This window comes from Ruegeria sp. YTSA072, from assembly GCF_059610285.1.
On sequence record NZ_JBXWNI010000006.1, the window covers coordinates 222,916 to 268,885 of the forward strand.

At 58.6% G+C, this 45,970-nt stretch carries 44 protein-coding genes and 1 tRNA gene; 19 read left to right on the forward strand and 26 right to left on the reverse strand.

Going from position 1 to position 45,970, the window contains the following annotated elements; translation table 11 throughout:
• Positions 1 to 89: 89 nt before the first annotated feature.
• From AC2FIB_RS12885 to AC2FIB_RS12910, 6 genes are all read left to right on the forward strand, one after another.
• Positions 90 to 1,043 carry a metal ABC transporter solute-binding protein, Zn/Mn family gene (locus AC2FIB_RS12885; RefSeq protein ID WP_472724640.1) on the forward strand — a complete coding sequence of 318 codons (954 nt, stop codon included), beginning with the start codon at positions 90 to 92 and terminating at the stop codon, positions 1,041 to 1,043.
• Between the two features lie 3 nt (positions 1,044 to 1,046).
• Entirely contained in the window at positions 1,047 to 1,850 is an 804-nt protein-coding gene (locus AC2FIB_RS12890; RefSeq protein ID WP_496842215.1) for a metal ABC transporter ATP-binding protein, read from the forward strand.
• A gap of 3 nt (positions 1,851 to 1,853) precedes the next feature.
• On the forward strand, positions 1,854 to 3,059 hold the full coding sequence (locus tag AC2FIB_RS12895) for a metal ABC transporter permease (protein WP_496734930.1): 1,206 nt from the start codon (positions 1,854 to 1,856) through the stop codon (positions 3,057 to 3,059).
• The gene (locus tag AC2FIB_RS12900; RefSeq protein ID WP_496734928.1) at positions 3,056 to 3,985 is read left to right on the forward strand and encodes a metal ABC transporter permease; all 930 of its coding nucleotides are present in this window, start codon (positions 3,056 to 3,058) and stop codon (positions 3,983 to 3,985) included. The genes AC2FIB_RS12895 and AC2FIB_RS12900 overlap by 4 nt, the downstream gene beginning before the upstream one ends.
• Before the next feature lie 282 nt (positions 3,986 to 4,267).
• On the forward strand, positions 4,268 to 6,112 hold the full coding sequence (mutL, locus tag AC2FIB_RS12905) for a DNA mismatch repair endonuclease MutL (RefSeq protein ID WP_496735207.1): 1,845 nt from the start codon (positions 4,268 to 4,270) through the stop codon (positions 6,110 to 6,112).
• A 52-nt stretch (positions 6,113 to 6,164) separates the two neighbouring features.
• Complete coding sequence (locus AC2FIB_RS12910; protein ID WP_496734926.1) at positions 6,165 to 7,394, forward strand: DNA recombination protein RmuC; 1,230 nt, start codon at positions 6,165 to 6,167, stop codon at positions 7,392 to 7,394.
• Between the two features lie 3 nt (positions 7,395 to 7,397).
• On the opposite strand, the gene AC2FIB_RS12915 is transcribed toward AC2FIB_RS12910, so the two are convergent.
• The 3 genes from AC2FIB_RS12915 to AC2FIB_RS12925 are packed head-to-tail and all read right to left on the reverse strand — an operon-like array spanning position 7,398 to position 9,178.
• Positions 7,398 to 7,802 (reverse strand): hypothetical protein, encoded by a 405-nt coding sequence (locus tag AC2FIB_RS12915; protein WP_496734925.1) that lies wholly within the window; start codon positions 7,800 to 7,802, stop codon positions 7,398 to 7,400.
• A gap of 58 nt (positions 7,803 to 7,860) precedes the next feature.
• The gene (locus AC2FIB_RS12920; protein WP_496726329.1) at positions 7,861 to 8,511 is read right to left on the reverse strand and encodes a ChrR family anti-sigma-E factor; all 651 of its coding nucleotides are present in this window, start codon (positions 8,509 to 8,511) and stop codon (positions 7,861 to 7,863) included.
• 10 nt (positions 8,512 to 8,521) lie between these two features.
• Positions 8,522 to 9,178 (reverse strand): sigma-70 family RNA polymerase sigma factor, encoded by a 657-nt coding sequence (locus AC2FIB_RS12925; protein ID WP_282152347.1) that lies wholly within the window; start codon positions 9,176 to 9,178, stop codon positions 8,522 to 8,524.
• Between the two features lie 149 nt (positions 9,179 to 9,327).
• Here AC2FIB_RS12925 and AC2FIB_RS12930 point away from each other — a divergent pair, with 149 nt between their 5' ends.
• The 4 genes from AC2FIB_RS12930 to AC2FIB_RS12945 all read left to right on the forward strand — a co-directional run bounded on the left by AC2FIB_RS12930 (position 9,328) and on the right by AC2FIB_RS12945 (position 11,976).
• Entirely contained in the window at positions 9,328 to 10,101 is a 774-nt protein-coding gene (locus AC2FIB_RS12930) for a DUF1365 domain-containing protein (RefSeq protein ID WP_496734923.1), read from the forward strand.
• Positions 10,102 to 10,188: 87 nt separating this feature from the next.
• Positions 10,189 to 10,506, forward strand: a complete 318-nt coding sequence (locus tag AC2FIB_RS12935) for a DUF3775 domain-containing protein (protein ID WP_058275224.1) — start codon at positions 10,189 to 10,191, stop codon at positions 10,504 to 10,506.
• A gap of 135 nt (positions 10,507 to 10,641) precedes the next feature.
• Positions 10,642 to 11,715 (forward strand): hypothetical protein, encoded by a 1,074-nt coding sequence (locus AC2FIB_RS12940; RefSeq protein WP_496734921.1) that lies wholly within the window; start codon positions 10,642 to 10,644, stop codon positions 11,713 to 11,715.
• Between the two features lie 171 nt (positions 11,716 to 11,886).
• Positions 11,887 to 11,976: transfer RNA gene (locus tag AC2FIB_RS12945), tRNA-Ser, on the forward strand.
• A gap of 82 nt (positions 11,977 to 12,058) precedes the next feature.
• Here AC2FIB_RS12945 and AC2FIB_RS12950 read toward each other — a convergent pair.
• The 20 genes from AC2FIB_RS12950 to AC2FIB_RS13045 form a co-directional block, all read right to left on the reverse strand.
• Positions 12,059 to 12,952 (reverse strand): FAD:protein FMN transferase, encoded by an 894-nt coding sequence (locus tag AC2FIB_RS12950; protein ID WP_282121456.1) that lies wholly within the window; start codon positions 12,950 to 12,952, stop codon positions 12,059 to 12,061.
• Entirely contained in the window at positions 12,949 to 13,464 is a 516-nt protein-coding gene (locus tag AC2FIB_RS12955) for a nitrous oxide reductase accessory protein NosL (protein WP_496734919.1), read from the reverse strand. The genes AC2FIB_RS12950 and AC2FIB_RS12955 overlap by 4 nt, the downstream gene beginning before the upstream one ends.
• Positions 13,461 to 14,282 carry an ABC transporter permease gene (locus AC2FIB_RS12960; protein WP_496734917.1) on the reverse strand — a complete coding sequence of 274 codons (822 nt, stop codon included), beginning with the start codon at positions 14,280 to 14,282 and terminating at the stop codon, positions 13,461 to 13,463. The genes AC2FIB_RS12955 and AC2FIB_RS12960 overlap by 4 nt, the downstream gene beginning before the upstream one ends.
• Positions 14,279 to 15,172, reverse strand: a complete 894-nt coding sequence (locus tag AC2FIB_RS12965) for an ABC transporter ATP-binding protein (RefSeq protein ID WP_496734916.1) — start codon at positions 15,170 to 15,172, stop codon at positions 14,279 to 14,281. Before AC2FIB_RS12965 ends, AC2FIB_RS12960 begins: the two co-directional genes overlap by 4 nt.
• A complete protein-coding gene (locus AC2FIB_RS12970) occupies positions 15,162 to 16,418 on the reverse strand; it encodes a nitrous oxide reductase family maturation protein NosD (RefSeq protein WP_496734914.1) in 1,257 nt (418 codons plus the stop codon). The genes AC2FIB_RS12965 and AC2FIB_RS12970 overlap by 11 nt, the downstream gene beginning before the upstream one ends.
• A gap of 3 nt (positions 16,419 to 16,421) precedes the next feature.
• The gene (nosZ, locus tag AC2FIB_RS12975) at positions 16,422 to 18,329 is read right to left on the reverse strand and encodes a TAT-dependent nitrous-oxide reductase (RefSeq protein ID WP_496734913.1); all 1,908 of its coding nucleotides are present in this window, start codon (positions 18,327 to 18,329) and stop codon (positions 16,422 to 16,424) included.
• A gap of 13 nt (positions 18,330 to 18,342) precedes the next feature.
• On the reverse strand, positions 18,343 to 20,466 hold the full coding sequence (locus AC2FIB_RS12980) for a 4Fe-4S binding protein (protein ID WP_496735205.1): 2,124 nt from the start codon (positions 20,464 to 20,466) through the stop codon (positions 18,343 to 18,345).
• Positions 20,467 to 20,510: 44 nt separating this feature from the next.
• Entirely contained in the window at positions 20,511 to 20,975 is a 465-nt protein-coding gene (locus AC2FIB_RS12985; RefSeq protein ID WP_496734911.1) for a hypothetical protein, read from the reverse strand.
• Positions 20,976 to 21,064: 89 nt separating this feature from the next.
• Entirely contained in the window at positions 21,065 to 21,328 is a 264-nt protein-coding gene (locus AC2FIB_RS12990; RefSeq protein ID WP_058274926.1) for a hypothetical protein, read from the reverse strand.
• The gene (locus AC2FIB_RS12995; RefSeq protein ID WP_496734909.1) at positions 21,285 to 22,838 is read right to left on the reverse strand and encodes a cytochrome D1 domain-containing protein; all 1,554 of its coding nucleotides are present in this window, start codon (positions 22,836 to 22,838) and stop codon (positions 21,285 to 21,287) included. Before AC2FIB_RS12995 ends, AC2FIB_RS12990 begins: the two co-directional genes overlap by 44 nt.
• The gene (gene nirJ, locus AC2FIB_RS13000; protein WP_496842216.1) at positions 22,813 to 24,027 is read right to left on the reverse strand and encodes a heme d1 biosynthesis radical SAM protein NirJ; all 1,215 of its coding nucleotides are present in this window, start codon (positions 24,025 to 24,027) and stop codon (positions 22,813 to 22,815) included. The genes AC2FIB_RS12995 and nirJ overlap by 26 nt, the downstream gene beginning before the upstream one ends.
• A 3-nt stretch (positions 24,028 to 24,030) precedes the next feature.
• Positions 24,031 to 24,513, reverse strand: coding sequence for a siroheme decarboxylase subunit beta (gene ahbB / locus AC2FIB_RS13005; protein WP_496734905.1), 483 nt, complete (start codon positions 24,511 to 24,513; stop codon positions 24,031 to 24,033).
• Entirely contained in the window at positions 24,510 to 24,959 is a 450-nt protein-coding gene (locus AC2FIB_RS13010) for an Lrp/AsnC family transcriptional regulator (RefSeq protein ID WP_496734904.1), read from the reverse strand. Before AC2FIB_RS13010 ends, ahbB (AC2FIB_RS13005) begins: the two co-directional genes overlap by 4 nt.
• Entirely contained in the window at positions 24,956 to 25,945 is a 990-nt protein-coding gene (gene ahbB, locus AC2FIB_RS13015; protein ID WP_496734902.1) for a siroheme decarboxylase subunit beta, read from the reverse strand. The genes AC2FIB_RS13010 and ahbB (AC2FIB_RS13015) overlap by 4 nt, the downstream gene beginning before the upstream one ends.
• A gap of 3 nt (positions 25,946 to 25,948) precedes the next feature.
• A complete protein-coding gene (locus AC2FIB_RS13020) occupies positions 25,949 to 27,094 on the reverse strand; it encodes a cytochrome D1 domain-containing protein (protein ID WP_496734900.1) in 1,146 nt (381 codons plus the stop codon).
• The gene (locus tag AC2FIB_RS13025) at positions 27,091 to 27,441 is read right to left on the reverse strand and encodes a c-type cytochrome (protein ID WP_282152363.1); all 351 of its coding nucleotides are present in this window, start codon (positions 27,439 to 27,441) and stop codon (positions 27,091 to 27,093) included. The genes AC2FIB_RS13020 and AC2FIB_RS13025 overlap by 4 nt, the downstream gene beginning before the upstream one ends.
• Positions 27,434 to 28,195 carry a uroporphyrinogen-III C-methyltransferase gene (gene cobA / locus AC2FIB_RS13030; protein WP_496734898.1) on the reverse strand — a complete coding sequence of 254 codons (762 nt, stop codon included), beginning with the start codon at positions 28,193 to 28,195 and terminating at the stop codon, positions 27,434 to 27,436. Before cobA ends, AC2FIB_RS13025 begins: the two co-directional genes overlap by 8 nt.
• Positions 28,196 to 28,385: 190 nt before the next feature.
• A complete protein-coding gene (locus tag AC2FIB_RS13035) occupies positions 28,386 to 28,787 on the reverse strand; it encodes a cupredoxin domain-containing protein (RefSeq protein WP_496842217.1) in 402 nt (133 codons plus the stop codon).
• Between the two features lie 55 nt (positions 28,788 to 28,842).
• A complete protein-coding gene (locus tag AC2FIB_RS13040; protein ID WP_496734896.1) occupies positions 28,843 to 30,630 on the reverse strand; it encodes a NapC/NirT family cytochrome c in 1,788 nt (595 codons plus the stop codon).
• Between the two features lie 124 nt (positions 30,631 to 30,754).
• Positions 30,755 to 32,431: a cytochrome D1 domain-containing protein gene (locus AC2FIB_RS13045; protein WP_170562301.1), complete on the reverse strand. Its 1,677-nt coding sequence runs from the start codon at positions 32,429 to 32,431 to the stop codon at positions 30,755 to 30,757.
• A gap of 233 nt (positions 32,432 to 32,664) precedes the next feature.
• On the opposite strand from AC2FIB_RS13045, the gene AC2FIB_RS13050 reads away from it, so the two are divergent.
• Positions 32,665 to 33,843 (forward strand): NnrS family protein, encoded by a 1,179-nt coding sequence (locus AC2FIB_RS13050; RefSeq protein WP_496734894.1) that lies wholly within the window; start codon positions 32,665 to 32,667, stop codon positions 33,841 to 33,843.
• 27 nt (positions 33,844 to 33,870) lie between these two features.
• On the opposite strand, the gene AC2FIB_RS13055 is transcribed toward AC2FIB_RS13050, so the two are convergent.
• Entirely contained in the window at positions 33,871 to 34,920 is a 1,050-nt protein-coding gene (locus AC2FIB_RS13055) for a Hint domain-containing protein (RefSeq protein ID WP_496734892.1), read from the reverse strand.
• 306 nt (positions 34,921 to 35,226) lie between these two features.
• On the opposite strand from AC2FIB_RS13055, the gene AC2FIB_RS13060 reads away from it, so the two are divergent.
• The 6 genes from AC2FIB_RS13060 to AC2FIB_RS13085 all read left to right on the forward strand — a co-directional run bounded on the left by AC2FIB_RS13060 (position 35,227) and on the right by AC2FIB_RS13085 (position 40,645).
• Complete coding sequence (locus tag AC2FIB_RS13060) at positions 35,227 to 35,676, forward strand: c-type cytochrome (protein ID WP_496734890.1); 450 nt, start codon at positions 35,227 to 35,229, stop codon at positions 35,674 to 35,676.
• Between the two features lie 16 nt (positions 35,677 to 35,692).
• Complete coding sequence (locus tag AC2FIB_RS13065) at positions 35,693 to 37,060, forward strand: cbb3-type cytochrome c oxidase subunit I (RefSeq protein WP_058274912.1); 1,368 nt, start codon at positions 35,693 to 35,695, stop codon at positions 37,058 to 37,060.
• A gap of 5 nt (positions 37,061 to 37,065) precedes the next feature.
• On the forward strand, positions 37,066 to 37,875 hold the full coding sequence (locus AC2FIB_RS13070) for a CbbQ/NirQ/NorQ/GpvN family protein (protein ID WP_496734888.1): 810 nt from the start codon (positions 37,066 to 37,068) through the stop codon (positions 37,873 to 37,875).
• 9 nt (positions 37,876 to 37,884) lie between these two features.
• Positions 37,885 to 39,807 carry a nitric oxide reductase activation protein NorD gene (locus tag AC2FIB_RS13075; protein WP_496734886.1) on the forward strand — a complete coding sequence of 641 codons (1,923 nt, stop codon included), beginning with the start codon at positions 37,885 to 37,887 and terminating at the stop codon, positions 39,805 to 39,807.
• Positions 39,804 to 40,352: a cytochrome c oxidase subunit 3 gene (locus AC2FIB_RS13080; RefSeq protein WP_496734885.1), complete on the forward strand. Its 549-nt coding sequence runs from the start codon at positions 39,804 to 39,806 to the stop codon at positions 40,350 to 40,352. Before AC2FIB_RS13075 ends, AC2FIB_RS13080 begins: the two co-directional genes overlap by 4 nt.
• 116 nt (positions 40,353 to 40,468) lie before the next feature.
• Positions 40,469 to 40,645, forward strand: coding sequence for a nitric oxide reductase F protein (locus tag AC2FIB_RS13085; protein WP_496734883.1), 177 nt, complete (start codon positions 40,469 to 40,471; stop codon positions 40,643 to 40,645).
• 58 nt (positions 40,646 to 40,703) lie between these two features.
• Here AC2FIB_RS13085 and hemA read toward each other — a convergent pair whose 3' ends face one another.
• On the reverse strand, positions 40,704 to 41,927 hold the full coding sequence (gene hemA / locus AC2FIB_RS13090) for a 5-aminolevulinate synthase (protein ID WP_496734882.1): 1,224 nt from the start codon (positions 41,925 to 41,927) through the stop codon (positions 40,704 to 40,706).
• A 181-nt stretch (positions 41,928 to 42,108) separates the two neighbouring features.
• Between hemA and AC2FIB_RS13095 the strand changes: the two genes are divergently transcribed.
• Positions 42,109 to 42,801, forward strand: coding sequence for a Crp/Fnr family transcriptional regulator (locus AC2FIB_RS13095; protein ID WP_496734880.1), 693 nt, complete (start codon positions 42,109 to 42,111; stop codon positions 42,799 to 42,801).
• 120 nt (positions 42,802 to 42,921) lie between these two features.
• On the forward strand, positions 42,922 to 44,559 hold the full coding sequence (locus AC2FIB_RS13100; protein ID WP_496734878.1) for an adenylate/guanylate cyclase domain-containing protein: 1,638 nt from the start codon (positions 42,922 to 42,924) through the stop codon (positions 44,557 to 44,559).
• 235 nt (positions 44,560 to 44,794) lie between these two features.
• Here the strand turns inward: AC2FIB_RS13100 and AC2FIB_RS13105 are convergent, their stop codons facing one another.
• The gene (locus AC2FIB_RS13105) at positions 44,795 to 45,790 is read right to left on the reverse strand and encodes a helix-turn-helix domain-containing protein (RefSeq protein ID WP_496734877.1); all 996 of its coding nucleotides are present in this window, start codon (positions 45,788 to 45,790) and stop codon (positions 44,795 to 44,797) included.
• Between the last annotated feature and the right edge of the window lie 180 nt (positions 45,791 to 45,970).

Consider the following 45,970-nt stretch of genomic DNA (forward strand, 5'->3'; position numbering starts at 1 on the left):
TTTTCTTGCGAATAATTCGCAATAGCGTTGACTTAGTTGCGAATGGTTCGCATATTCATTCTCAAGAGGATACCTAAATGGGGTCAAAAATGATTCGTCGTAGTTTTCTCGCGGTTATGGCTTTTGCCGCCGCTTTGCCCCTCGCGGCATGGGCCGAGGCGCCGCTGAAGGTTGTTGCCACCACGGGCATGATCGCTGATGCGGCACGTCAGATCGGTGGCGATCAGGTTGAGGTCAAGGGCTTGATGGGCCCGGGCGTCGACCCGCATGCCTATCGTCAGACCCGCAGCGACATCGTTGCTATGACCCGGGCGGATCTGATCCTGTGGCACGGTCTTTACCTTGAAGCGCAGATGGAAGACTTCTTCCATGATCTCGGACGTAAACGTCCGGTCGTGGCTGTGGCCGAAGGTGTCGATAAGTCCAAACTGCGCGCGCATGACGACTATGCCGATAAGTATGACCCGCATGTATGGATGAGCCCGGCAGTTTGGCGCGATGTGGTGGTCGAGGTTCAAGAAGCCCTGACAGAGGCCCGCCCCGAGGCTGCTGATTTTTTCGCCGCGAACGCGCAGACACATCTGGCCGAGATTGATCAGTTGGAAGCCTACGGTAAACAAGTGCTGGCCGACGTACCGGAAAACAACCGTGTGCTTGTAACGGCGCATGACGCCTTTGGCTATTTCGGTGAGGAATACGGCTATGAGGTGCTTGGTATACAGGGCATCTCGACCCAGTCCGAAGCCGGTCTGAACCGGATTGGCGAGCTGGTCGATACCTTGGTGGATCAGCAGCTGACGGCAGTCTTCGTGGAAAGCTCGGTTTCTGATCGGTCCATGCGCGCGCTGATCGAAGGGGCCGCGGCCAAAGGCCATGATGTTGGCATCGGCGGAGAGCTGTATTCCGACGCAATGGGTGAACCGGGCACCTATGAAGGCACGTATATCGGGATGCTGGATCACAACATCTCTGTGATTGCCGGAGCGCTAGGCGCAGACGTGCCCGAACGCGGCATGAACGGCAAATTGTCGGCGGGGTCTTGAACGATGCTGTCGCTGGCTGCGCATCAGGGTGCTTCGGTTGCTGAAAAAATTACAAAGGACTGCCCGCTGGCCATTCGCGGCCTGGCTGTCTCATACGGTCAGAAACCTGCCGTGTTTTCGGTGGATATGACCGTGCAACCCGGCGCGATGACGGCGATCATCGGCCCGAACGGGGCGGGGAAGTCTACGCTTCTGAAGGCGGCGCTGGGCATCGTTTCGCCCCTGTCCGGGCAGGTGTCCGTCTTTGGTGAACCGCTGGAGAAACAGCGTGCACGAATTGCCTATGTGCCGCAACGCGCAAGCGTCGACTGGGATTTTCCGACGCGCGTGATTGATGTTGTGTTGATGGGTCTGTCCCGCGAGCTGGGCTTGCTGGGTCGTGTCCGTGCCCGGCATATGTCCCGGGCCATGGACTGTCTTAACCGGGTCGGGATGCGCGATTTTGCCGATCGTCAGATTGGTCAATTGTCCGGCGGCCAGCAACAGCGCGTTTTTCTTGCCCGTGCTCTGGCGCAGGATGCTGATCTTTATCTGTTGGATGAGCCATTCGCAGGTGTCGATGCAGCGACGGAAAAAGCAATCATCGCAGTGCTGAAATCGCTGAAAGAGGCGGGCAAGACCGTTGTTGTCGTGCATCACGATCTGGCCACGGTGACTGATTATTTCGACCATGTATTCCTGATCAATACCCGCAAAGTGGCTGAGGGAACTGTGGCCGAGGCCTTTACCGCCGAAACCCTGCAATCGGCGTATGGCGGCCGTTTGGCCACTGCGCAGATCGACCAGATTTCGCGCGCATTGGGGTAAATCATGCTTTGGGATGCTCTGACCCTGCAGCTGGGCTATAACGCCACGCTGGTCGCGATTGGTGCGACCTTGCTGGGTATATCCGCTGGTGTGACCGGCACGTTTCTGTTCCTGCGCAAACGCGCGCTGGTCAGCGACGCCATCAGCCACGCGACTCTGCCCGGCGTCTGCCTTGGGTTTATGGTTTTGGTCGCCCTTGGCGGCGATGGGCGCAACCTGATCGGTCTGCTGGCCGGATCGGCGGTGTCGGCTTGGGTCGGTTTGCTTTGCATGAACTGGCTGACTCGCCACACACGACTGGCCGAGGATGCCGCCATTGGTGCCATCCTGTCGGTGTTTTTCGGTCTCGGCATCGTTCTGCTGACCGTGATCCAGACGATGGGCGTCGGTCGTCAGGCTGGGCTGGAAGGGTTCCTACTGGGCTCGACCGCAGGGATGTTGTGGGCGGATGCGCTGGTCATCGCAATCGGTGGGGCAGCAACGCTGTTGCTGGTCATGATCATTCGCCGACCTATGACCATGGTCGCCTTCGACCCTGAATACGCCGCTGCCCGGGGCCTGCCAGTGCACCGGATTGATCTTGCGATGATGGGGCTGGTCATGGCGGTTACTGTGGTGGGCCTGAAGATCGTCGGGCTGATCCTGATTGTGGCGCTGCTGATCATCCCGCCTGTCACGGCGCGGTTCTGGACGGACCGCTCGGACCGCGTGGTGCTGCTAGCTGGACTGGCCGGAGGGTTGGCGGGCTATCTGGGTGCTGCGATGTCGGCCTCGGCGCCCAACCTGCCAACTGGCCCAATTATTGTTCTGGTCAGCTTCGGCTTTTTTGCCCTGTCCCTGTTACTTGCGCCTGTCCGTGGAGTTCTGGCAGCGGTTCTGCGGCACCTGCGGTTCCAGCGCCGGGTTCATATTCGGCAGGGTCTGCTGGCACTGGCGCAAGGGCAAAAGATCTATGAGCCACTGACCTTGCGTCTCTTGCGGCGTGCCGGTTTGGCGCGGGCGGATGGCGTGGCCACCGAAACAGGCAAGGCGCGCGCGGCCAAGGCGTTGCGCGATGAAAGGCGCTGGGAAATCGTCAGGGCTGATCAGATGCATGAGGCAACGGCTGCGCTGTACGACGGGTTGCGCGATATCGAAACCGTGCTGACCCAAGATCAGATCGCCGAGATCGACCGTCGAATCGGCGGCCCGCAGGAGGTTCCGGCATGAGCGGTGAAGAATTCGTACCCCTGTCTTTGACACCCTTGCTGATCGGCACGTTTGCCGCCATCGCTTGCGCTTTGCCCGGGAACTTCCTGGTCCTGCGCAAACAGGCCCTGATCGGGGATGCGATCAGCCATGTGGTGCTGCCGGGTATTGTCGTGGCCTTTCTGCTGACCGGAACGATTTCAACCTGGCCAATGATGCTGGGCGCCGCGGGCGCGGCGGTGGTGGCCGTGGTTCTGATCGAAGCCGTCAGGCGGCTGGGGCAGATCGAGGCGGGTGCCGCGATGGGGGTGGTTTTCACTACGATGTTTGCTGCTGGTGTGCTGCTGCTGGAACAAACCGATACTTCGACTGTGCACCTGGATGTTGAACATGCGCTGTATGGCAATCTGGAAAGCCTGATCTGGTTGGACGCTGTGGGCTGGTCTTCGGTGTTGGATCCCGTGGCGCTGGCGGGGTTGCCGCCGGAATTGCCTCGGATTGCGCTGACTTTGCTGGGGGTATCTGTCTTTGTATGGCTGTTCTGGCGGCCGCTGAAGATTTCCACCTTTGACGAAGGGTTCGCGCGCACCATTGGTGTCCGGACCGGAGTTCTGGGCATGGCCCTTGTGATCACGGCAGCTATTGCCGCCGTGGCGGCCTTTGACGCCGTGGGTTCGATCATTGTGATTGCCATGTTTATCTGTCCCCCGGCGGCGGCGCGCATGATGACCAACCGGCTCGAAACCCAGATCGCGTGGAGCATCGTCTTTGCCATCCTGTCGGCTGTCTCCGGGTATGTGCTGGCTGGATATGGTCCGCTCTGGCTGGGGGCGGCGGACGCGGTCAGTGCAGCGGGCATGATCGCAACGATGTCTGGTCTGATCCTTGCGTTTGCGGCTTTGTGGGGGCCGTGCCGGACCCGGGCAGGTGCACCCGGAACCGCGTGACCCGGCATTTTCCCGCCGCTGGGTCCTGCGTGGTATCGGCCAAACTTCGCCACCCGACTTGAGGCCCAGAGAGTCTTCGCATCGTGAAACCGTATTCGTGGTATGAATTGATCCATTGATTATTGGATGACCACCACTCACTCCGGATCGTTCGAGCAATCGCGCCCAGACTGGCCGCAAGTCTAGGCTGGCAAGGTGCGATTGTTCGAACGCCCCCTCCTCACATTAAATGCAAGCCAAAGCGGTGGCAGAATCGTGCGCGAATGTGCTAGTTCTGGTGGTATGGCGCAGGCACACCCCAATATCAGCGAAAATCGACCGGTCATCCGGCAACTTGACGACGCAGCAATCAACCGTATTGCGGCAGGCGAGGTTGTTGAACGTCCGGCTTCTGCGGTCAAGGAATTGGTGGAAAATGCCATCGACGCAGGTGCAACCCGCGTCGCGATCGACATTGCCGATGGGGGTAAGACGCTGATTCGCGTCACCGATGATGGCTGTGGGATTGCTGCTGAGGATCTGCCATTGGCCTTGTCGCGCCATGCGACCTCGAAAATTGATGGGTCCGATTTGTTGAATATCCACACCTTCGGTTTTCGGGGTGAGGCGCTGCCATCGCTGGGTGCCGTCGGGCGCCTGACCATTACCAGCCGGGTGCCGGGGGGCGAGGCGGCTTCGGTCCATGTGGCGGGTGGTCGGATCGAGGCGGTGAAACCTGCCGCCTTACGTGCTGGCACAGTGGTCGAACTGCGCGATCTCTTTTTCGCAACGCCTGCGCGATTGAAATTTATGCGCACCGACCGGGCCGAAGCCCAGGCAATCTCCGACACCGTCAAAAGGCTGGCCATGGCCGAGCCTTCGGTGACTTTCACTTTGCGTGACGTCTCTGGTGGTGGAGAGGGGCGCGTGACCTTCCGCGCTGACCGCGAAAATGGTGATCTGTTCGACGCACTGCATGCCCGGTTGGCTCGCGTTATAGGGCGCGAGTTTGCTGAAAATGCCCTGCAGATTGATGCGACCCGCGAGGGGATCCGGTTGTACGGTTACGCCGCCCTGCCGACCTATTCGCGCGGTGCCGCGGTGGCGCAGTATCTGTTCGTCAACGGGCGGCCTGTAAGGGACAAGATGCTGACGGGTGCGCTGCGGGCGGCCTATTTCGATTTCCTCAGCCGGGATCGTCATCCGGCAGCAGCATTGTTCATCGATTGCGATCCGACGCTGGTGGACGTGAACGTGCACCCGGCAAAGTCCGAGGTCCGGTTCCGCGATCCGGGCGTGGCGCGGGGGTTGATCGTCTCGGCCCTGCGGCACGCGCTGGCCGAGGCCGGGCACAGGGCCTCCTCCACAGTGGCCAATGCGACGCTGGGGGCGATGCGTCCGGAACCCGCACAGCCTGCACCGGCGCGGGTTTATCAGATGGACCGCCCCTCACCAGCTACACGGAATGTGGCGTATCAGGCGCAGGCGCCGGGATTTGCGGAACTGTCGCAGGACTACAGCGGCAGCATTGTCGAACCGGCTTCGGTCCCAGAAACACCGGTCGAAGACCTGCCTTTGGGCGCGGCACGAGGGCAGGTGCATGAGAATTACATCATCGCTCAAACTGCAGACGGCATGGTGATCGTCGATCAACATGCGGCACATGAGCGGCTGGTTTATGAAAAGCTCAAAAAACAGATGGCTGAGAATGGCGTCGCTGCGCAGGCACTGCTGATCCCGGAAATCGTTGAACTGTCCGAAAGCGATTGCGCGCGCCTGATGCAGGTTGCGGACGACCTGACAAAGCTGGGACTGACAATTGAACCCTTTGGCGGCGGTGCGGTTGCCGTGCGCGAAACACCAGCCATTCTGGGCGAGGTGGACGCGCGGGCGATGATTCTGGATATATTGGATGAACTGGCCGATCAGGGCGAAAGCCAGATGGTGCAAGCGCGGATTGAGGCGATCCTCAGCCGGGTGGCCTGTCACGGCTCGGTCCGGTCGGGTCGTCGTATGCGGGCTGAAGAAATGAACGCCCTGCTGCGCGAGATGGAGGCGACGCCCCATTCCGGGCAATGCAACCACGGGCGGCCGACTTATGTGGAACTGAAGCTGAGCGATATCGAGCGATTGTTCGGCCGCAGTTGATCCATTGTCTTGGTTAGGCTATGGAGAATAAAACAAGAACATCCGAGGCGACATGATCGAGATTGCAGGAACCCAATATGCGCTGAACGACCCCGTGATCCTGGCCGTGGGTGGGGTTGTTACACTGATCCTGCTGCTGCTGTTTTTGTCGCTGCGCGCGGCAAACCGCTCGGCCCGGATGGCGGAACCGCTGGCTCGCCAGATGGCGCATCTTGGCCAGCATGTGCAGCAATTGGGGCAGGGGCAGGAACAATTGCGCGGCGGATTACAGCATGTTTCGGACACGCAGGCCAATGCGCAGGTGCAGGTGATCCAAACGGTTGAATCCCGCCTGTCCTCGGTCCAGCAGCAGATGAATGATCGGCTGGCAGATAACGCGATGAAATCGGCGCGTGCCTTGGCCGAGATGCAGGAGCGAATGAAGGAATCCCTGCATGGATCATCCAAACAAACCGCGACATCTCTGACGCAGTTGCAGGAACGTCTGGCCGCCATCGACAAGGCGCAGGACAATATCACAAAACTGTCGGGCGACGTGCTGTCTTTGCAGGATATCCTGTCGAACAAGCAAACGCGTGGTGCGTTTGGTGAGATTCAGCTGAATGATATCGTCTCTAAGGCGCTGCCTTCGGATAGTTTCCAGCTGCAGGCAACCCTGTCGAATGGACGGCGCGCAGATTGCCTGATCAACCTCCCGAACCCTCCGGGGCCGATTGTCATCGACAGCAAGTTCCCGTTGGAGGCCTATGAGGCGCTGATCGGTTCGACCAATGACATGGAGTTGAAGACGGCGGTTCAGATGTTCCGCAGCACGGTGCGCAAGCACATCAACGATATTGCCGAGAAATACATTCTGGACGGTGAAACAGCCGATGGCGCGTTGATGTTCCTGCCGTCCGAGGCCGTCTATGCCGAACTGCACGCCAAGTTTCCTGAACTGGTGCAGGAGAGTTTCAGCAAACGTGTATGGATCGTTTCGCCCACCACCTGCATGGCGACACTGAACACGATGCGTGCGATCCTCAAAGACGCGCGGATGCGGGAACAAGCTGGGGCGATCCGCAAAGAACTGGGTTTGCTGCACAAGGATGTTGAGCGTTTGGGTGATCGGGTCGGCAATCTGGACCGCCATTTTGGGCAAGCGGCCAAGGATATCTCGGAAATCAAGATCAGCGCGGAAAAGGCTGGCCGCCGGGCACAGAGGTTGGATAACTTCGATTTCGAGGAGTTGGCACCGGACGATCAGACCAACGTTGTGCCTCTGGGCCAGTCCGAAGGCTAGGCATTACTGGATTGACAGATCCAGATTGTAGCCGACCGTCTTGTCCGTATCGCGGTCATTGCCCATCAGGTAGACCCGGATCGTGTAGTCTCCATCCTCAGGCAATTCGATGCGCGCGGTATTCCCGTCGATCGAGCCATTGTAGATCGCGAAACCATCGCTGTCCGGCGGCAGGATGTTGAAGTAGATCACGCCATAGCCATTTGTGTCGCTTACCTTCAGGTCGGCAAACATCTCTTGCCCGGCTTTTGCACCCAACTTGTAGTCGAAGTACTCGTTTCCAGTGACGGTACCATTGACCATTGTCCCGAAATTGCCCGGTTCGAACTTCACGTCGGCGACCAACTGGGCAGAAGCGACAGATGAAAAACCCATAAGGGCAAGAATAAAGAACACAGTCCGTATCATTTCAAATGCCTCCAACAATCAGCTTGCAGGGCAGGGTACCACATGAGCGCTGATTGCGTCAGATCTTCAGGAACGGTTGGAACAGACGCGGCATCAGCTTGTTGAATTTCAGCGGCGCGTCAGTGACAGCCAGGCAGATGCAATCCTCGGTGATGTCGGCTGTCGGCGTATGGTGCAGGTCTTCATCTGCAATCTCCACATCGCCACGGGCAAAACGGTCGACTTCATCCGAAAACGCGCCCTGCAGAACCATTGTCAGCTCTACACCATTATGGCTGTGATCCGGAACTGCGGTGCCCGCCGGAATGAATAGCAACCGAGCTGTTGCTTCGCCGCTCGTCGGGAGGATCGCCTGCTTCACCCCCATGCCGATTGGTCGCCAGCGGATGTCGTTCACATCGCCGCCAACGTAATCTTGCAACGGGCTTGGCAAAACCGAGCAGCCGGGTCGCCTGGGTTTGGCAATCGGCGCACCGTTTGCGATCAAAGCCATCGTTTCCGCAAGTGCCTTGTCGTTCATCGCAACGGTCTCGTCCTGTTCTTCCAGGACATATCCGCCAACGGCGTCAAAGCTTTCGGCCTGCGCACGACATTGATTGCACAGGGAAAGATGTGTCGCGACCATCAGGTCGAAAGCCTCGGGCAGAGTGCCTGCGGCGTAAGCCATCAGCAGGTCGTCTGTCAGGTGATGTTTGATCTTATTGCTCATATCCGTCATCTCAATTCATCGCATGGCGCAAGCGGTCCAGCGCCAGCCGTATCCGTGATTTGATCGTTCCCAGTGGCAATCCAGTCTGAGAAGCGATTTCTCGATGGCTCAGATCGCCAAAATAGGCTTTCTCGATCAGTTGCCTTTGCGCCTCTGGCAGCGCGGTCATCGCGTTGCGCAGCTGCGCGGTCTCCTGTTGCAGCACGAGTATGTCGTCCTGCTCCGGTTCAGCCTCGGGTCCCCATCCCAGTTCTTCGGGCTCGGGTCGGCGTTGTTTGCGCAGGACGTCGATGCGCTTGTTCCGGGCGATCGTAAACACCCATGTGGCCACGGTTGCCCGCGTGGGGTCGAACAAATGTGACTTGTGCCACAGCGTGACCATCACTTCTTGTGCGCACTCTTCGGCCATGGCCGCATCTGAGCCCGATTTGATCAGGAACGCCTTGATCCGCGGCGCGAAGTGCTGAAACAACTCAGCAAACGCTGCCTGATCCTGCGCGTCCCTTATACGTCTGACGTGGTCTACCCACTCAGCTCGTTTGTCACAATTGTCTTGCGCTCGGTTCACCGGTTTTCCCTTGATGCGTTTCTTTGCGCGCCACGGTTTCTGTGAAGGCCTGCTGGCCACCGGTTCATCCAAGGTCGCGGTATCGATCTCGGTAAACATAACAACATTACGCGGTAAGCCCCAAGCTGGATCACATTGTGATGCGATTTTAATCCGAACCGGACCATGTTTCGTATGATAAGTATCTATATGTCGAAGAAAACAGCGCCGTTTGAACGGCTTGCAGGCGAATTGGAACACTGACGAGAATGAACAGGATCGACCATATTTCAGGCCATACTTACCACGGTCGAAAAGGCGGGATCGAGAATGCGTTTCGGTATTCTATCGACTACATCCTGTTGGACCCCGAGGCCCGGCCTGACACACCGCTTTTGTTTTCGATGAACCGTGTAAATGCGATGTATTGGCGAGACCGTGACCACGGCGGTGAACCCGGCAAAGGGAAGGGTGCAGTGTGGTTGCGAGCCAAATTCAACGAAATGGGTGTGACGCAACCTGCAAGGCTTGAGTTGCTGACGCAGCCACGGGTGCTGGGGCATGTCTTCAATCCGGTCAGCTTCTGGTTCTGTTTCGATGCCGATGAACAACTATATGCGGTGGTAGCAGAGGTTACGAACACTTACGGCACGCGCCACAGCTATCTGTGCAACAATCCCGGGTTTGCGCCGATCCAGCCGTCGGATCGCATCGTTGCGGACAAGCTGATGCATGTCTCACCGTTTCAAAAGATCGAAGGGACGTATGAGTTCCGGTTCGACAACCGCCCCGAGCGTATCGGCGTCTGGATTGACTATGGTCGAAAAGCGGGTGGATTGATTGCCACCCTGACCGGGCCGCGCGCGCCGCTGACCAACCGGGCGATCCTGTGGTCGTTGCTGCGGCGCCCCTTCGGTGCGCGACGTGCGTTTTTCCTGATTGTGTGGCAGGCGATTAAACTTAAGATCAAGAAGGCACGGTTTGTCCCGTTTCGGACCGCCCCTGTGCCCGATCAACCGATTTCCCGCAGTCGCAAACCTTAGCGCTTAGGTCTTTGCTTAAGATCAAAGACTCAGCCCCCTCCTCATGGTTGTGGTATTATTGAAACCGCGAATACGAGGAGCTGGGTCATGATGGAAATTTCGCCAAGGAAAATCGCTCAGGTTGCGATGATGGGGCGCGAGTTGGGTCGCGCCGAGGGCGAATTGCGCGCCTTCATCGACCGGATGAGCGAGGACGAACAGGCCGAACTGGTGGCTGTCATGTGGGTCGGGCGAGAAAGCTTTTTCGCCGAAGATCTGCCTGAGGCCATCGCAACAGCCAAGTCCGAGGCTTCGACCCCTTGCGCGGACTACCTGATTGGTACGCCGCACTTGTCGGATCACCTTGAAAATGGCTTGGATGCACTGGGCATCTCGGCTGAGGATGTGGAAAACGACCTGATGTAAGTGCACCGGTTATGTGCAACCGGTGCAGCCCGCAAATTGCAAACCATTCGCTGAATACCCAGTTTTCGGATAACGTGGACAGGAATCCCGAAAGCCCGCATTCAGGCTGGGGTGCTATTAGACGGAGCGTGATCCATGTGGCGCGTCTTGCAAATGCTTGCGGTGCTCGCGTTTTGTGTGGGCTTCCAGTCCCGCCCGGCCCAAGCCTGCGGCGTCTGCGTTGAGCTTCCGGAGTATTCTCTGGCGGACCGGATTCTTTCTGCTCGTGTGATCGTGCTGGCGGCACCATCACCAGACAACCCTTTCAGGTTCACCCCCGTTTCGGTTTTGAAAGGCACGCCGGAACAGGTTGAGGCTTTGCCCGAAATACCTTTCCTGGTCGACAGCGTCATGCGATCCGCCTTTCGTGCGAATCCGGACAGAACGGTTTTGATGGTCTACGGGACGGGGTATCAGGACAAGGCCGGTCGCAGCCTGCCCAGCGGTTGGACCAAGGGGTTCTTGATGACACCGGATCGGACCCACTTCCTTGAAACACTGCGTGCCGAAGGGCAGGGTTGGGCCAGTGGCGCGCCGGATCGCGCGGCGCAGATTGCCTTTTTTAGTGCCTATCTCACACATGAAGATCGCCTGTTGCGCAACACGGCGTTGATCGAAATCCATCGCGCGCCCTATTGGCTTTTGACCCACCTGACCGATGCCGTGCCAATCGCCCAATTATTGCAGGACCTGCGCAATCCCAATCGTTTAGCCTACGCACCGGCACTTATCCGATTGTTGGGTCTTCAGTCGGATCCAAAGGCCAAAGAACGTGTAAGGCTTGGCTATCAAAGCGCGCTTCGCAGTGGGGGTCTCAACCTGTACGACTGGGGTTTGGCGGGTATCGCAGTGGATGGGGAACAGGCGATACTTGAAATCGAAAAGTCGCTGGAGAGGCCCGAACGCACGGCTGACGAAAAGCGATTCCTGATCCGCGGTCTGGCCGATGGCGGAACGACCTATCCCAAGTTGCGACCCCTGATCCTGGATGTGTTTAGGCATCAGTTGGACAAAGACAGCACTGTTGCGATCTGGATTGCCCTGGCTGTCCGGCACTGGGATACCGACGCACTGATCCCAAACTTTGAGGCTATCATGGCTCAAAATGATCTGGACCCGGCGACGCTGTTTCTCATGCGAGCGGCAATTGAAGCTGACGGGCCGGGCTAACGTCGCGGTGACGCTCCTCATAGTTCCAAATCGCATTAGGGAACAGATGGGGCTGCGCTTTCGCCAAGCAAATGCATCCCAGCAGCATCAGCGCAATCGATTTCAGAAAAATATCGCGCTCGATCAAAATCGTCTTGTATCTGGTCGACATGCAAGGATATACCCGCCAGCGGAGACGTGGCCGAGTGGTCGAAGGCGCTCCCCTGCTAAGGGAGTAGGCCCGGAAGGGTCTCGAGGGTTCGAATCCCTTCGTCTCCGCCATTACACTCTGAATCGGACGTAATCGCGAACTCATTTGTTACCGATATTGCGCGACGTTTTTGTCCGACTCGTGTGGTCCGGGTTAGACTTTCATCTCTAGTCGCGCATCTTGGAAACGGTTTAGAACGCTCGGTATATCTCCGTCAGACAGTGCGCACAGGGCTGTTGAAAGCCCATCGGCGAGCGCTGCGGAATTTGCAGATACCGACAAAATCCGGCGCGCTGGTGTTTGACCGGTGGGGCTGAGGATGTGACCGTGAGCGTCAGTCAGCATCAGGTTACCGGAATCAGAGGTCGCAACAGCTCGGTCGCGCAGAGAGATACGCTTAGTGATCTGACTTTCGGGGCCTGCCAAACCGACTTGCCAATCGCGCCCATCGTGACGTTGTCCGAGCGCTGCGATTTCCCCCATGTCGACCAAAACGTCTTGCAGCCCCTGTGATCTGAGCAGGGCAGCGATGCGATCTGTGATTGCCCCTTGCGCTACTCCATTCAGAGTCAGCGCCGACTGCCCTGGGTAGGGCAGGCGGACGCCATCGTTATTAACCGTGACCTTATCCCACCCGATGGATTTGCGGGCGGTTGTGGCGTCGTCACCGTTGATCAGAGCAGCCCAGAGAGGCTGGATTGTCGGGTCAAAAGCGCCCCCTGAATTCTGGTGCAAAACTGTGCACAGGCTGAACAGGCTCAAGAGCTCGGGCGCTGGTTGCATAAGAAACCCATCGCGGTTCAGGCGCGAAAGTTGGGATTTCGGGCGATACAGGCTGAAGATATCTTCCAGCCGTGTGACTTCGGCTTCGACGGCGGCAAAAACGGGGCGGGCTTGGGTATCTGTCAGCCCGGCCAACTGCATGCTTGCCGGTGCGCCCAACGCGGAACCACGCCACCGTGCTGCTGTAGCAGGGCTAGCGATTGCAGGGCAGGCCGCGCTTGCAGCCGAGATGGTCAGAAACCGGCGGCGAGACAGAAGGGTCATGCGGGTGTCTCCAGTAGCAGGTCCAGATCGACAGGGCCCAATACCTCGGCATCGGGAATGCCGGATAGGGGCAAAGCGGTGCCGCCATATTGGTCGATGAATGATGCGGCATCATCGGGGTTTGAAAACGGCACCACTTCACGTGCCCCCATGCCGCCCGCGACGTCGGAGCCGACAACAAAAGTGGCGACATCGGCGGCGATCCAGTTGGACACACCTGGTTGCAGCCAGTTGGGCGCGACACTCATATCACTGACATAAATGGCTGTTATGTCGGCGTCTCGCTCCGGGCTTTTGAGGTAGGCCACCATGTCCCGCACCTGCGCAAAAAACAGCGGCGTGGGGTATCCTTCCAGGTGGATCTGCCCTTTAGGGCCACCATGCTCGGCGATATTCATTTGGCAGAAGAAGCTCAGCGCATCGGGAGTCAGATCAACCGGGTCGGGAGCAACGGCGACCTCCTCTTTGCAAGCCGCCAAGGCAATCAGCGCAATCAACACAAGACGTTTCATGGCTCAACCCTCCGGAAGGCGGCACGGGCAAGAGCAAAGCCCAATACCGGCCAGATTAGCAGCGAGGCGGGCGCGGCCCAGACGGGCAGAGCTTGGGCCGCACCGGTCATGCCGGACGCCATTGCGACGCCTTCGGTCGCGGCGATGTTCCACAGCCGAAATGCGTCGGCCGGGTTGGCCACCATCACCCATGGAAAGACGGATTGGGTGAAGGTGCCGCCCTCGTCCATGACCACGGCTCCCAACAAGCCAAGATCATAGAGGACGACAAAGACCAGCCAGAGCCCGGCCGACAGACCTGCAGCCGCCGTAGCGCCCCTTGCTAAAGCAGACAGCAGGTATCCCAGCGCCAGAAAAACGGCGCCCAGCAAGATGGAGGTAAGGATTAGGCGCGCCAGAGCCATCAGACTTTCGGGGCCCGCGCCGCCGAACCAAGCGGCCACGGCGCCTGCGGTGCCGAAACCGATGGTCATGGCAAAGGCTAATGCTGCCAGATGGGCGGTGAATTTGCCCAGCAGGATTTCTCCGCGCCCGGCGGGGTAGGACAGCAGCAACGACAGACTGCCCCGGTCCACGTCGCCTGCGATGGCGTCGAAAGCGATCATCAGGGCCAGCAGCGGCGCAAGATAGACCGACAGCGTGGTCATCGAAGCGACCGAGACGGTCAGCATATCGACGCCCAGCGTCCCGGTCGGCGCGCTGCCTGCAAAGGTCAGGGCCAAGGCGAACAGCACCATGATCAGCGTGGCCATCAACAGCCAGCGGTTGCGGCGCAGGATCAACATCTCGGTGCGGGTGATGGCGAGGAAGCGGGTCATTGCATCTCCTCCTGTGCATAATGGCGGTAGAGGTCTTCAAGTTTGGGCGGGGTCATTTCCACATCCGCCACGGCGTCGCCCAGTCCGGCGATGCGGCGCAGGGCCTCCATCTTGTCATCCGGCGAGCAGAGCAGTTCCACAGATGCTCCGTTGATCCGGTTACCACCCAATTCGGCGGCAAGTGCTTCGGGGTTCGCGCTGGCACGCACTTTGAGGCGGATCGGCAGACCAGCCAGCGCAGACAGATTGTTGAGCGTGTCATCCGCGACCATTCGGCCTTGGCGCATGATGGCGATGCGGTCGGTGCGGGCTTCGACCTCGGTAAGAGCGTGGGAGGCAATCAGGACCGCTGTGCCTTGCCCGGCCAATTCATCGATGATGGCATATAGGTCTTGCCGCGAGATCGGGTCCAAACCACTTGTTGGCTCATCTAACAGCGCCACTTTCGGCTGGCCCAGTAGAACCTGCGCCAGACCCAGACGTTGCCGCATGCCTTTGGAGTATGTTCCGATCCGGCGGTCCAGAGCGTTGCCAAGGCCCACGCGGTCCAGCAGGCCGGGGACATCGGCCCTGGACCCGGAAAGCTGCGCAAATAAGGTCAACTGCTCGCGGCCCGTCAGCGCAGGATGAAACGACACTGCCTCAGGCAAATAGGCAGTATCCCGCCGCGCTTGCGCACTGCCGGGAGTGGCATCTCCGATCCAGATGGTTCCGACATGGATCGATGTCAGACCGAGGATAGATTTGATCAGGGTCGACTTGCCCGCGCCGTTATGGCCCAGCAGCGCCACGCGCTGACCAGGGGCAAGAGACAGGGTGATATCGTCAAGAACACGGGTTTTACCTCGGTCCTTGCTGACTTGGGTAATACTCAGGGCCTTATCCGTCATGAGGCACCTTTTTCATAGCTGGGGGTTCAGGGGCTTGCATCAATGGGTTGCTATCCATCACACCGCCCGGCAACAGCGCCGGGAAGGCCGATTGGGACCAGCGCACCAGCTGCACGGCGGGGGAGCCGAGCAACAGTTTGGCTGCGGGTTGGGTCCACAGCACATGGTCCATACTGTCATTGGGGCGATAAGGGGCGTCGGCGATGCCGTCGCCGTCCACGTCATAGGCGGCAAAATCGGACCAGTAATTGCCGCGTTCTTCTTCGGACCACTCGACCCATTTGGTCGAGACGTATTTCACCTGCGTCCGGTTCCCTATGAATGCGTTGCCAACGATGCGGTTGCGTTCGCTGCCAGCGGTAAAGTGGATGCCGATACCGCATCCCTCGAACCAGTTGCCGGTGAATTCGTTCTTGTTGGAGTTATAAAGGAAGGTGCATTTTTCCTTGGCACCGATCACGACGTTGCCGGTGATCTGGCTCTTGTTGGCGTAGTTCAACATCACGCCATGTTCACGGTCACCGATTGAGACGTTGTCGGCGACTTTCACATTGGTCGTGAACATCACCGCATAACCCAGATCGTTGCCGATCGAGACATTGTCACTGACAACTGAGTCGTCGGCATACATGTAATGCACCGCAAAACGCAGGTCGCGGAACAGGTTGCCGGTGAAGGTGTTCTTTTTCGACGAGTTCACAAAGATCCCGTCGCGGCCATAGCGGATGTCATTGCTATCCACCACGGAACCGGGCGCGTTCCAGACATAGACTCCGTTTCCACGGTCGTTCATTCGCTGGTCTTGGCGACCTTCAATGCGGTTACCACGAACGATGCTGTCCTTGGCACCATGAATGTCGACGCCATAAAGATTGCCCAGTAGCACGTTATCCTCGACCACCGGCGCCTTAGCCGTTTTGGTCAGCTGGATGCCACTGTCGATCCCGTCATGGCTTGAACCGGAACCGATCACTGTCAGACCCCGCACGGTTACGCCGGGCCCCGTCACGGTTATGACGCTGCCCTCGCCTTGTCCGTCAATGGTGGCCTCCCCCAGCCCGTCAATCGTGACGGGCCGGTCCAGAACCAGTGTTTCGGTGTAGACACCGGGGCTCAGGCGAAGGGTGTCTCCATCCGCCGCCTGCGCCAGTGTTTCATTGATGGCCCCCGCCCGGTTGGGCACATCCCAGTCCGCCGCCCAAAGGGGCGAGCCAAGCAGGAGCGGTATGAGCAGGGGCCAACGCATGGGTTATGCTCCCGCCGGTTCGACCAGCATCCGGCCGCGCATTTCCATATGCAGCGCGTGGCAGAACCACTGGCAATAGAACCAATGCACGCCAGGACGGTCGGCCGTGAAGGTGACCGAGGCGGTTGCCATCGGAGCCACTTCCATCGCGATACCGTAGTTGCCCAGGCAGAAGCCGTGGGTCACGTCGTCCACGTCATCTAGGTTGGTGATGTAAACCGTCACCTCGTCGCCCTGTTTGACGGTGAACTTCTCAAGGCTGAAGGTCGGGGCCTGCGAGGTCATATAGACCCGCACCTTATTGCCGTCCCGGATGGGCTCCTCGGCGCCGTCTTCCAAATCGATGCCATCAGCCTCGGCCTGTTTGCGGGCGTCTTCCCATGTGACATCGGCGCGGTCCCAGACGTTGACCGGGTTGACGATGTCGGCGCGAACCATGATCGAGTCGTGCGGCTCAGCAAAGGTCGGACCGTCGTGAACCACTTTCATCTCGTTGGATGAGATGTCGATCAGCTGTTCATTTTCGGGCTTCAGCGGGCCCGTGTTCAGGAACCGGTCTTTCGAGAACTTGTTCATCGAAATCAGCCATTTGCCGTCGGCCTCCTTGGTTTCACCCATAGTGGTCGAGTTGTGGCCCGGCTGATAGTGCACATCAACCTTCGAGATGATCGGGTCCACGTCCTCACCGGCATAGGCCTTGATGGCGTCTTCGATGTTCCACTTCACGATCTGACTGTCGAGGAACAGCGTGGTGAACGCATTTCCCTGACCGTCATAAGCGGTGTGAAGCGGGCCAAGACCCAGCTGCGGTTCACCCACAATGCAGGAGCGTGGGTCGGCATCGCTTTCGAACAGGGCGTCTAGTTTGGTGACGTCCATGATCGAAACGGTGGGCGACAGCTTGCCGTTGATGCAGACGTGCTTGCCGTCAGGCGCAGTGTTGATACCGTGCGGCGAGTTCGGGATCGGGATGTAACGGGTGTACTTCTTGTTCTGACCCTTACGGCCGTCCAGAACTTTGACGCCTTTCAGCTCCTGATAGTCACCAGCCTCGATCCCCGCCTCGATTTCTGCGAGGTTGAAGACAACGACGTGGTCCAGCTCGTTCTCGGTCATCTCGGCCAGGTTCATACCCATTTCCGAGTTGTACGAGGTCGAATAGGCGTATTTGCCCTGATAGTCGCAGTCCGTGTTGTCGAGGTTACCCGACACGATCACCTGCCACGCCACTTCCATGGTGTCGCCGTCCAGCGCGGTGAAGATGTTCACGTATTGCGACGGATCGTCCAGCACTGTGCCATCGTTGACCAGCGGGGTTTCATCCTCACCATTGGCAAAGACATAGCCGGTGCGCGGGAATTTCTGCGGACGCAGACCGTGGATCGCCTTGGCATTCGGGATCTCGGTGATCTTGTCGCATTTCATCACGTCACAGCGCACGCGGGCGACGCGGGTGTTGGCCTTGTCGTTCATGAACAGATAGCGGCCGTCATAGGTGCCGTCGGTGAACGACATGTGCGGGTGGTGCAGGTCGCCGTTGTCATAGGTTTTCATGCCGCGCTTGGCGAGAAATTCCTTGGTTTCCGGCAGCAGACCATCGGTCATGATCTTCAGCGACTCGTTGGTCTGGCCCCAACCGGTGGCCGAGCAGCGGTTGAAGACCGGCACCCGCATCAGCTCGCGCATGGAAGGGAAGCCTAGGATACGCAGTTCACCGGTCTGACCCGAGGACCAGAAGCCGTAATACTCGTCCAGTTCGCCGGGCTGCAGATTGGCATTGGCGGCGGCGCTGGCCTGTTTTGCGGTCATCAGGGTCGAACCCAGACCGGTCCCGGCCAGCACGGCGCCGGTTGCGGTTGCGCCCAGCATCCCGCGACGTGTGATGTTCAGTTTGTTGTCATGTTCCGACATGATCGTTCCTCCTTTAGGAAACGGTTTTCGGTTTGGCGTTCGGATGGTTCGCCGGTGGTTGTCCGAGTGGGGTCTTGAGATCGACCGACCCTGTCTTGGCCCGCCGCTTGAGCTGGCGGATAACGACGGGACATTTGTCCTCGGACTGGTAGAGCACCTGACAATGCAGGCAGGTGACGCACTCGTTCGGATTGATCTCACCGGTGGGGTGGATGGCCTGAACGGGGCATTCGTTGGCGCAGGTTTGACAGGGAGTGCCGCAATCCTTGTAGCGGCGCAGCCAGTCGAACATGCGAATTCGGGCGGGGATGGCCAGCGCTCCGCCCAGCGGGCAGAGATAGCGGCAGTAGAAGCGTTCGATGAACAGCCCGATCCCCAGCAGGGTCAGCGCAAAGACCACGAAGGGCCAGTCCCGCATGAATTTCAGAATGATTGCCGTCTTGAAGGGTTCGATCTCGGCATAAGTCTCGGCCAGCGGGATCGAGACGAAGCTGAGGCCGAAAAGACCCAGGAAGATCATGTATTTCGCAGGCCACAGGCGTTCGTTCAGGCCCCATGGCAGAGTCCATTGGGGGATGCGCAAAGCCCGCGCGATCTTGTTGGTCAATTCCTGCAAAGCACCGAACGGGCAGAGCCAGCCGCAATAGGCCCCACGGCCCCAGAACAGCAGCGCGGCGGCTACGGCGAACCACTGGATAAAGACCAGCGGATCCAGCAGGAAGGCATCCCATGAGAACCCAGTGCGCAGGCTGCCGGCCAGTGCCATCAGGTTCACCACGCTCAGCTGCGCATTGGCGTACCAGCCGATAAAGAACAGGGTCATGGTCAGATACCCGATGCGGAACCAGTAGAAGACCCGTGCATTCATCGTCGCGTGAAACTGGAAGAAGAAGGTTGCGGTCAGCACCAGCAGCATGACGCCAAGCACGGCGATCTCGACCGTGCGGTCCTTCCAGATGCGTTTCCAAAGTGCGGCTTTGGCCGCGGCTTCGCCCGTGGCATCGTCAACAACCGCCGGGGCGGTGACGGGCAGCAGGTATTGCTCGGGCAGCTTGTAGCCCAGATCGAAGGTCAGGAACGTCTTCTCAACCGCGCCCACGGCCCGTTGCACCAGCAATTGCAGGCGGAACGGCTCGGCGGGGTCAAACTCGGCCTCGGCAGGGATCTTGAAGATATCCAGTTCGGTGAAGCTGGGCGCATCCGGGGCCGCAACCTTGCCCAGACGCTCTTGCTGCTTGTCAAAGAACCGCACCGAATTGTCGCCCTGAATAAGCTGAATCCGGTCGAAAATTCCGCCGCGCACATAGCCTGAACCCTTGAAGCTGTAAGCCCCACGCCCCAGCACCAGAATGGCCTGTTCACCTTCGTCCAGCCACTCGGTCAGATTCTGATATTCGGCCTCGCCCAACAGGGACTTGCCGACCGATGGGACCGAGACCAGCGCCACATGCATGTCGATGAACGTGTCATTCGGCTCGCCCGGTTCCGGGCGTTTGATGGCGCGCTGATCGCCTGTGGCTGCAAAGGCGGCATTGACCTGACCGACATCCAAAGTCAGGCGCCGGACCGAGCCATCGCCGGACAGAGTGGTCCAGTCATAGACTGAGTTCTTAGCCATATCGATTTCGCGCTTGGGACCATCGGCCTGTAGCGGCGACAGACCACCCAGACCCAGCGCACGGGCTACCTTGATGCCGCCACGAACCAGGCTGTCATCAATCACCATGATCGTCACAGTCGCGCCCGAAATGATATCGAGGTCATGCCCCTCACCACCGGTCTCAGCTTCGACTTTTAGGTCCAGCCCGGCGTAACCTTCGGTCAACTCGACCATGCGCGAATTGGGGATGCCGATCAGAACAATGGGTTCCGAGTGTTTGACTAGTTTCACTCCGGCCAGAACTGCGTCGTCGTCGATGGCGGCGACCACGTGGATGGGCTTGCCGGAATAGCCGGTGGTGCCGACGAAATCCGAGGTCAGAAAAGCCCATGCGATGGTCTCGCCGCCCTTTAGAACCGGAGCAACGGGCACGTCATCGCGCACGGGACCAAAGGCATCGGCTTCGGGGGCCAACTCAGAAGGGGTGATGTCAGGCAGGAAGCTGGCGAGGCTGTCAGCATGGGCACTGATCGCCATCAGGCAGGACAGGGTAAGGGCCAGCAGGAATTGGATTGCGCGACTTACGGCCACAGCGCACCTCCGGAAACTTGGATTGACGCTATGGACGCGCGCTGGGCGCGTTCGAGGTATTTCTTGGGCGCAGCCGGGGGGCCACGGGTTTCAGGCCACAATCGTTTCAAGCTGCAGACCTGAACCAGATCGCGGGGCGAAGAGTGTTCGGTGTGAATAGCGTTGTCCCGTGCCAGGAAAGGCCAGTTCGGCACCGGGGCAGCCGAGGTGACAGCACACAGGGCGCAATCGGCGCATTTGGGGCAGGGCGCGGTTGGGTCCAAGCCTTCCTCCTCAAGGTCTATCTGGACCCAGACCGCCCCTGCCTCCGAGCAGATTTCCACCCACATGCTTTGGCCGGGACTCGCCAGCGCCGGACCGATCGTTTGCAACAACAGCATAAGGATACCCGCCAACGCACACGTCGCACGTAACGCGCGAACAGGGAGGCTGTGCAGAGGGCTAAGGGCGGGCATGGAGAATCCAACTCGGAAATCGTTCCTAAGTCGTAGGGGATTCTCGCTTGGTGATACTTGACTTCGGTTAGGCTGCAGGAAATTTCGCGTTATTCGTCCGCTTCATCCATCAGCCCGCGCAACCAACGCCCTGCCAACCACGCGGCGGGTACGCCCAGGGGAATTGACCACAGGATCGCGGCTACAGGCGTAATCACGCCAAACCCGGCGCTGTTGGCGATCAGCCCCGCTAGAAACAGGTTGATGGCCACGGTCAAAGCCGTGGCCGGATACAAAAGGATGGCCAGTTTCCAGACCGGCCAATTGCCCTCAGTGGCTGGTGCCTTCCGAGAAGGTGATTTTGTTCCAGACATTGTATTTCCCTGAAGGTTTGCGCATCGGCAGGCGGCGGACCTCTTCCAATGTTTGCGCGTCATAGACAATAACCGCGCCATCATCTTCCCAGATGGACACGAGTGCGTGGCTGCCATCTTTGGTGAATTCCACATGAGCCACGGTTTGACCGGGGGCCGGGCGCAGAGTCTTAACGATTTCAAGACTCTGCTTGTCGATCACATGCATAGCGTCCTTGTTGGGTCCAAAGAACACATCGGCCCAGACGTAAGGAGAATTCTCATGGCTGCGCATGAAAAACCCCGGCCCTTCGGTTTTGATCTGCTTAACAGTTTTCCAGGTCTCCATATCGATCACGGAAACGGTGCCATCGGTCAGGTGCGGCGTTGCCATCACGGTCGTATCGCCATACCTCCACGTGATCCCCGAGCCCAGGTGCGGCATCCCCGGCAGATCCAGATCGGCGACCTTCTGACCGATGACCAGATCAATCACCTGACCGCCCTCGCCGCCGCGGGATGCGCCCATGACGTATTCATAGCTCTGGTCGAAAAAGAAATCATCCAGATAGTCCGGCGTGGTGATCTTGCGCACCGGGAAAGGGTCAGGGTTTTTGAATTGTCCTTCGATGCGGAAATCATGACCGATACCAAATTGAGGAGGATTGGCCCCGTAGAAGACCTCCCAGATCTCGGGCACATCCTTGAGGGCCAGAACAAAGCTCTCGCGTGGGGGGGCCTGATAGACCGCCGAAACGCGGCTGGGCTTGCCCTTCTTGCTTTTGATGTCGATGACCTTGACCACGGACAGGTCTTCGGTCGACAGCAAGGTCAGGCTGTTGGGCAGGTAGTTTGCCACTGCCACCCATTTGCCATCGCCCGACATGGCGATGTTGCGACTGTTTAGGCCAGCGCGCACGCGGCCAACCTGTTCCAAGGCCCAGATGTCATACTTCTGGACCCAGCCATCACGTGACAAGATGAACACATATCGCCCGTCTGGGCTGAATTTTGGACCGCCATGAACGGCAAAGGGTGTCTCGAACCGGTCCAAAACCTCGAAAGTGTCACCGTCCAGCACGCTGACATGATGGTCCCCTGTCTCAACAGCCAGAGTAATGTTCATCGGGTCGCTGTCCCAGATGGGTGCTTCAACTGCGACGTAATTCTCGTCCAGAATTCGGCTGGCCATTATGTCGGCCTCACCCCACTCGGGATCGCTTTCCAGCGGTGATTTCAACCAACCCGCCAGTTCTTCAATCTGCAAAGCGTCGAGCTCGTGCGAGAAGGCAGGCATTTGGGTCGCGGTCCGCCCTTCGGCGATAACCGCGGCAACGCGGGGGCCGCGCATCCGCTTCAGCGTTTCAGGGATAAGCGCCGGACCAACGCCGCCTAAGCGGTTTTCGCCGTGGCAGGACGCACAAAATTCAGCATAATCCGAAGGAGCGTCGGCCCACGCGGTTCCGAACAACAACAGTGAGCAGAGAGTGCCGAGTTTGAGTGTCTTAGAAGAACTGATGCGCCGGATCATGGCGTTTCCCCCGGAACGGCGTGACCTGCAGGCGTTCGCCCGCGTCATCCACGCCGATTTCTTGGTTTGACAGATAGCATGCCGGATCTTCCGCCCACGGGTCGCCGGTCACCTGCAAAGCTCGGATACGGGTGTTGCCACCACAGACATCCTTGAGCTGACAGGCGCCGCAGCGCCCTTTCAGGGGGCGGGGACGTGTGCGCAGCATGGCCAGCATCGGATCATCGCTGGTCCAAAGTTCCGAGAACGACCGGGTCTTCACATTGCCGACAGCGTAGTCCGACCAGTAAGTGTCGGGGTGTACGCGGCCTAGATTGTCGATATTGGCCACGCCCAGGCCGCTGGAGTTGCCACCCCATGCCGCCAGATGCTCGCGTACATGAGCTGTTTTTTCAGCATCGAAACGCGCGCGGACCCAGTTCAGGAAATACCCCGCGTCAGCGTCATTATTACCGGTCACGATATCCAGAGGACGACCACCCGAGGCAGCCTCCCATGCGCGCTCCAACAGCAGGTCCAGCCCGTTCCGTGTGCGCAGATGTTCAGCATCTTCGCCTCGGTTCTTGTCTCCACGACCGGCATAGACCAGATGGGACAAGTAGAACTTGTCTACACCCTCGTCATCGCACAATTGCAGCAGATCAGGCAGATGGTGTTGAGTGCCCTCGGTCAGGCAAAATCGAAGACCCACTTTGATGCCGCGCTTTTTACATTCGCGAACACCGCGCAGGGCGTCGGCAAAGGCACCCTCGACACCGCGAAACCAATCGTTCGTGGCCCCGATACCGTCCAGCGAGATACCTACATAGTTGAACCCCACATCGGCAATCATATCCGCGGTTTCGTCATAGATCCGCGTGCCGTTGGTCGACAATGCCAGCATCGGTACCAGATCGCGGGCCCGTTTGGCGATGTCAAAGAAATCGAACCGGTCCAGTGGTTCTCCACCCGAGAGGATCAGGGCCGGGACGCGAAATTGGCCCAGATCCTGAAGGGTTACCATGGCTTGCTCATGGCTGAGCTCACCGGGGAAGGCCACATCCGCTGAAACGGTATAGCAATGGCGGCATTTCAAATTACAGCGCCGCGTCAGGTTCCAGATAACCACCGGTTTCACCGGGCCGGAGCGGCGTTTGCGCACCAAGGTCGGATTGACCAGTTGGTGCATGTATTCGGTCAGGCGGAACAAGTCTCAGCCTTTCTTTTTCAGTCGCAGCCCGGTCTTTTTCAGGATGCGCGTGGAATAAAGGATATCTTTGGCCCTGCAGGCATCGCCCAGAATGGCCGTGATCTCGGCCCGTTTTTCCTCGACCTCGTCACGGTCCGAACCATGGACCATGGCAAACAGGTTATAGGGCCAGTCGGGCAGGGCGCGGGGGCGTTCATAGCAATGGGTGACAAAGGGCAACGCGCCGATCCGGGCGCCTAATTCGGTGATCCGGTCGTCATCCACATCCCAGACGGTCATCCCGTTCGATGTCATGCCCAATTTGTAGTGGTTCGGCGCGGCAGCGATGCGACGGATCACACCGCGCGACTTGAACTCAGCCAAGCGGTACAAAAGGGCATCTTCATCCATGCCAAGTATCTCGGCCACCTGCGCATAAGGCGCGGGCACAAGGGGCAGCCCGCCTTGCAGCGCCTCGATAATCTCTCGATCTGTTGCGTCGATCATGCCGCCACCCGAAAGCCGATGAAAAATTCCTGTAGTTTGGGGAAACGAAGAACGCAGATCCCCGTTTCCCGTTCGATTGCATCAGCAGTGCCCACGATCCCCTCGGGAGTTTCGGTGGCCAGCACGAACCACATGTTCAGCCGGTGCGCACGTTCATAATTGTGGGCAACCTCTGCATGCGCATTGACTTTGGTCAGGACGGTTTCGAATTCTTCAGTTGGCACCGCCATTGCACACAGGCAAAAAGCGCCCCCCATGGCGGCGGCGTCGAAGAACGGACCAAAGCGCGTGATCACTCGGCTGTCTTTCATACGGGTCAGGCGGTTAAGCACTTCGCTTTCAGGAATGCCCAACTCCTCTGCCACGGCTGCATAAGGGTGCGATACCAAGGGTAGATCGTCCTGCATCCGGTTCAGGATCGCGCGATCGGTTCCATCCAGTTTCATGCGGCGGCCTCTTTCGGTTGGATCAGCGCGCCGGTCTGTTTGAAACAGCGCGTCGAGAACAAAACCTTGTGCTGCGCGCCAAACAGGTCCGGCAGCGCGCGCGCACTGGCCAAAATCTCCAGAGCTTCGCTGCGGGTGCGGGCGTGGATCATTGAGTAAAGGCGATAAGGCCAGACCCCTTCGGCCGGACACCGTTCATAGCACAAGGTCACTCCGGGGTGGGCTGCAAGGGCAGGACCGGCGGCGTCGATCTGTTCGGATGGCAAGTCCCAGACAACCATTGCGTTGGCTGACCATCCGAGCGCACGGTGGCGCACGATCACGCCCAGGCGCGAGATGATACCGGCTCTGTGCAGTACCTCGATCCGATCCATCACACCCGCAGCGTCGCGACCTATTGACTGGGCCAGCACGGCATAGGGTTCAGTGACCAGCGGCAAACCCGAACTGAGGGCTTGAAGCAACGCGCGATCGCCGTCTTTCAAGACCGATCGATCTATCTTGCGCGGGCTTGGAACGTTTCGGGTCTTGCCGGACATGCGAAACCCCAGATCCACGTTGAACGGACGAACCAACCGAAGGTCGAGAACCTGCAGCCCTGTGCGCTGGGCGATCCGAGCCAGCGTGTCATTTACATGCGCCCGGTCTGGACCGGTTGCCACGAACCAGAGGTTCCATTTGTCCTCGCGCTGGTAGTTATGGTTCACACCCGGTTCGGCGTCGATGATAGCGGCCACTTCTTCCAGGCGTTCACCCGGTGCAGCGACGGCGGCCAGAGTGCTGGCAGAAACCGCGCCAGGGGCAATGGTCGCGCCGACTCTCGTAATCCGGCCGGTCGCCCGCATTCGGGCTAGGCGATCCAACACTTCAATCTCGTCCAGCCCCAACGTGAAAGCCAAAACCTGGAAAGGGCGGTCCGTTACTGGAAAATTGCGTTGAAAATCATCCAGCAGGCGGCGATCGATCGGGTCGGTGATATGTTCCATCGCCTACAGCCCCGTTTTGTGCGCGCGGGCGGTGAAGAAGATGCCAGATGGGCTGTCCGCCTCGATCTCGCGCAGCTTTTGGAAAGTTTGTGTGTCGTAGACGATTACCTTGTTGGCATCCCGCACGCTGATCCAGACCTCATGCCCGCGCGGGGTGAACTCCATATGCAGCACTGCAGGCCCCGGTTTGAACTCGTGGATGATCTCTTTGCTGACACTGTCGATCACCTGGATCGTGTCGTTCAGCGGGTGGGCAAAGTTCACCCAGACCTCTCGCCCGTCCGGTCGCGACATGGCAAAGACAGGCTGGCCATGGGTTTGGGTGCGCCCGGTTTCCGTCAGGGTATCGGCGTCGATCCAGAGCACCTCGTGATGGCCGACGGCGGGCAGCACAAACTCGCGCCCCGTTAATGCCCAGCCTTCCAGATGGGGCATCTTGTAGACGGGCATCTCTTTCTGACCACGACCATAGTCGGGTAACACGCGGATCGGTTCGGGGCTGTCGGCCCAGAGGTCCAGCGCTGTCAGCCCGTCTTCGCCGAATAGCCCGGTGATGTAGGTCCGACCATTGGCGGTGATAAGCGCATCATAGGGGTTCTTGCCCATGTCGAAGATCTTGGTGATTTCTGGCTTGCCCGCCGAGAAATCGGCAATCCAGGTCTCGCCCGTGTCCCACATCGTGAACACAAACCGACGGCCCGGCGCATCGACCAGACCGATGGTTTTGCTATCGGTGGGGATGTCGGCAACCATTTCAAGCGTATCGGCATCAAAGACCCGCACACCGCCGGGTTCATAATTTGAGACGGCCACCAGTTGACCGTCATCCGAAATCGCGCCGCCAATTGCATTGCCCGCCTGCACGACTCTGTTCACGATCTGGCGTGTGACGATATCGACCTTTGTCAGGCCCCCATCACGGCCAAAAACATAGGCAAAGCGTTCATCAGGCGAATAGACCAGCGAGGCATGGGACAGGTCGCCCAGCCCTTCGATCCGCGCCAGCGCGACACGGTCTGATTGATCAATCAGCAAGACCGAGCCCTTGGCCCGTTCGATCACCAGGCCTAAGTCGCCGGTGGCGGTGGGTTCGGCTTGCGCCGTTGTCATCATCAGGATGGCCGCGAGGCCAAGGAAAAAGTGTTTCATTGTTCCTCCTGTTCCAGCAGGTAATGGGCGATCCATTCGGCCTCTTCTTCGCTGATCAGGGGCCGCCACGGGGGCATTGCAGTGCCGGGGATACCGTCAAGGATGACGTCGGTCAGAACGTTTGCATCGTAATGCTCCAACGATTTGGACCGCAGATCCGGCCCAAGACCGCCTTTCAGAGACAACCCGTGGCAAGAGCCGCAATCCTGATGCACAAGCCGCTTGAGCGCGTTGCCATCAAGCACATCGGCGGCAAGGGCTGACGTTGCTATGAGGACGGCCGTTGTGAGTAAAGCGCGTGAGGCCCATGCTGGAAGCCCGCCATTCGATTGGACGACACTAACCATGGGCCTGCTCCAGCAGGTTCGTCACGGGTTGATCCGCATAAAGGGTAACCACTTGCCCGACGATAAACAGCGTCGGGGCCTTCAGATCCGCCTCGCGCACATCCGCCGCCAATTTGTCCAGTCTTGAAATAAGTCGACGCTCGTCTGGCGTTGTCGCTTTGCCTACGGCCAAAACAGGCGTCGAGCCCGGCAGGTTTTCCGTCATCAGGCCCATGGCGATCTGACCGATATTTGCGACACCCATGTAGATGACTAGCGTCGCGTCAGGATCGGCCAGCCGTTTCCAATCCAAGTCCAGCACTTTGTCGGCTTGCCTGTGACCGGTGACATATTGGACCGATGTTGCCAGGCCGCGATGGGTCAGCGGCACGCCAGTGGAACTGGATGCCCCCTGTGCCGCTGTGATGCCTGGCGCGTATTCAATGGCGATACCGTGCGCCATCAGATACGCGGCCTCTTCAGAGCCGCGGCCAAAGATCATCGGGTCGCCACCCTTCAAACGCGCTACGGTGTGACCAGCGCGGGCCTCTTTTGCCAAAATGTCATTAATGCGGTCCTGCGGCACCGTATGGCACTTGGGCGCTTTGCCGACCGGGATCAGCCGCGCGCCGGGGGCATGCAGGTCCAGAATGTCGGCCGAAACCAGCCGGTCATAAACAACCACATCGGCCTCTTGCAGCATACGCAGTGCGCGCAGGGTCATGAGTTCGGGGTCGCCGGGACCGGCACCAATCAGAAAAACCTTACCGCTCATGTGCAAACTCGCTTGGTCTGAATGTCTTCGAAACCCGGGTCCATTCGGCGAATTGAGGACGTCGCTGGGCCAACCGGGCGTGTCATGCTGGTAGGTTTGCGCATTAACTGCGCTGTTTCCTTGACTAAAGTTAAGGAGCGCGGGATTTGCGCCCGCGCTCCTTTCTTTCTGCCTGTATTTTTGCCTCGGCTCAGGGTTCGACTGTGATCATTCCGATCATGTTCTGTGTTTCCCAATGCGGGCCGCACAGGTATTCCTGCGGACCCGGGGTAAGGAAGGTAATCTCGACCGTTTCTTCAGGGAACAACCGGTCGCTTTCCGGCTTGCCGCCATCCTTCAGCAAGACCGAGTGGCTGGTCCGCTTGTCGACGTTGACCCAGCGGACAGTGGTGCCAGCCTTCACGGTCAGTTCGGATGGGCAGAAGCTGTACTTGTACATCAGCACCACCTCGGCATCCTCGACCGCCGAGGTTGGTTGACCCAAAAGCTCGACATAACGGTCCTCAGCCTCGGCGCAGATCTCGGCGGCCTCATCCGCCCATGCGGGCAAAGACAGAAGAAGCAAGGCGGGAAGAAGGCGTTGAGGTTTCATCGTCCAAGTCTCCTTTCCAAAATGGGGTGGGGCCGGAGTGCCCGGCCCCGATCTGTTATTGTTTGACCACGTTGATGAAGGCGGCGTCGTCGTCCAATGCCAGGCTGGTGTCCAGCGTGACATGGTGGAACCGGGCGGCAGCGAAATCGTCATGGATCGCAAAACCAACCGTATAGGTCTGGCCGGGCTCGAGCGGGACGTCACCCGGCGCGCCCGAGTTCAGCGGCCGGGTAAAGACCACGGTCCACATGCCACCGGACAGGTTCGCCGAGGCGGCGATTTCACCGTCATTGACCACGCGCTGTTCCAGCAGATAGCCGTTTGTCGCGCTGCCATCGGCGTAGACGCGCATCAGGTCTAGATAGGTGCCATCGGCCAGGTACTGCTCGATCTGTGCTTCGGCCTCCAGCTTGTCCCAACCGCCTAGTGCTTTGCCACGGCGGCCTTTGATTTCGACATCCGTGCGGCTTTCGCTGATGTATTTGGTCACGGTGTCCTGCGCGGACATGCGACCTGCGACGTCGCCATTGGCGGCAATCGCATCCGCGCCGGGGTCAAAGGGCATATAGCTGTTGTCGGCGTGGCACGAAGCCCAGCAGCCTACCTGATCACCCAACTCGATTCCGGTGCCGGTGATCATCATGGCGACCTTTATCTGGTTGTCGGGATCCATTTTGCCGCCATCCACGAAGGGTGCAGGGTTGTGGCCTGCATCCGGCCATTGCAGGCGGACATACAGGTTTTCGTCATCATGCGCTGCCTGAACGGTTGCGTCGATTACGCCGCGTTTGCCGGGGATCGGTGTCGGTTCCAATTCGCCGCCTGCAACAATCTTGTTGCCGATCGTGTCCAGCTCTTTGGCGTGGCAGGTCGTACACTGGTCTCCACCTTTGGTCAGAGGGCGAGCGCCGCCGTGGAACTTACCGTTCTGGACCCATTCAAACGAAGCCTGACCGGGGTAGAACAATTTCAAATCGGCGGTGGCAACGGCGTTCCAGTCGATATCCGTGCCGACATCATCACCACCCCCGCTTGCGGGCGCTGCGGCTTCCTCACCGTTGGATTTGGCGCGTTCTTCGGCCACGGCCGCATCCACCGCCGCAGCGATTTGAGCCTGCACGGCTTCATGCTGAGCCTGTTTGGCGGCTTTTTCGGTCTCGGCTTCCGCGGCTTCCTTGGCTTCGATCCGTTCAAGGCTCGCCATATATTCCGGCGGGATCTGACGGATAAAGTCCGGGTTCGGCGCTTCAAGTTCTTCCAGATACTCTTCGTCGGCCCGGTCGCGGGCATCCGAGTGCGCAATCCCCTTGTGACAGTCGATACAGGTCTGGCCCACAGTCATCGCGTTCAGGTGCTGTTGACGCGCGCGGGGTTTCTGGAATTCAGGCATCATCGATTCAAAGTCGTGACAGTTGCGGCATTCACGCGAGTCGGTGGCCTTCATCCGTTCCCACTCATTCATCGCCAGATGCACGCGTTTGGCTTCGAACTTCTCACGCGTGTTGATGGTGCCAACCACCTTGCCGTACAGCTCTTTGGATGCCTTGATCTTGCGGATCATCTTGTGCGTCCAGTCCTTGGGCACGTGACAGTCGGAACAGACGGCGCCCACGCCAGACCGGTTCACGTCATGGATGGTGCCGGTATATTCTTCGTAGACGAAGTCGCGCATCTCGTGACACGAAATACAGAATTCCTTGGTATTGGTTGCTTCCATGGCGGTGTTGAAACCACCCCAGAAGATGATGCCGCCGACAAAGGCTGCGGCAATACCGGCCACGGGCATTCCCCACAGGAAATACCTGCGCCAGATCGGTTTTTTCTTTTCCGGTTCGGAAGTCATGTCCGGGCTCCGTTTTGGCTGTCTTGTCTGGCCTTGGATGGCAGGCCGGTGAGTTTGGCTGAGTGAACAAACGAGGAAAGGGCGGGCGAGGGGCCCGCCCTTTCCGAAGTTGGTTGCGAAACCGTCAGGTGACGTGGTTCGACCGGTTGTAGACGTTGAATTTGCCGGTCGGTGCAAACAGCCCCTTCACGCGGCCGATCTCTTCCAGCGTCTTGGCGTCGTAGATCACGATCTCACCGTTCGCTTCTTTCGAGGTCGAGCGGTTCCACTTGGAAACCCAAACCTCGGAACCGTCCTGGTTGAACTCGAAGTGGACGGCGACGTTACCTTCCTCTTCTGTAATCTGGATCGTCTTCACGATCTCACCGGTTGCCTTGTCGATGACCTGCACCGATTGCTGAACCTCAGGCTCAGGGTGCTTGGTCTGGTCGGCCCAGATATAGTCCGATTCCGGGTGTGTCCGGATGAACAGACCGGGTCCGTCGGTTTCCACTTCGTAGCAGACTTTCCAGGCGTCATCCGGACGACCTTCGGGGTCGTTGCCCCACACGGTAACCGTGCCTTCGCCCAGGTGGGTCGTACCGGCAACCGGGCCACAATTCGGATCATCCCAGTTGGCGCCCGGGCCGGGGTGCGGCAGCGGCGCCGTATCGATCATGGCTTCCAGCTTGTGAGTTTCGGTATCGACCACAACCATCTTGTTCGACGCGTTCGCGGCGATCTGGAAGTAACGGCCGGTTGGATCAAAGAACCCGTCATGCAGGAACTTGGCGCTGTCGATCTTGTCGATCCGCAGGTTATCCAGATCGGAATAATCGACCTGCCACAGCTGGCCGAGTTCCTTCACGGCAACGATCCAAGTCGGTTCGTTCGGAGTTGTGTAGATCGCGGCCACACGGGCCTCCTCCACATAGTCTCCGTCCACGTTGTAGCCTCGGGTCGAGACAACCTTCTTCGGTTCCATCGTTTCGGCATCGACGATTGCGAAATGCGGCGGCCAATAGGCCCCACCGATCACGTATTTACCATCACCAGAAACGGCCACGTCGCGGGCGTCATAGCCAATGGTGACCTCGGCCACGAGCATATTCTCAGGGTTCTGCCACAGGTCGATCTTGGTCATCTTGCCGTCGCGGCCCATGGTGTACCAGAAGCGGCCCGGGTTTTCCGGCTCTTCCAGTTTATGGTGCTCGGACGCTTTCAGAACGTGCACGGCATAGCCTGTCGGAATATGCGCCAGCACTTCTTTGGTGTCGCCGTCGATCACGGCCACCTTTCCCACGTCACGTTCGATAACCACAAAGAAGTTTTCCCAATTGCGGCCATGCAGCGGCTCGCTTGGGTAATCTTCGGGTTCGACATAGACCTTACGGGTCGCCATCATTTGCTCAAGCGACATTTCCGGCGGCTTGGGTGGCTCCATCTGGATGTAGGTCGCCATATTGCTGATCTCGTCCTCAGACATAACGTCTGAGAAGTTGTTCATCCCGCCTTCGGTGCCCCAAGCGATAATTTTTTCGAGCCGTTCCTGTCCTAGTTTGAGGGTGCCGGATTCGGTCACGGTGCCGTCGGCGTTTTTCGTTTCCACCAATGGTTCAAGGCTTTTGCCCGTCGCCCCTTTGCGCAACACGCCGTGACAGCCAGCGCAGCGTTCAAAGTACAATTGTTTTGACGATTCAAAGGCGTCCTTATCAAGGGTTGGCTCTTCGGCGAGTGTCGGAGCAGCGACGCTGCCCAGCAGCATCGCCAAACCGACCCCAAAGGCACGGCCAGTTTTTTTGTAGCTGATTCCAAGTGACATGATCACTCTCCATTTGCTGGTGAGGCAGGGCTAAGGTTGGCCCACCGAAGCCTTCGGCTCCTTGACGAAAGTCAACGGGTGGGGCGTAAACCGGGGTAGAGATGCAAAAATTCACCCAAAAAACCTCAGAAAATCTGTGTTTTAGAGGCATGTTTTCCGCCGTTTTGATTTTGGTTAAGTGCCGCGGACAAGCAGGCTGCTAGGGCTTGGAAAAACGACCTAGGAGAGCAGCCATGCCCGCAGTCATCACCCGTATTTTTGGTGAGGGGTTCCGCGTATTCTTTCTGTCCGCCGGGCTGTATGGCCTTTTTGTCGGACTAGTCTGGGGATTGTGGCTGACGGTACCTTACATGGCGCCGGATTACGGCATGACGCCGCCTATGTGGCATGCGCACGAGATGATCTTTGGCTATGCTACTGCGGCGCTGGGCGGGTTCTTTCTGACGGCGGTGCCGAACTGGACCGGTGCACCTGACGCGCGCGCGCGGTTCATCGCCCTCGCGGCAGGGGTATGGCTGGCAGGCCGGATGGCAATGTGGTTATCCGTGACGTTGCCACCGGTTATGGTTGCCGTGATCGACCTTGCGTTTGTTCCGATCCTTGCAGCCAAGATAGCGACGCAGTTGATTCGTCGGCCGAAACCGCAGAACATGATTTTCTTACTGTTGCTCAGCCTGATCTGGATCGCGGACTTGCTGACTCATTTTGAGTGGATCGGAATGACCGATGACACGTTGCAATCCGGGCTGCGGATGGGTTTGCTGGCGCTCTGCGCGATGATAGCCATTCTGGGAGGACGGATCACGCCGGCTTTTACCCGCAACGCCATGAAGCGCGCCGGGGTGTCTGAGGCTGACTGGCCCGTTTCCGTCGGTGCGCTGAACAAGGCCGGAATGGGATTGTCGCTTATCCTGCCGCTAAGCGTTCTGGCATCAGGTGATTGGGAAATTGCCGGGGCTGTTGCCCTAACGTTGGGCGTTGTGCAAATCCTGCGCATGGCTCGGTGGCGGACAATATGGGCTGCGCGTGAACCGATCCTGCTGGCGCTGCATCTGGGGTTGGGCATGCTGGCACTGGGTCTGATCCTGTGGGGGTTGGCGGTGCTGGGTCTTGGCAATGAGGTTGCCGCCCTGCATGTCCTGGGTATCGGTTGCGTAGGTGGTATGACATTGGCGGTCATGAGCCGCGCCGCGCTCGGACATAGCGGTCGCGCGCTGGTCGCACCCGGACCAATGGTTGTGGCCTATGGATTAATGGCGGCGGCGGCGCTGTCGCGTTGGATCGGGGCCGAGCTGGATTCAGGCTATCTGGTTGCGATGCTGTTGTCGGACGGTCTGTGGGTCACTGCTTTTGCGCTGTATCTGGTTGCGATGTGGCCCGCATTGACAGGACCGCGCGCGAAGCAAGACTAGGTGCTTTAGCGTTTCAAACGATCGAAATCATTCGATCAATGAGCGGCTGTTCTTGATGTGGCGTTGCACCATGTGTCGGACCTGTTTGCCTTTGCTCGGGATCGGACGCGCGGATGGCGGTACAAAATCTTCGGTGGCCAGGGCAGGAAACAGCTCCAGCATTTCTGCCCGGGCTGCAAGTGGCACGGTTCTGAGCGCTTCGGCTCCGGCGAACAGGCTTTCTGATGGGGCGCCTTCGGCAAAGACGATCTCATGCTGTTCGAACAGCATGTGAAAATACTCGACCGACTCTGCGTTTTCCTCGACCGTTATGCCGGGAACGCCAACCAGCGCATGAGCAGCCACCAGAATTTCGCTGGTGTTGAACATTCGGATCGCGATGGCCGAGCGCACCAGCATCCGATGCTGTGGCGATACCAATAAGTCGCGCTGTGGCAGTCCGCTGCCCAATGTTCCAGCCGCGATGCGGATCGGGCGAAGTTTGGGCTTTTCCGACAGCTCCTGGCCCGTCAATGCGCGTGCGCCGATCCAGCGAATACGCTGCGGACCCCTGTCCATCGTCACCACCTCATCCCCGACCGCGAGCGCCTCGATAGGGCGCATGCCATCTGGCGTCTCGATCAGCGTACCCTTTGTGAAACACGGCACAACCGTATCAACCGGAATGTCCGGGCCATTGTCGGTCAATTCGATAATAGTGAGCGTCGTGTTTAGAGGAGGGACGCTGCCGCCAATAAAGCCAAGGAAATAACCCTGCTCAGCGGAGTTGGTATTCATAGACCCGTTGTTGTTGATGTCCCAATCCATGACGCCGATTTCATAAGTATTGCCATCTTCATCACGGACCCGGATGGTGTAATCCCAATCAAACGCGCGCCCAAGATATGTCTGGGTTGGGTCATTGGGAGTTTCATTGGATACGTTATCCCCATCGATGATCGTAAGATCGGCACCGTCGGAAATCGTAATCTGGCTGTATTGAGATATCTGGAATGTAGTATTGACTTGGTAAAGCTGCGCCTGACTGGTCGACATCGTCGAGTCAGAACGGAATGCACCGTAAATATCAATTGCCATCGTTACCCTGACCTTTGTGTGCTTTGCTTCTGCGAGGCCGCGCAAAAGCGTCGCTACTGAGTGCTCACGAAAAAATGTTGCTAAGTCTGGCGACGTTTTTCAAGGCGCTAAAACGGCATTTTGGGGGTATTTAGACCAATTGTAGGTGCAATAGTCTCCCGCAGGCCACACTCGGGTTGGCCTTTTTGTTGCGGGCTCTGGGTGCTTCATCAGCGATGTTTGCCAGTCTTGACTTTCGTTAAGGCACTGCACCGGCCCCACCTGCATGCTGATCTTCACAAGCTAATCTGCGCAAAGGAGAGCGCGATGCGAGAAGTCATGACCAAGAGCATGGCCCGCAATATATTCTATGGCGGGTCCCTGTTCTTTATTCTTATCTTTCTGGCTTTGTCGGCCCATTCCCACTGGTACATCGTGAATTCCGAGAATGCCGCGAATCTTGATGACAGCGTGGTGCGGGGCAAACACGTCTGGGAAAAACACGCCTGTATCAATTGTCACACGATTCTGGGTGAAGGGGCGTACTTTGCCCCAGAGGTCGGTAACGTGATGACCCGGTGGGATGTTCTGGATGATCCGGAATCGGCCTTTGATGCCCTCAAGGGATGGATGGAAGCACAGCCCACAGGCGTTCCCGGTCGCCGACAGATGCCGCAATTCAACCTCAGCGACGAAGAGATCCGCGATCTGACCAACTTCCTGATCTGGACGGACAATATCGACGCTCAGGACTGGCCGCCCAACGAGGCCGGCTGAGAAAGGGAACGGAGCAATGAAATACGAATCCCAAAAAATTGCCTACGCCTACTTTGCCGTAGCGATGGGCCTGTTCGCGATCCAGGTGATCGGCGGTCTGATCGCCGGCTGGATCTATGTATCGCCCAACTTCCTGAGCGAGCTTTTGCCGTTCAACATTGTGCGGATGCTGCACACAAATGCACTGATCGTCTGGTTGATCCTGGGCTTCTTCGGTGCGGCGTACTTCCTGATCCCGGAAGAGGCCGAGCGTGAAATCCATTCGCCCATGTTGGCCTATTTGCAGCTGATCATTCTGGTGGTCGGAACATTGGGCGTGGTGCTGACCTATACCTTCAACCTGTTCGAGGGCAACTGGCTGCTGGGCAAAGAGGGGCGCGAGTTCCTTGAGCAACCCAAATGGGTCAAGGCCGGTATCGTCGTGGCTGCGCTGATCTTCCTTTACAACGTGTCGATGACCGTTCTGAAGGGCAAGAAGACCGCGATCACCAACATCCTGCTGCTGGGCCTTTGGGGTCTGGCGCTGCTGTTCCTGTTTGCCTTCTACAACCCGGGCAACTTGTCCCTGGATAAGCAATACTGGTGGTATGTCGTCCACCTGTGGGTCGAAGGTGTGTGGGAACTGATCATGGCCTCGATCCTTGCCTACCTGATGCTGAAGCTGACCGGTGTGGACCGTGAGGTGGTCGAGAAATGGCTTTATGTCATCGTCGCGGCCGCGCTGTTTTCCGGCATCCTTGGAACTGGGCACCACTACTACTGGATCGGTACCCCCGCGTACTGGCAGTGGATCGGTTCGATCTTCTCGAGCCTCGAAGTGATCCCGTTCTTCGCGATGATGGCCTTTGCTTTCGTCATGGTCTGGAAGGGCCGCAGGGACCACCCCAACAAGGCCGCGCTTTTGTGGTCGCTGGGCTGTGCCACGCTTGCCTTCTTCGGGGCCGGTGTATGGGGCTTTCTGCACACACTGCACGGGGTAAACTACTACACCCACGGCACGCAGATCACCGCCGCGCACGGTCACCTGGCCTTCTACGGTGCCTATGTCTGCCTCAACCTGGCGATCTTCAGCTATGCGATGCCGATCCTGAAGAACCGTGATCCATACAATCAGGTGATGAACATGGGCAGCTTCTGGTTAATGACCAGCGGCATGGTCTTCATGACCTTTGTGTTGACCTTCGGTGGAACCGTGCAAACACACATGCAACGCGTGGTCGGAGACTACTTCATGGACGTGCAAGACCAGATCGCGATCTTCTACTGGATGCGCTTTGGCTCTGGCGTCGTGGTGGTCCTTGGTGCGCTGTTGTTCATCTACTCGGTCTGGGTGCCTCGCAAAGAGATCATCGAGCCGGGCGCAGCTGAAACCCCTGCGGAGTGATGCAAATGGATGGCTCCATTCAAATGGGAACGGGGGCGGCTGACGCCCCCTTCTACCTGCCCCAAAGCGATGAATGCGATGTGTTCACCGCCGCCTATGCCAACAACTTGCCGGTCCTGCTGAAAGGTCCGACAGGCTGCGGAAAAACCCGCTTTGTGGCTCATATGGCCGCGCACCTTGGCCGTCCGCTTTACACAGTGGCTTGCCACGACGATCTGGCCGCGGCCGACCTGATCGGGCGATACCTACTGAAAGGTGGCGAAACCGTCTGGGTCGATGGCCCGCTAACCCGCGCGGTGCGCGAAGGCGCAATCTGTTACCTCGATGAAGTCGTCGAGGCCCGCAAGGACGTGACTGTCGTGCTGCACCCGTTGACCGACGACCGGCGCATCCTGCCGATCGACCGCACAGGTGAAGAGCTTGAGGCTGCGCCTGGTTTCATGCTGGTGGCGTCTTACAACCCCGGTTATCAGAATATCCTGAAAACCCTGAAACCTTCGACCCGGCAGCGGTTTATCTCGCTGGAGTTCGACTTTCCGTCGCCCCAGATGGAGGCCGAAGTTGTCGCCCAGGAAAGCGGTCTGCCGCTGGAGCGTTGCAAACCACTGGTGCGCCTTGCAGGCAAGCTGCGGGGCCTCAAGGGTCAGGATCTGGAGGAAGGCGTTTCCACCCGTCTGGTCGTCTATGCCGCGACGCTGATCGCACAAGGCATGTCCACCGACCGCGCCATCCTTGCCGCAATGATCGAACCTCTGACGGATGACGAGGATATCAAACGCGGGCTCCTCGATCTTGTCACGGCTGTCTTTGGGTGAGGCCGGCCGATGGTCAAGATCGACTTTGAGCCATGGGAACCCGAAGAAACGATCGGGAAACTGTGGCACACCCTCGCCAGCCGCCTTGATGCACCTGAGGTGCACGTAGGAGCCGCGGTCGACCTCTCTGAGGTCGCGGGGCGGCTGGCAGTCCTTTTCCGAGGGCTGGGAGGTAGTCCGGGCGTTGAATTGCGTCCGGTCTCACCCGAGGTTTCTCGTCATCGTTTGAGCTGGCGTCGCCGGCTGGCTACCGAGATTGAATTGATGCCGCGCGCCTCGTTTGATGGCGAGGTTCTGCGCTTGCCAGATCGTCTGGCGGTGTTTCCCGTGCGCGAGGCAAACGGCGCTTTGTATATCTGGCTGGCGGCAGCAGCCGCGCATGCCGGAACACGAATTGACGAAGATGACCCGCTGCGCGCCGATTTGCGAGCGCTGATCGCCGCTCGAAACATGGTCGAGGCGACATTGGAAGGCGCCCCGGGCCTTCACCCGCTTTACACCGAGCTTTGCAGAGGTTTTCTGCTTCAACGTGACACCCCCAACCTTCCGCCTGTCGAGGCGGCTGTCGAAGAGCTGATCCGGCACAGACTGGGCGATCGCGCCGAATTGTCGGAGCAGGCCGAAAACCTGTTGGCGATGGACGATCAACTGACCGCCCCGCGCGGCTATCAACCGATGCGCCCGGTCCCACTGTGGCCCGCACTGCGTGCGGTTGGCTTTTCCGAACACAACGAGGTCGAAAATCCAGACACTGAAGGCCCGCCCGAAGAATCTGGCGAGAAAACTCACCGTGCCCGCCGTCGCAAATCCGATCAGGCGTCCCGCAGCGACAGCTTTATCCTACACAAGTTCGAAGCCATCCTCAGCTGGGCTGAGTTTCTAAACATCAATCGCCGTATCGATGACGATGATCCCGACAACGCCAAAAAGGCTGCCGACGACCAAGAAGAGATTGGCCTTGGACAAATCTCAAAAGCCCCGCCCACCAAGCTGAAACTGCATCTGGACCTCGCCCCTGAGGATGTGAACCGAGAGCGTTTGTCGGGCCGTATCCTCTATCCCGAATGGGATGTGCGTACGGGTCGGTATCTGCCCGATCACGTCAATGTTCTTCTCTCGGATGCAGATATCCGCGAAGACGCGGCGGAGTTTGGCAAGGACCCAGCCACCGCCCGCCGTATCCGCGCGGTCAAGCGCCAGTTCGAGGCGTTGCGCCCCGGTCGTATCATGACGCGCGGCCATCTGGATGGCGACCAACTGGATATCGAGGCCGCCGTACGGGCACAGGTTGATCGCTGCGCAAATGGTGAAGGAACCGAGCGTATCTGGATGCAATCCCGTCCCGAAGCGCGCGACCTTGCCGTCTCGATCCTGCTGGATGTCAGCCGCTCCACTGAAAGCGCCGTCACAGGACGGGCCGTGATCGACATCGCGCGCGAGGCACTGGCCGCGCTGGCCTGGGGCTTGAACGCCTGTGGTGACGATTTCGCCATCCACGCCTTCAGTTCGCTAAAACGCCAACGCGTCTACGTCCAGCGCTGCAAGCGCTTTGATGAGCCGATGGGTACGACTGTCGAACAGCGCATCGCGTCGCTGCGGCCGGGCCATTACACGCGGCTTGGGGCCGCGATCCGCCATTGCTCGGCCGATCTAGCAGGTCAAACCCGAAAGCGGCGGTTGCTGTTGGTCATCACCGATGGCAAGCCTAACGATCTGGACCATTACGAGGGGCACCATGGTATCGAAGATACCTGCATGGCCGTTCGCGAGGCGCGCCGCGCCGGGCATTCGGTGTTCGGTGTGACCATCGACAAAACCGGCAAAAGCTGGTTCCCGCGGATGTTCGGACAAGGTGGGTTTGCGGTCATCCCCGACCCGCACCGCCTGACCATGGCGCTGCCGCAGATCTACCGCCAATTGGTCGGCGCATGAGCGATACCTCCCTGATCGACGAGCTTCCAGGTGAGTTGTTGATGTGGGTGCTCATCATCTCGGAGCTGTTGGTATTCGGGGCAGGCTTGATCGCCTTCATGGCCGTTCGCCTGACCGACCCGGCGGGCTTTGCCGAGGCGCAGTCGCATCTGTATCGCACGGGTGCGGCCTTCAATACAGCAGTGCTGGTCACGTCAGGTTACCTCGCCGCGCAGGCGCTGCACTGGCGCAAGGCGGCACGCCGTGGTGCCGCGCGCCTTGCCTTGATCGGTGCTGCCCTGCTGGGAGTAGTGTTCCTGATCATCAAAGGTGTTGAGTACACGGGAAAAGCGGCGCAGGGGATTACGTTTGAGACCCACCCGTTTTTCATGTTCTACTACCTGCTGACCGGATTTCACGCAGCACATGTGTTGGCAGGGGTGGGTATCCTGCTGCTCGTTGCCTGGCGCGACGATGCACGTAATATCGAGGCTGGCGCTCAGTTCTGGCACATGGTCGACCTGGTATGGATCATGCTGTTTCCCGTGATTTACCTTCTGGGATAGGCACCGTGTCACAGGCTTCATCTTTTTTCAAATGCGCCCGCTGGAGGCTCCCGAACTCACTCCCGCGTGCTTGGCTTACGTTGCTCGCGCTAAGTCTTGTTTCCGCATTGTTGACCATGCTGCCCGTACTACCGGAGCTTCTGGGCGCAGGTATCCTGATCCTCGCGCTGCTCAAAGCCCGCGTTATCCTTGCATTGTATCTGGACCTCGCAAAAAGTCAGGTTTGGCTGCGCGGGTTCACAGCGGTGCTGACCGGCTTTGTGCTCGTCATCTTTTCCCTCTACCTCATGTGATCAAAGAAAAAGCCGCCTTCAAGAGCGGCAAGTTCTCAGGTGCGATTGGGCACCATGGCTATTGAGCTGCCATCGGCATCCGCGCGATCTGGCAGCGGTGCCACAGGGCCGACAGGGCGCTGACCAGATGGTCAATATCCTCGTCCGTATGCACAGGCGAAGGGGTGATCCGCAAACGCTCGGTCCCTTTTGGCACGGTGGGATAGTTGATCGGCTGGATATAGATACCGAACTCTTCCAACAGCGTATCCGAGATGAATTTGCATTTCACCGGATCGCCTACCATCACGGGGATGATATGGCTGGGGTTAGGAAGGTGAGGAATCCCTTCGGCATCCAGTCGGGCACGTACCTGTCCCACGCGTGCTTTTTGAAGATCACGTTCGGTATTCGACTGTTTCAAATGCCGGATCGAGGCCGCAGCACCAGCTGCAATCGCGGGGGGCAGGGCGGTCGTAAAGATGAACCCGCTGGCAAAACTGCGCACGAAATCGCACAGCGCAGCCGAAGCGGCGATGTAACCGCCAACCACGCCGAATGCTTTGCCCAGCGTGCCTTCGATCACGGTCAGCCGGTCCATCAGCCCCTCACGCTCGGCAATGCCACCGCCACGGGGGCCGTAAAGACCAACGGCGTGAACTTCATCCAGATAGGTCATCGCGCCGTACTTGTCGGCCAAATCGCAGATACCTTTGATCGGAGCGATGTCGCCATCCATCGAATAGACAGATTCAAACGCGATCATCTTGGGCGCGTTCGGGGCGGCCGCGGCCAGTTTCGCCTCGAGGTCTTCAAGGTCGTTGTGCTTCCAGATGACCTTTTGCGCGCGCGAATGGCGGATGCCTTCGATCATCGACGCGTGATTCAACGCATCAGAGAAAACGATCAGGCCGGGGATTTTGGCCGCCAGAGTTCCCAGCGCGGCCCAGTTCGAGACATAGCCCGAAGTGAACAGCAGCGCGGCCTCTTTCCCGTGCAGATCGGCCAGTTCATTTTCCAGCAGCACGTGGTCATGTGTTGTGCCCGAGATGTTGCGCGTGCCACCCGCACCTGCACCGCAGCGATCCAGTGCGTCATGCATCGCACCAATCACCTCCGGATGCTGCCCCATGCCCAAATAGTCGTTGGAACACCAGATCCGCACATCTCGCTGCACCGCTCCATCAGTCTGGCGCGCGTTTGGGAAGGCCCCGCAGTGCCGTTGCAGATCTATGAAAACGCGATAGTTTCCTTCATCCCGCAAATCATCAAGGCTCTGGGTGAAAAATCGCTGGTAGTCCATCTCACACACTCCCGGGAATACTGGCTTTGACCTGAGGTTAGGCATGGTGGCGGTGCGATGACATGACAATTGTCAAGTTGTGGCGCAGGAAAAAGCTGGTGCAGAGGATTCAGGTTTGGCATAGCCATAAGGCAACGAATGTACCGGCTGAGAGATTGGCCAGGGAAAAAGGGGGCACTTCTTGGCCCATGAAACACAAAAGGCAATCGCCAGACAGTCGTTATTGCTGAAAAGCCTGCCAGAGCACCATATCGACAAACTGCTTAGCCATGCGATCTGGCGGCGCTACGACCGGGGTGAGACGATCTTTCTGCAGGAGGAAGAGGCCAAGGCCGTACACGTGGTTCTGGCGGGTTGGGTCAAGCTGTTTCGCATGGCGCCCACTGGGGCCGAGGCCGTCGTCAGTGTCTTTACCCGTGGCGAAAGCTTTGGTGAGGCGGTCGCGCTGCGCAATGTGCCTTACCCAGTCTCTGCCGAGGCTGTTTCGGCCTGCGAAATCATGCATATTCCCAGTCCGGTTCTTTTGTCCTTGATGCGCGAAGACCCTGAGATTGGCGTGTCGATCCTGGCTTCGACCTTTACCCATTTGCATTCACTGGTCGCGCAGCTGGAGCAGCTAAAGGCTCAGACCGGCGCACAGAGGGTGGCCGAGTTTCTGCTGAACCTGTCCGACAAAGTGTCTGGCGGCTGCGAAGTCGAGCTGCCTTACGACAAGATGCTGATTGCCGGGCGCTTGGGCATGAAACCCGAAAGTCTGAGCAGGGCGTTTTCGCGACTCAAGCCGGTGGGTGTGAAGATCAATCGCAATCACGCCGAAATCGCGGATATCCAAAGACTGCGTGACTACGCCGAAAGCGACTCGTCCGAAAAGTAGTGCACATTCCGCTTCGGCCGGGTTATTTGCGCAGACATTTCGAGCTATTTGCTAGCGTTTTTTTGCATATTTGTGTATAGTGCCGCCAGTTCTGCCGCTTATTTCGGCGGGGGGTGCAGCATGACACACGACCGCAACGGTGGCCCTGACAGGCCGCCCTTGGTTGCGCTCAGCGTCGCCAAGGTCGCTCTTTCGGTTCGGGCCAAGCTGCTGGTGGCTTTTCTAGGAATAACCGGTCTGCTGGTCTGTTTGGTGTTGTTTGGTCTATATGCCTTGCATCAGGCCAATCTGCGGTCCGAGACGATGATGCGCGATCAGGAGCGTATTGCGTTCTTCAATGACACCCACACAACGATCTCGAACCTGAACACTCATCTTCTGTCTTTGTTCGTTCCGCAGAACCTGAAAGGTCCTTCTCGTCAGGACGGCATTCTGGGGGCTTCAACGCGTTCGATACTTCACGTTTCGGCAGCACTAGAGCGAAACCTTGCCCTTGGTTTTCGCAGTTTCGGACAGCCGGGAATGCCGGATGCGCAGGCGATCGCGAACCTTCGATCTGACCTTCAGGACATTTTACCGGCAATCACTGAACTGCGCCGTCTGAACCGCGAAGGTGATCTGTTAGCTGCCGCGCAACACGGTATCGACCACATGTTCGAGCCGCTGCAAGCCATGCAACGCGAGGCGTATACCGTGGCGCAGGATGTTGAACAGGAAGTGCGCGAACTGGCGCGGACTACAGAACAGGCATATTTGACTTCACGCCTAAGCATCACGGCTGCGGCGATCGCGGCGATTGGGATTGCTCTTTTGTTGGGGTATTCGATTTCGTCGTCCCTGTTGTGGCCGATCGAACGCATCCATGCGGCGCTCAGCAAGCTGTCCCGGGGTGGGTTCGACAACCGGATTACGGTTCCCAATCGGGACGAACTGGGCGAGCTGGCAAACCACGTGAACCAGACCAGCGAAAAACTGGGTGCGCTTTACGGGCAAGTCGAAGTGCAAAAAGCCCAACTGGCCGATTTGAATGCAGCGTTGGAAACTAGGGTCGCCAACCAGATAGAAGAGATCGAGCGCACCAATCGTCTGAAACGTTTCTTGCCGGCGCAGGTGGCAGCGATGATTGTCGGCGCGACGGATGAGGCAGATGTCTTGAGAACCCGTAAGGCCGAGATCACAGTTCTTTTTGCCGATCTGCGCGGGTTCACGGCCTTCGCCGCCGTTGCCAATGCGGATCAGGTTGTCGCGGCCCTGAACGCATTTCACGGCACTTGTGGACCGCTTGTTGAGGCCTGCGGGGGAACGCTGGAGCGGTTTCTCGGCGACGGTTTGATGGTTTTGTTCGGCGCGCCTGTGCCGCTGGATGATGCTGCACAAAAGGCCGTTGATCTGGCCCAGAAGATGCAAGTGGATGTCCGAAAGGCGATGGTCCCATACAGGGCCGGTATAGCGCAGCATGGTCTTGGTCTCGGCATTGGGATCGCAACAGGTGCAGCAACCTTGGGCCGGATTGGTTTTGAGGGTCGTCTGGATTACTCGGCCATCGGGCCTGCGCCCAATCTGGCGGCACGCCTGTGTGAAATCGCCAAGGACGGTCAGGTGCTTGTCTCAAATGCAACTGCGCGTCAGGTCCGGATAGATATGACCCCGGCGGGACCGTTCGATCTGAAAGGCATAGGAACCCGCGTTTCGGCCTTTGAATTGGCGCGTCTGGTCGAAAGCCGGACGGCGCCTCACGTTTGTGCCCCCTATCCCTGACAAATGCAGGGAGTTGCGCCCGTCGTAACTTCAAAAGGCGGGGTCCGGCGGTCATGTGCCAGCGATGAGCGCGCCTGCAATCTACAAGACTGAGCCAACCAAAACGGCTTCAGTGCGCACTCTGAAGACGGCCCAATGGGAACGGCAACTCACCCGACGCGTGGGTCAGCGAGTGTGTTTGACTTAAGGTGAGGGTGACGAACCGACTGTTTGCCGGGGCGCGGTCCTTTTCGTCCTACCTGGCGGATAACTGTCCCGCAAAGCGTTGATTTCGGATGTCGTCCGGGGATGTCTTGTAATGGGCGCGAAAGGCGCGCCCCAAAGCGACGGCAGAAGAAAACCCGGTGGCTGCCGAAATCTCTCGCTGCGACAGATCCGTTGTCCGAAGCAAGGTGTCAGCCCGTTCCAGACGAAGTTCTCTGTACGTTGTCAAAAGCTTTGTGCCGGTTCTGTTCAGGAACCGACGCTGCAACTGTCGGGTAGACGTACCCAGCGCATGCGCCAGATCCGAGATCCGCAATGGCTCTTCAAGATTATCAATCATCGTTTCGATGGCTCGGCGCACTTGTGGATCGGCCTCGGAACGTTGGAAAAGCCGGATTGCAATATGGCTCTTGGCGGTTCTTTTTGGCTCGGACAGGCCGATGTATCCGCGCAGAGTGTCTGCGAGATGCTCTCCGTGATCGATCGAAACGAAATTGGACAACAACCGTAATGCGCTCAACCGGGTCGATGCGCTGTGCAAACGGTTATCATAGGCCATGTGGATACCCGAACCATCTTCGATCAGTCCGATTTCCTGCGCTGCGGCCGTGAAGTTGGGGTGCACCGCGGCGACTGTTTTCTCTGCACGCCCGATTTGAGCAAGCAGCAAAACGGCGCTGCCGACAAGTATTGTGCGCGACGACAGGTTCACAACCTGCGAGGTCCATGATTTCTCAGAGTCATCCAACCGCCAGTTTTCGTGGATATCCCCCCAAAACAGTGCCGTTCGCCCAGACCAATAGAGCGGCCCTCCGACCGGGTCTTTAGCTAACCTGCGAATGTTGATGATGTAAGAATGATGTTCGACCAGCCTGTTCAAGGCATCAAAGAAATCCAGAACGATCTGTGCAGATGCTTCGGTGTCCGCGCCAGAGAGGACAACATCGACGTGATGATTTCTGTTGGGTGTTTGCCTGGCAACGCAGGCTTGCCGTGAACGGGCATTTTTGAGGACATAGTGTTTCATTGTTCCTCCACCTGATGGTCTTCGGCTTTGCCCTTCGGGGCACCGCTCATTTCTTTTGGCCGACCCCCGCTTTTGGCGGGGGTCGACCGTAATTTGCAGCCCGTTTACTCTGCGGCTTCTTCGTAAGCGTCCATTGGTGGGCATGTGCAGATTAGGTTTCTGTCGCCATATGCGTTGTCG

Bases quoted from the DNA above. Each gene is read 5' to 3' on its own strand.
- AC2FIB_RS12980 (WP_496735205.1), bottom strand. From the start codon at position 20,466: ATGGCGATCAGTGCCCATGCTGACAGCCTCGCCAGCTTCCTGCCTGAC.
- AC2FIB_RS13070 (WP_496734888.1), top strand. From the start codon at position 37,066: ATGGATGGCTCCATTCAAATGGGAACGGGGGCGGCTGACGCCCCCTTC.
- AC2FIB_RS13080 (WP_496734885.1), top strand. From the start codon at position 39,804: ATGAGCGATACCTCCCTGATCGACGAGCTTCCAGGTGAGTTGTTGATG.
- ahbB (WP_496734905.1), bottom strand. From the start codon at position 24,513: ATGATCGACGCAACAGATCGAGAGATTATCGAGGCGCTGCAAGGCGGG.
- AC2FIB_RS12885 (WP_472724640.1), top strand. From the start codon at position 90: ATGATTCGTCGTAGTTTTCTCGCGGTTATGGCTTTTGCCGCCGCTTTG.
- AC2FIB_RS12965 (WP_496734916.1), bottom strand. From the start codon at position 15,172: ATGACGGATAAGGCCCTGAGTATTACCCAAGTCAGCAAGGACCGAGGT.
- AC2FIB_RS13085 (WP_496734883.1), top strand. From the start codon at position 40,469: ATGCTGCCCGTACTACCGGAGCTTCTGGGCGCAGGTATCCTGATCCTC.
- AC2FIB_RS12935 (WP_058275224.1), top strand. From the start codon at position 10,189: ATGATGGAAATTTCGCCAAGGAAAATCGCTCAGGTTGCGATGATGGGG.
- AC2FIB_RS12950 (WP_282121456.1), bottom strand. From the start codon at position 12,952: ATGACCCTTCTGTCTCGCCGCCGGTTTCTGACCATCTCGGCTGCAAGC.
- AC2FIB_RS13040 (WP_496734896.1), bottom strand. From the start codon at position 30,630: ATGACTTCCGAACCGGAAAAGAAAAAACCGATCTGGCGCAGGTATTTC.
- AC2FIB_RS13025 (WP_282152363.1), bottom strand. From the start codon at position 27,441: ATGGTTAGTGTCGTCCAATCGAATGGCGGGCTTCCAGCATGGGCCTCA.
- AC2FIB_RS12890 (WP_496842215.1), top strand. From the start codon at position 1,047: ATGCTGTCGCTGGCTGCGCATCAGGGTGCTTCGGTTGCTGAAAAAATT.
- AC2FIB_RS12900 (WP_496734928.1), top strand. From the start codon at position 3,056: ATGAGCGGTGAAGAATTCGTACCCCTGTCTTTGACACCCTTGCTGATC.
- AC2FIB_RS12915 (WP_496734925.1), bottom strand. From the start codon at position 7,802: ATGATACGGACTGTGTTCTTTATTCTTGCCCTTATGGGTTTTTCATCT.
- AC2FIB_RS12960 (WP_496734917.1), bottom strand. From the start codon at position 14,282: ATGACCCGCTTCCTCGCCATCACCCGCACCGAGATGTTGATCCTGCGC.
- AC2FIB_RS12940 (WP_496734921.1), top strand. From the start codon at position 10,642: ATGTGGCGCGTCTTGCAAATGCTTGCGGTGCTCGCGTTTTGTGTGGGC.
- AC2FIB_RS13105 (WP_496734877.1), bottom strand. From the start codon at position 45,790: ATGAAACACTATGTCCTCAAAAATGCCCGTTCACGGCAAGCCTGCGTT.
- AC2FIB_RS12925 (WP_282152347.1), bottom strand. From the start codon at position 9,178: ATGTTTACCGAGATCGATACCGCGACCTTGGATGAACCGGTGGCCAGC.
- AC2FIB_RS13075 (WP_496734886.1), top strand. From the start codon at position 37,885: ATGGTCAAGATCGACTTTGAGCCATGGGAACCCGAAGAAACGATCGGG.
- AC2FIB_RS13020 (WP_496734900.1), bottom strand. From the start codon at position 27,094: ATGAAACACTTTTTCCTTGGCCTCGCGGCCATCCTGATGATGACAACG.
- AC2FIB_RS12910 (WP_496734926.1), top strand. From the start codon at position 6,165: ATGATCGAGATTGCAGGAACCCAATATGCGCTGAACGACCCCGTGATC.
- AC2FIB_RS12970 (WP_496734914.1), bottom strand. From the start codon at position 16,418: ATGCGTTGGCCCCTGCTCATACCGCTCCTGCTTGGCTCGCCCCTTTGG.
- AC2FIB_RS12955 (WP_496734919.1), bottom strand. From the start codon at position 13,464: ATGAAACGTCTTGTGTTGATTGCGCTGATTGCCTTGGCGGCTTGCAAA.
- AC2FIB_RS13060 (WP_496734890.1), top strand. From the start codon at position 35,227: ATGCGAGAAGTCATGACCAAGAGCATGGCCCGCAATATATTCTATGGC.
- cobA (WP_496734898.1), bottom strand. From the start codon at position 28,195: ATGAGCGGTAAGGTTTTTCTGATTGGTGCCGGTCCCGGCGACCCCGAA.
- AC2FIB_RS12990 (WP_058274926.1), bottom strand. From the start codon at position 21,328: ATGTCTGGAACAAAATCACCTTCTCGGAAGGCACCAGCCACTGAGGGC.
- AC2FIB_RS13010 (WP_496734904.1), bottom strand. From the start codon at position 24,959: ATGAAACTGGATGGAACCGATCGCGCGATCCTGAACCGGATGCAGGAC.
- AC2FIB_RS12985 (WP_496734911.1), bottom strand. From the start codon at position 20,975: ATGCCCGCCCTTAGCCCTCTGCACAGCCTCCCTGTTCGCGCGTTACGT.
- AC2FIB_RS12995 (WP_496734909.1), bottom strand. From the start codon at position 22,838: ATGATCCGGCGCATCAGTTCTTCTAAGACACTCAAACTCGGCACTCTC.
- AC2FIB_RS12920 (WP_496726329.1), bottom strand. From the start codon at position 8,511: ATGAGCAATAAGATCAAACATCACCTGACAGACGACCTGCTGATGGCT.
- nosZ (WP_496734913.1), bottom strand. From the start codon at position 18,329: ATGTCGGAACATGACAACAAACTGAACATCACACGTCGCGGGATGCTG.
- mutL (WP_496735207.1), top strand. From the start codon at position 4,268: ATGGCGCAGGCACACCCCAATATCAGCGAAAATCGACCGGTCATCCGG.
- hemA (WP_496734882.1), bottom strand. From the start codon at position 41,927: ATGGACTACCAGCGATTTTTCACCCAGAGCCTTGATGATTTGCGGGAT.
- AC2FIB_RS13045 (WP_170562301.1), bottom strand. From the start codon at position 32,431: ATGTCACTTGGAATCAGCTACAAAAAAACTGGCCGTGCCTTTGGGGTC.
- ahbB (WP_496734902.1), bottom strand. From the start codon at position 25,945: ATGGAACATATCACCGACCCGATCGATCGCCGCCTGCTGGATGATTTT.
- AC2FIB_RS12895 (WP_496734930.1), top strand. From the start codon at position 1,854: ATGCTTTGGGATGCTCTGACCCTGCAGCTGGGCTATAACGCCACGCTG.
- AC2FIB_RS13100 (WP_496734878.1), top strand. From the start codon at position 42,922: ATGACACACGACCGCAACGGTGGCCCTGACAGGCCGCCCTTGGTTGCG.
- AC2FIB_RS12930 (WP_496734923.1), top strand. From the start codon at position 9,328: ATGAACAGGATCGACCATATTTCAGGCCATACTTACCACGGTCGAAAA.
- AC2FIB_RS13050 (WP_496734894.1), top strand. From the start codon at position 32,665: ATGCCCGCAGTCATCACCCGTATTTTTGGTGAGGGGTTCCGCGTATTC.
- AC2FIB_RS13065 (WP_058274912.1), top strand. From the start codon at position 35,693: ATGAAATACGAATCCCAAAAAATTGCCTACGCCTACTTTGCCGTAGCG.
- AC2FIB_RS13055 (WP_496734892.1), bottom strand. From the start codon at position 34,920: ATGGCAATTGATATTTACGGTGCATTCCGTTCTGACTCGACGATGTCG.
- AC2FIB_RS13035 (WP_496842217.1), bottom strand. From the start codon at position 28,787: ATGAAACCTCAACGCCTTCTTCCCGCCTTGCTTCTTCTGTCTTTGCCC.